42 protein-coding genes and 1 tRNA gene (1 of these 43 running past the window's edge) are annotated in these 57,671 nt (G+C 73.6%); 15 read left to right on the forward strand and 28 right to left on the reverse strand.

All coding sequences use genetic code 11. The features are described from left to right. Positions 1–157 precede the first annotated feature (157 nt). Positions 158–2,959, reverse strand: coding sequence for an ATP-binding protein (locus RND61_RS24965; RefSeq protein WP_315880332.1), 2,802 nt, complete (start codon positions 2,957–2,959; stop codon positions 158–160). A gap of 687 nt (positions 2,960–3,646) precedes the next feature. On the opposite strand from RND61_RS24965, the gene RND61_RS24970 reads away from it, so the two are divergent. From RND61_RS24970 to RND61_RS24995, 6 genes are all read left to right on the forward strand, one after another. Continuing rightward, positions 3,647–4,966: a cytochrome P450 family protein gene (locus tag RND61_RS24970; RefSeq protein ID WP_315880333.1), complete on the forward strand. Its 1,320-nt coding sequence runs from the start codon at positions 3,647–3,649 to the stop codon at positions 4,964–4,966. A gap of 100 nt (positions 4,967–5,066) precedes the next feature. Then, complete coding sequence (locus tag RND61_RS24975; protein ID WP_315880334.1) at positions 5,067–6,083, forward strand: isocyanide synthase family protein; 1,017 nt, start codon at positions 5,067–5,069, stop codon at positions 6,081–6,083. Between the two features lie 88 nt (positions 6,084–6,171). Next, positions 6,172–7,527, forward strand: a complete 1,356-nt coding sequence (locus RND61_RS24980) for a cation:proton antiporter (RefSeq protein WP_315880335.1) — start codon at positions 6,172–6,174, stop codon at positions 7,525–7,527. 1,039 nt (positions 7,528–8,566) lie between these two features. Continuing rightward, entirely contained in the window at positions 8,567–9,067 is a 501-nt protein-coding gene (locus RND61_RS24985) for a hypothetical protein (protein WP_315880336.1), read from the forward strand. After that, the gene (locus tag RND61_RS24990) at positions 9,058–10,092 is read left to right on the forward strand and encodes an NAD-dependent epimerase/dehydratase family protein (RefSeq protein WP_315880337.1); all 1,035 of its coding nucleotides are present in this window, start codon (positions 9,058–9,060) and stop codon (positions 10,090–10,092) included. The genes RND61_RS24985 and RND61_RS24990 overlap by 10 nt, the downstream gene beginning before the upstream one ends. 260 nt (positions 10,093–10,352) lie before the next feature. Further along, a complete protein-coding gene (locus tag RND61_RS24995) occupies positions 10,353–11,342 on the forward strand; it encodes an alpha/beta hydrolase (protein WP_315880338.1) in 990 nt (329 codons plus the stop codon). Position 11,343: 1 nt separating this feature from the next. Here RND61_RS24995 and RND61_RS25000 read toward each other — a convergent pair whose 3' ends face one another. From RND61_RS25000 to RND61_RS25010, 3 genes are read right to left on the reverse strand one after another with little or no spacing between them, the layout of a single operon-like run. Beyond that, a complete protein-coding gene (locus tag RND61_RS25000; protein WP_315880339.1) occupies positions 11,344–11,844 on the reverse strand; it encodes a copper chaperone PCu(A)C in 501 nt (166 codons plus the stop codon). After that, a complete protein-coding gene (locus RND61_RS25005; protein WP_315880340.1) occupies positions 11,841–14,174 on the reverse strand; it encodes a heavy metal translocating P-type ATPase in 2,334 nt (777 codons plus the stop codon). Before RND61_RS25005 ends, RND61_RS25000 begins: the two co-directional genes overlap by 4 nt. After that, positions 14,171–14,419 (reverse strand): hypothetical protein, encoded by a 249-nt coding sequence (locus RND61_RS25010; RefSeq protein ID WP_315880341.1) that lies wholly within the window; start codon positions 14,417–14,419, stop codon positions 14,171–14,173. The genes RND61_RS25005 and RND61_RS25010 overlap by 4 nt, the downstream gene beginning before the upstream one ends. 393 nt (positions 14,420–14,812) lie before the next feature. Between RND61_RS25010 and RND61_RS25015 the strand changes: the two genes are divergently transcribed. Continuing rightward, entirely contained in the window at positions 14,813–16,285 is a 1,473-nt protein-coding gene (locus RND61_RS25015) for an MFS transporter (RefSeq protein WP_315880342.1), read from the forward strand. Positions 16,286–16,725: 440 nt separating this feature from the next. On the opposite strand, the gene RND61_RS25020 is transcribed toward RND61_RS25015, so the two are convergent. From RND61_RS25020 to RND61_RS25040, 5 genes are all read right to left on the reverse strand, one after another. Next, complete coding sequence (locus RND61_RS25020) at positions 16,726–18,225, reverse strand: FAD-binding oxidoreductase (protein ID WP_315880343.1); 1,500 nt, start codon at positions 18,223–18,225, stop codon at positions 16,726–16,728. Positions 18,226–18,385: 160 nt separating this feature from the next. After that, a complete protein-coding gene (locus RND61_RS25025) occupies positions 18,386–20,158 on the reverse strand; it encodes an NAD(P)/FAD-dependent oxidoreductase (protein ID WP_315880344.1) in 1,773 nt (590 codons plus the stop codon). 77 nt (positions 20,159–20,235) lie between these two features. Continuing rightward, positions 20,236–21,033, reverse strand: a complete 798-nt coding sequence (locus RND61_RS25030; protein ID WP_315880345.1) for a TauD/TfdA dioxygenase family protein — start codon at positions 21,031–21,033, stop codon at positions 20,236–20,238. Then, positions 21,030–22,007, reverse strand: coding sequence for an isocyanide synthase family protein (locus RND61_RS25035; RefSeq protein ID WP_315880346.1), 978 nt, complete (start codon positions 22,005–22,007; stop codon positions 21,030–21,032). Before RND61_RS25035 ends, RND61_RS25030 begins: the two co-directional genes overlap by 4 nt. Positions 22,008–22,039: 32 nt before the next feature. Next, positions 22,040–22,711, reverse strand: a complete 672-nt coding sequence (locus RND61_RS25040) for an HAD family hydrolase (RefSeq protein WP_315880347.1) — start codon at positions 22,709–22,711, stop codon at positions 22,040–22,042. Positions 22,712–23,259: 548 nt separating this feature from the next. On the opposite strand from RND61_RS25040, the gene RND61_RS25045 reads away from it, so the two are divergent. Further along, positions 23,260–24,000 carry a hypothetical protein gene (locus RND61_RS25045; RefSeq protein WP_315880348.1) on the forward strand — a complete coding sequence of 247 codons (741 nt, stop codon included), beginning with the start codon at positions 23,260–23,262 and terminating at the stop codon, positions 23,998–24,000. Positions 24,001–24,122: 122 nt separating this feature from the next. Here RND61_RS25045 and RND61_RS25050 read toward each other — a convergent pair whose 3' ends face one another. From RND61_RS25050 to RND61_RS25060, 3 genes are read right to left on the reverse strand one after another with little or no spacing between them, the layout of a single operon-like run. Continuing rightward, positions 24,123–24,935: an ABC transporter ATP-binding protein gene (locus RND61_RS25050; protein ID WP_315880349.1), complete on the reverse strand. Its 813-nt coding sequence runs from the start codon at positions 24,933–24,935 to the stop codon at positions 24,123–24,125. Next, positions 24,932–26,038, reverse strand: coding sequence for a FecCD family ABC transporter permease (locus RND61_RS25055; protein WP_315880350.1), 1,107 nt, complete (start codon positions 26,036–26,038; stop codon positions 24,932–24,934). The genes RND61_RS25050 and RND61_RS25055 overlap by 4 nt, the downstream gene beginning before the upstream one ends. Next, complete coding sequence (locus RND61_RS25060) at positions 26,038–27,120, reverse strand: ABC transporter substrate-binding protein (protein WP_315880351.1); 1,083 nt, start codon at positions 27,118–27,120, stop codon at positions 26,038–26,040. The genes RND61_RS25055 and RND61_RS25060 overlap by 1 nt, the downstream gene beginning before the upstream one ends. Before the next feature lie 187 nt (positions 27,121–27,307). On the opposite strand from RND61_RS25060, the gene RND61_RS25065 reads away from it, so the two are divergent. Further along, entirely contained in the window at positions 27,308–28,429 is a 1,122-nt protein-coding gene (locus RND61_RS25065) for an ADP-ribosylglycohydrolase family protein (RefSeq protein ID WP_315880352.1), read from the forward strand. Here the strand turns inward: RND61_RS25065 and RND61_RS25070 are convergent. From RND61_RS25070 to RND61_RS25085, 4 genes are all read right to left on the reverse strand, one after another. Beyond that, entirely contained in the window at positions 28,414–29,934 is a 1,521-nt protein-coding gene (locus RND61_RS25070; RefSeq protein WP_315880353.1) for a sodium:solute symporter family protein, read from the reverse strand. The genes RND61_RS25065 and RND61_RS25070 overlap by 16 nt on opposite strands. 680 nt (positions 29,935–30,614) lie before the next feature. Further along, complete coding sequence (locus RND61_RS25075) at positions 30,615–30,815, reverse strand: DUF397 domain-containing protein (RefSeq protein WP_315880354.1); 201 nt, start codon at positions 30,813–30,815, stop codon at positions 30,615–30,617. Between the two features lie 195 nt (positions 30,816–31,010). Continuing rightward, positions 31,011–31,904 (reverse strand): helix-turn-helix domain-containing protein, encoded by an 894-nt coding sequence (locus RND61_RS25080; RefSeq protein ID WP_315880355.1) that lies wholly within the window; start codon positions 31,902–31,904, stop codon positions 31,011–31,013. A 309-nt stretch (positions 31,905–32,213) separates the two neighbouring features. Then, positions 32,214–32,957: a GOLPH3/VPS74 family protein gene (locus RND61_RS25085; RefSeq protein WP_315880356.1), complete on the reverse strand. Its 744-nt coding sequence runs from the start codon at positions 32,955–32,957 to the stop codon at positions 32,214–32,216. Positions 32,958–33,135: 178 nt separating this feature from the next. Between RND61_RS25085 and RND61_RS25090 the strand changes: the two genes are divergently transcribed. After that, complete coding sequence (locus tag RND61_RS25090) at positions 33,136–35,769, forward strand: D-alanyl-D-alanine carboxypeptidase (RefSeq protein ID WP_315880357.1); 2,634 nt, start codon at positions 33,136–33,138, stop codon at positions 35,767–35,769. A gap of 198 nt (positions 35,770–35,967) precedes the next feature. Continuing rightward, complete coding sequence (locus RND61_RS25095) at positions 35,968–37,698, forward strand: MFS transporter (RefSeq protein ID WP_391654091.1); 1,731 nt, start codon at positions 35,968–35,970, stop codon at positions 37,696–37,698. Between the two features lie 312 nt (positions 37,699–38,010). Here RND61_RS25095 and RND61_RS25100 read toward each other — a convergent pair whose 3' ends face one another. The 6 genes from RND61_RS25100 to RND61_RS25125 form a co-directional block, all read right to left on the reverse strand. Further along, a complete protein-coding gene (locus tag RND61_RS25100) occupies positions 38,011–38,832 on the reverse strand; it encodes a 2OG-Fe(II) oxygenase (RefSeq protein ID WP_315880358.1) in 822 nt (273 codons plus the stop codon). Positions 38,833–38,902: 70 nt separating this feature from the next. Beyond that, positions 38,903–39,490: a methylated-DNA--[protein]-cysteine S-methyltransferase gene (locus tag RND61_RS25105; RefSeq protein WP_315880359.1), complete on the reverse strand. Its 588-nt coding sequence runs from the start codon at positions 39,488–39,490 to the stop codon at positions 38,903–38,905. Between the two features lie 40 nt (positions 39,491–39,530). After that, complete coding sequence (locus RND61_RS25110) at positions 39,531–40,337, reverse strand: Ada metal-binding domain-containing protein (RefSeq protein WP_315880360.1); 807 nt, start codon at positions 40,335–40,337, stop codon at positions 39,531–39,533. Next, positions 40,334–40,927 carry an RNA polymerase sigma factor gene (locus tag RND61_RS25115; RefSeq protein WP_315880361.1) on the reverse strand — a complete coding sequence of 198 codons (594 nt, stop codon included), beginning with the start codon at positions 40,925–40,927 and terminating at the stop codon, positions 40,334–40,336. Before RND61_RS25115 ends, RND61_RS25110 begins: the two co-directional genes overlap by 4 nt. 251 nt (positions 40,928–41,178) lie before the next feature. Further along, positions 41,179–41,583, reverse strand: a complete 405-nt coding sequence (locus tag RND61_RS25120; protein WP_315880362.1) for a VOC family protein — start codon at positions 41,581–41,583, stop codon at positions 41,179–41,181. A gap of 620 nt (positions 41,584–42,203) precedes the next feature. Beyond that, positions 42,204–45,737, reverse strand: a complete 3,534-nt coding sequence (locus RND61_RS25125; RefSeq protein WP_391654095.1) for a hypothetical protein — start codon at positions 45,735–45,737, stop codon at positions 42,204–42,206. A 636-nt stretch (positions 45,738–46,373) separates the two neighbouring features. On the opposite strand from RND61_RS25125, the gene RND61_RS25130 reads away from it, so the two are divergent. Together RND61_RS25130 and RND61_RS25135 are read left to right on the forward strand one after the other, a co-directional pair. Beyond that, positions 46,374–48,767, forward strand: a complete 2,394-nt coding sequence (locus RND61_RS25130; protein WP_315880364.1) for an aminotransferase class III-fold pyridoxal phosphate-dependent enzyme — start codon at positions 46,374–46,376, stop codon at positions 48,765–48,767. Positions 48,768–48,769: 2 nt separating this feature from the next. After that, on the forward strand, positions 48,770–50,191 hold the full coding sequence (locus tag RND61_RS25135; RefSeq protein WP_315880365.1) for an aldehyde dehydrogenase family protein: 1,422 nt from the start codon (positions 48,770–48,772) through the stop codon (positions 50,189–50,191). A 368-nt stretch (positions 50,192–50,559) separates the two neighbouring features. Here the strand turns inward: RND61_RS25135 and RND61_RS25140 are convergent, their stop codons facing one another. Beyond that, a complete protein-coding gene (locus tag RND61_RS25140; RefSeq protein ID WP_315880366.1) occupies positions 50,560–50,784 on the reverse strand; it encodes a cold-shock protein in 225 nt (74 codons plus the stop codon). Between the two features lie 347 nt (positions 50,785–51,131). On the opposite strand from RND61_RS25140, the gene RND61_RS25145 reads away from it, so the two are divergent. Next, on the forward strand, positions 51,132–53,189 hold the full coding sequence (locus RND61_RS25145; RefSeq protein WP_315880367.1) for a PA14 domain-containing protein: 2,058 nt from the start codon (positions 51,132–51,134) through the stop codon (positions 53,187–53,189). Between the two features lie 363 nt (positions 53,190–53,552). Here RND61_RS25145 and RND61_RS25150 read toward each other — a convergent pair whose 3' ends face one another. Together RND61_RS25150 and RND61_RS25155 are read right to left on the reverse strand one after the other, a co-directional pair. Continuing rightward, on the reverse strand, positions 53,553–53,978 hold the full coding sequence (locus RND61_RS25150; RefSeq protein WP_315880368.1) for a VOC family protein: 426 nt from the start codon (positions 53,976–53,978) through the stop codon (positions 53,553–53,555). A gap of 975 nt (positions 53,979–54,953) precedes the next feature. Next, the gene (locus RND61_RS25155) at positions 54,954–55,175 is read right to left on the reverse strand and encodes a hypothetical protein (protein ID WP_315880369.1); all 222 of its coding nucleotides are present in this window, start codon (positions 55,173–55,175) and stop codon (positions 54,954–54,956) included. A 421-nt stretch (positions 55,176–55,596) separates the two neighbouring features. Between RND61_RS25155 and RND61_RS25160 the strand changes: the two genes are divergently transcribed. Beyond that, positions 55,597–55,920 (forward strand): helix-turn-helix domain-containing protein, encoded by a 324-nt coding sequence (locus tag RND61_RS25160; RefSeq protein ID WP_315880370.1) that lies wholly within the window; start codon positions 55,597–55,599, stop codon positions 55,918–55,920. A 74-nt stretch (positions 55,921–55,994) separates the two neighbouring features. On the opposite strand, the gene RND61_RS25165 is transcribed toward RND61_RS25160, so the two are convergent. The 3 genes from RND61_RS25165 to RND61_RS25175 all read right to left on the reverse strand — a co-directional run. Further along, positions 55,995–56,067, reverse strand: a tRNA-Arg gene (locus RND61_RS25165). 52 nt (positions 56,068–56,119) lie between these two features. Continuing rightward, positions 56,120–57,484 (reverse strand): FAD-binding oxidoreductase, encoded by a 1,365-nt coding sequence (locus tag RND61_RS25170; RefSeq protein ID WP_315880371.1) that lies wholly within the window; start codon positions 57,482–57,484, stop codon positions 56,120–56,122. A 145-nt stretch (positions 57,485–57,629) separates the two neighbouring features. Next, positions 57,630–57,671 carry the end of a LysR family transcriptional regulator gene (locus tag RND61_RS25175; protein WP_315880372.1) on the reverse strand. Its footprint extends 873 nt past the window's final position, so only the last 42 of its 915 coding nucleotides appear in the window; the start codon falls outside the window, past its right edge — the gene reads right to left on this strand; its stop codon occupies positions 57,630–57,632.

Below are 57,671 nucleotides of genomic sequence, written 5' to 3' on the forward strand. Positions count from 1 at the left end.
CCGCGCGCCCCTTCGGCTCCACGAGCGGTCCAGGGGGGTGCCCTTCCCCTCCCGGCCCGCAGGGTCTTCCGGTCCTACAAGTGGTGCCCGACCGCCTTCCCGGCGCCCGACCGCCCCTCCTGCTCCTCCTGCCGGTCCGGGGCGCCCCGGTGCTCGCTCACCGTGCTTCGGAGGCGGAACGCGCCAAGAAGGCTTCGGCGCGCGGCTCGTGTTCCTTGGCCTCGTGCGGGTCCTCACCGTGGGCACGGGCGTGGGCGATGCCGTCGAGGGCGAGGGCCAGTTCGCGCCGCAGGCCGGCCTGCTGGGCGAGGCGGCGGGCCTGCTGGTGGTGGCCCTCCCCGCGCTCGTAGTCGCCGCGGTCGCGGTGGACGGCGCCGATGACGTTGTGGACGGCCGCCGTCAGGGCCGGGCGGCGGACCCGGCGCAGCAACTGGAGGGCGGCGTGCCCGGCGTGCAGGGCCTCGCGGTGGCGGCCCTGGCGGCGGTAGACGTCGGCGTACTGGGCGAGGATCGGCGCCTGGCCGTCCGGGGTCGTGGTGTGCCGGGCCAGTTCGGACGCCTCGGCGAGCCGGTCCAGGGCGGTGTCCAACTGGCCGGCGCCGGCGTACGCGGTGGCCTCGCCCAGCAGGCCCGTGAGTTCCCCGTACGCGTCGCCGCTCTGCCGGCTCTGGAGGACGACCAGGCGGCTGGTCTGGAGCGCCTCGGCGTGCCGGCCGAGAGCGGCCTGCGCCTCGCCGAGGGAGACCAGGACGGCGCTCTCCTCGTCGTGCGCGTCCGAGCGGCTCAGCTGCACCAGGGCCCGGTGCAGGGCGGCGATGGCGTTCTCGTACTGGCCGAGGGCGTTGTGGAAGGCGCCGATCCGGCCGAGGCAGAACGCCGCGCCGACCCGGTCCCCGGCCCGCTCGGCGAGGGACAACGCCTCCCGCGCGCACTCCAGGCCCTCCTTGACGCGCCCCAGGTGGCCGTAGGGCGCGGCCATGCCGGTGAGCGCGGCACCCTCCAGCGCGGGGTCGCCGAGGCGGCGCGCGGCGGCCGCGGCCTTGCGCAGGACGCCGAGCTCGTCCTCGATGTGGCCGCTCGTGTGCAGGTAGGGGGCGAGGGCCAGGGGCAGGCGGGCGACGTGGGAGTCGAGTCCGACCGCCTCGGCGTGGGCGAGGGCGGCGAGCAGGTTGGCCCGCTCCGCCTCGAACCAGCCGAGCGCGTCGGCCGCGTCCCGCAGGGGCGGGACGGCGGCGGGGGCGTGCGGCGGATCCGCCGGGCGGGGCCGCTCCCGGGCAGGCCGTTCGTGGTGGGGCCGTTCCCGGTGGGGCCCGAGCAGGCCGGCGGCCTCGTCGGCGACCCTCAGGTAATGGTCGAGGAGCCGCTGTTGCGTGTCGCGGGTGGTGTGCGGCTGGTGGGCCGCGGCCTCCCGGGCGAGGGCGCGGACCAGGCTGTGGAAGGTGTAGCGGCCGGGGGTGTGCTGGACGAGGAGCCGCGCGTCGAGCAGGTCCTCCAGCAGGGCCTCGGCCGCGTGCGGGGTGAGCCCGGCGAGGGCGGCGACGGCGTACCGGTCGAAGTCCGTGCCCGGGTGCGCGCCCAGCAGCCGGAACAGCTCCTGGTGGCGGGGTGACACGACCGCGTACGACAGGTGGAGCGCGCTGCGGACGCTGCGGTGCTCGACGGTCAGCTCGTCGAGGCGCAGGGATTCCTCGCGGAGCCGCCCGGCCAGGTACGCGAGGGACCAGTGGGGCCGGTTGGTGAGGCGGGACGCGACGATGCGCAGGGCCAGCGGCAGACGGCCGCACAGGGCGACGAGTTCGGCGGCGGCCTCCTGCTCGGCGGCGACCCGCCGGTGGCTCAGGACCTGGGAGAGGAGCGCCAGCCCGTCGGCGGGGGAGGGCAGCGGCAGGGGGAGCGGCACGGCGCCGTCCAGCCCGGCGAGGCGGGGGCGGCTCGTGACGAGGACCAGGCAGCCCGGCCCGGCGGGGATGAGCGGGCGTACCTGGTCCGAGGCGACGACGTTGTCGAAGAGGAGCAGCATGCGGCGGTCGGCGGTCGTGCCGCGCCATAAGCTCTCGCGGTCGGCCGGGTCGTCGGGGATGAGGTCGGCGGGCACGCCGACGGCCCGCAGCAGCGTGCCGAGCGCGTCGCGCGGTTCGACGGGTTCGCAGTGCGGGCTGAAGCCGTGCAGGTCGAGGAAGACCTGGCCGTCCGGGTAGCGGTCGGCGACGCGGTGCGCGGCGTGCACGGCGAGGGCGGTCTTCCCGCTGCCGGCCATCCCGTCGACGGTGATGATCCGTACCGCCTGGTGGGGGGCGGGAGCGTCGGCGGGGTCGCCGGGGGCGGGCGGGACGTGGGCGAGGAGCTGCTCCAGCTCGGCCTCGCGGCCGGTGAAGTCGGGCAGGTCGTGCGGGAGGGAGCGGGGCGGCGGCGCCGGGGCGGGCGGGGCGGCGGGCCGGTCGCGGCGGGCGGCGGGAGGCGTGTCGAGGCCCGGTTCGTTGCGCAGGATCTGCTGGTAGCGGTAGTTGACGGCGCTGCTGGGGTCGATGCCCAACTGCTCGGCGAGCAGGTTGCGCAGGTCGTGGTAGACGCGCAGCGCGTCGGCCTGCCGGCCCACCCGGTACAGGGCGACCATCAGCAGGGCGCTCAGGGACTCGCGCAGCGGGTGCTCGGCGACGAGCGGCATCAGCTCGCTGACGGCGTCGTGGGCCCGGCCCTGCTCCAGGCGGAGCTCCAGGAGCCGTTCGCGGGCGCCGAGGTAGCGGTCCTCCAGGGCCGCCGCGGCGGAGGTGAGGACGGGGCTGCGGCTGTCGGGGAGGACCCGGCCGCGGTACAGGGCGAGGGCGGCCTCCAGGGCGGCGACCTCGCCGTCGACGGTGGCGTGGCGGCGGGCCTCGTCGAGGGCCTTGTCGAAGCGGAGGAGGTCGAGTTGGTCCTCATCGACGACGATCCGGTATCCCGGCCCGTCGGTGAGGATCATTTCCTGCGCGTGAGGAATGCGTGAACGGAGATCGGCAACGATCTTTCGAATCTGGTGTTCCGCCGTCGCGGGCGGGACGCGTTCCCACACCGCTTCCACCAGATGGGAAATCGGCACGAGCCGATTGGCCTCCAGTAGCAGTGCGGCGAGTACCGCGCGGGCACGTGGGCCACCCAGCGGGAGCTGCTGCTCTCCGACCGAAACCACCAACGTGCCCAGAATGCTGAACCGGACAGCGCTCCCCCGTGAGGCCATCATGGAAACTCACTCTATGGGATGAACGCAGAGGTAGCGTCAGTCATTTAGGACAGTTCTTTGATCAATTCCGGTCAGTATCGAACGAGTTGATGTTCAAACAGATCCAACTTGACACGTCGACCAGTGGCCAAGAATACTCGCTCACTGTTGGTGACCTGTACGCGTTGACGGTTCACAACCGACCCCGCTGATCAAGCGGTTGGTCCCCCGGAGACGCCACCGACGGCCCGCCCGAAAGGCCGGCCCGCCGCACCCCGCGTACCACCGCCCCTTCTCCACCTCCGACCCGTACCCCCGCCGCCCGAGGCTCCGACGCGCCCGGGCGTGCGTCCGCGTGCCCGCGCCCGGCCGGACCGAGCGTGCAGCGTTCCGCGAACCACCGCTCGCCCCCCGGGAGCGGTCTGCCCATCAGGAAGGAAGCACCACGCCATGCCGCGTTCCGAACCGCTGCCCCTCTACGGCAAGGAGTACAAGACCGACCCGTACCCGCTGTACCGGAAGCTACGCGAGGAGGGCCCCGTCCACGCGGTCAACTTCCCCAGCGGAGTCAACGCGTGGCTGGTCACGGGCTACGAGGCGGCGCAGAGCGCCCTCACCGACGACCGTCTCGGCAAGAACCACGACCTCGGCAACAGCGCCTGGCGCGAGCGCGCGGCGATCATGCCCGAGCCGCAGCACTCCCAGCTCCAGGTCCACCTGCTGCACCAGGACCCGCCGAAGCACACCGTGATGCGGAAGCTGGTCACCGAGGCGTTCACCCCCCGCAACGTCGAGCGGAAGCGCGCCCGCTTCGAGGAGATCGCCACCGAGCTCCTCGACGCCGCCCTCGGCGCGGCCGGCACCGACGCCGCCGACGCCACCGGGAGCGGGGTGGTCGACGTGGTCGGCGCCTTCGCCGCGCACTTCCCGTTCCGCGTCCTCGCCGAGGTCATCGGCCTGCCCGACCCGATCGCCGCCCGCTTCGACCGCGACTGGGGCAAGGTCGTCCAGCCCGTCGGCCCCGCCGACCCGCAGCGCCCGGTGTACGAGGGGCGCCTGCGCGGCCTGCAGAACTACATCGCCGAGGTCGTCGAGCACAAGCGCACCCACCCCGAGGACGACCTGCTCACCAAGCTCGTCCGCGCCTGCGAGGCCGGCCAGATCACCAAGGAGGAGCAGGACTCCATCGTCTTCCAGCTCCTCGTCGCCGGCCAGGAGCCCGTCACCAACCAGATCACCACCGCCCTCATCGCCCTCCTGCGCCACCCCGCCGAACTGCGCCGGCTCCAGGAGGCCGTCAGCGGCGACATGAGCGACGCCGACCAGGCGCTGCTCGCCCGCGCCGTCGAGGAACTCCTGCGCTACGACAGCGCCTTCGAGCTCACCACCTGGCGGTTCTTCGCCGAGGACTCCGAACTCTTCGGCACCACCGTCCCGGCCGGGGACTCGGTCATCGTGTCGCTGTGCGCCGCCAACCGCGACCCCGAGCGGTTCCCCGACGCCGACACCCTCGACCTCGACCGCTCGCCCAACCCGCACATGGCGTTCGGGCACGGAATCCACTTCTGCCCCGGCGCCGCCCTCGCCCGTGCCGAACTCCAGATCGCCGTCCGGGCGCTGCTCACCCGGCTGCCCCAGATCCGCCTCGCCGTCCCGGACGAGGACCTGGTCTGGGTGGGCGCCGTCCTCGCGCGCGGCGTCAACGAACTGCCCGTCGCCTACGGCCCCTCGGACGACGCCCCGCGCGGCGGCTGCCCCGTACGGCACTGACGGCCGTACCGCGCGAACCGTGCCCGGCGGAACCCGCCGGGCCGTCTTCCCCCGGACCACTCCTCCCGCACCACGACTCACGGAAGCGAGCCGATCACCCATGCCCGAGTCCGCCACCACCGCCCTGACGCCCGAGGTCGAGCGCATCAGCAAGGAGATCGTGCGGCTCCTCCTCCCGCACCGACGCACCGTGGAGCCCGACACCCATCTCGACACCCCCGACGACTTCCCCGAGCAGCTCAGTCAGATAGCCGACTTCGTCGCCAAGAACGAGCGGGTCATCTTCAGCCTGCCGGGCTTCCCGTGCAAGTCGCCCAACACGGACAAGGTCTTCGGCCACCTCCCGGACCAGGGCGAGCGGCTCGCCCTGCGCTTCCTCGACTCGCTGTGCGCCGACATCGAGAAGGTCTACGAGCCCGGCGCGAAGGTCCTGATCTGCTCCGACGGCCACATCTTCGGCGACGTCATCCGCGTGCCCGACGAGCACATCGACGCGTACAACGACGCGGTGCTCGACATGATCCACGCCGAGGGCCTCGCCGACCACCTCGACACCTTCGACCTGCGCGACGTGTACGGCCCCGACCTGACGTACGACGAGAAGCGCAAGAAGGCCGCCGAGACCCTCGGCCCGACCCTGGAGGAACTGCGCGCCGAGGTGCGCGAGGACGAGGCGTCCCTGCGCATGTACCGCGGCATCACCCGCTTCCTCGTCGAGGACACCGCCGGCTGGGAGGGCTCCCGCTCCGCCCTGCAGCGCGACTGCCGCCGCCGCGCGTACGAGGTCATCCTCCGCAGCCGCGCCTGGAGCGAGCTGATCGCCGAGAGCTATCCGCGCAACGTCCGGCTCTCCATCCACCCGCAGAACCGCGGCTCGGTCAAGTTCGGCATCCGCCTCCTCGGCGCCGCCGACGCGTGGACCACGCCGTGGCACGCCGTCCTGCTGCACCACACGGACGGCACCTGGGAGCTGATGCACCGCCGGGACGCCGAGAAGCTCGGCCGGGAGGTCCACCAGGACGGCCGGCCCAGCCACTTCGAGGCGATCGGTGACGGCAGCGGCGCGGGCACCGACACCGACGTCGAGACCGGCACCCCCTCCGCCGCGGCGGCCTGACGCGTCACCGCGGCCCGGCCGGCGTGACCCGTGCGTCACGCCGGCCGGGCCGCGCGCCCGAGACGTCGTACGGAAAGGAGTACCGCTCATGCCCGTGGCCGCCTCGGTGGTCGAGCCCCTCCCCAGCCACGCCCTGATGGTGCTGCTGCTCCAGGTGGGCGTGCTGCTGCTGTTCGCGCTGCTCCTCGGGCGCCTCGCCGAGCGCCTCGGCATGCCCGCGGTCGTCGGGGAGCTGACGGCCGGGGTGCTCCTCGGTCCGTCCCTGCTGTTCCACGTGGCCCCCGGCGTCGGGAACTGGCTGTTCCCGCAGAGCACCGAGCACATGCACCTCCTCGACGCGGTCGGCCAGTTCGGCGTCATCCTCCTCGTCGGCTTCAGCGGCATCCACCTGGACCTCAAGCTCGTCCGCAGACAGGGGGCCCGTGCGGCCGGGGTGGGCGCCGCGGGGCTGCTCGTCCCCCTCGTCCTCGGCGCGGGGCTCGGCTTCCTGCTCCCCGCCCAGCTGCGCGCCCCGGGCGCCGACCACACCGTCTTCGCGCTCTTCGTCGGCGTCGTGATGTGCGTCAGCGCCATCCCCGTCATCGCCCGCACGCTCATCGACATGAAGCTCATCCACCGGGACGTCGGCCAGATGATCCTGGTGGCGGTCACCATCGACGACGCCGTCGGCTGGATCCTGCTGTCCCTGATCGCCGCCATGGCCACCACCGGCCTCTACGCCGGGGAGGTCCTCACCACGCTCGGCGAGGTCGGCCTGCTCGTCCTCGCCACCGCGACCGTGGGCCGGTACCTCGTCGGCGCCGCGATGCGCGCCTCCGCCCGCGCCGACGTGCCCGGCCTGCCCGTCGTCACCGCCGTCGTCCTGATGATGCTGTCCGCCGCGGGCACCCACGCCCTCGGCCTGGAGGCCGCCCTCGGCGCCTTCCTGTGCGGCATCCTCATCGGCGGGACCGAGCAGTTCGACACGGTGTCCCTCGCCCCCCTCAACACGACGGTCATGTCCGTCCTCGCGCCGCTGTTCTTCGCGACCGCGGGACTGCGCATGGACCTCACGTCGCTCGTCGACCCCGAGGTCGCCCTGTGGGGGTTCGCGGTGTTCGCCGTCGCCGTCGTCGGCAAGTTCCTCGGCGCCTTCCTCGGCGGGCTCACCACCCGCATGAACCGCTGGGAGTCGCTCGCCCTCGGCGCCGGGATCAACGCCCGCGGCGTCATCGAGGTGATCATCGCCCTGATCGGCGTCCGGCTGGGCCTGCTCACCGTGGAGATGTACTCGATCGTCGTCCTCGTCGCCGTCCTCACCTCCCTGATGGCGCCCCCTCTGCTGCGCCTGGCCATGAACCGCGTCGAGCAGACCGCGGAGGAGGAGCTGCGCGGCCACCGCTTCCTGGCGCAGACGCGGCCCGCCCAGGCGGCCCCGGCGCCCAGCACCACCGCCGACCCGTGACCGGGCCGGGTCCGTGACCGGGCCGGGTCCGTGGCTGGGGCGGGCCCGTGGTCGGGTCTGTGGCTGGGCCGGATTCGTGACCGGGCCTGGCCCGTGGCTGGGGCGGGTCCGTGGCTGGGTCCGTGATCGAGCCTGGTCCGCGACCGGGCCGGGTTCGTGATCGTCGCGGCACCGGAAGGGGGCGGAGGCCGGAGGGAGCCGTCCTGGTCGGCGGCGGCACCCGTCCGCACCCCGTCGCCCCGAACGTCCCCGAGGGGCCGCCGGCCCGCGGCGGGCCGACGACCTCCCACCCGCCGCCCGCGCCCGCGCCGGACGGCACCACCGGGAGCCGGGGCGCCGCCGCGCCGCCGCGCCGGGTGAGGCGGCCGGGCCTCCAGCGCCTCCCGGACGGCGGCTCCGCCCCGGCCCCGCGCCGTACGGGGCAAACCGCGCGGTACGGCGTCGGAGGGACCGGCCCCGAGGGGCGCCCCGTCCGGAGGGGAAACCCACCGGATCCCACTCCGCCCCCGATCGCCCCCGGCCCGTACGCCCCCTGTCCGTACGCCTTCGGCCCGGTCGCCCCGGGCCCGTGCGTCCTCGGCACCCCGACCCGCGACGGCGACCGGGCCGACCCGCCGGCCGCCCACGCCCGGCCCGCTCCCGTCCGCGGCGACGGGGGTCACTGCCCGGCCACGACACGGCCGCCCACCCCGCCGCCGAACCGCCCGCCGCCCGACCCGTCGACGGCGGCACCGACCCCACCCCGCCGCCGAGCCGCCCACCGCCCGCGCCGCGACGGCGAGGCAGAAGCCCACGAGGCCCGCTGCACCGCGCCCGCCGCCGTCCGTCCGCGGCCCGTACGCGAACCCCGTTTCCGCCCGGCTCCCCGACCCCGGCCGGGAGCCCGGGCCGCCGCCCGTCACCGGAAGCACCGGCGGGATGTCCCCGCCGCCCGTGCGCCCGGCACCGCCCGAAGACCTCCAGGACCGCGTCGTCGGCACCCCGTGCGACGTGACCGCCGGACCGTGACCGCCACCTCCACCGGAAGGGAGTGAGCACCGTGCAGGCAGAGAGCCCGGGCACCGGGGGCGCGTTCGCGTCCACGCCGCCCGTCCCCCGCGACCACCGCGGGCCGTTCACCTCGCCGTACCAGGACGTCCCGCTCACCGGCGCCCGCGGCGGGCCCCCGTCCCCCGTCCGCGCCACCAGCCACCGCCCCGCGGTGCGCGGAGTGCCGTACGGCCCCCACCGCCCGGCCGCGCCGCCCGGCCGCGCCGAGACCGTCCACTGCCACCACCCCCGCCGCCGCGTCCACGGCCACCGCGTCGACCCGCGCGCCGGGTTCCCCGCGTTCGGCCGCCGCGGGGCCGCCGAGCCGGGCGGCAAGCCGGGTGCCGAGCCGGACGGCGGCACCCGCCGGGCCCTGCCCGCCCCCGGCGGCCACGGCCTCACCCGGTCCGGGCGGGACGCCGCCGCCCCGGCCCCCACCGGGACGCGCGGGCGGGGCCCGCTGCCCGAGTACGGCACCTGCCGGAAGACGGAGGAGGCACTGTGGCAGTGAACCCGCCCCGGATCGCGCTCCTCGGCGCCACCGGCTTCATCGGCTCCGCCGTGCTCCGCGAACTCGCCGCCCGGCCCGTGCGGGTACGCGCCGTGTCCCGCCGTCCCGCCCCCGTGCCCCCCGGCGCCCGCGCCGACATCGAGGTGCGCGCCGCCGACCTCACCGAACCCGGAGAGATGGCCGCCGCCGTCGCCGACGCGGACGTCGTCGTCCTCGCCGCCCTCCACAGCGCCGCCCCCGCCGCCCGGCTCGCCGGGGACGGCGACACCGCCGCCGAACGCGTCGACGTCGGCCTCGCCCGCGACCTCGTCGCCGCCCTCGCCGCCCGCGCCTCCGGCCCCCTGCCGAAGGTCGTCTTCACCGGCGCCGTCTCCCAGGCGGGACCCACCGGCAAGGACGTGCTCGACGGCACCGAGGACGACCGCCCGGCCGGTGCCCACGACCGGCAGAGGCTCGCCGCCGAACGCGCCCTCCTCGACGCGACCGCCCGCGGCGTCCTGTGCGGCACGTCCCTGCGGCTGCCCACCGTCTTCGGGTACGGCCCCGGGTCCACCGCCCACGACCGGGGCGTCGTCTCCGCCATGACCCGCCGCGCCCTCGCCGGCGACCCCATCACCCTGTGGTACGACGACTCCGTCCGCCGCGACCTGCTGTACATCGACGACCTGGCGCGCGCCGTCGTCGCCGGCGTCGACCACGCCGAGGCCCTCGCCGGCCGCCACTGGCTCCTCGGCACCGGCGAGGGCCGCCCCCTGGGCCCGGTCCTCCAGCAGGTCGCCGTCCTCGTCTCGCACCGCACCGGCAAGCCGCCCGTGCCGGTCGTGTCCGCCCCGCCGCCCGCGCACGCCGAGCCCGGCGACCTCGTCAGCGTCACCGTCGACGCGTCCGCGTTCCGCGCCGTCACCGGCTGGGCGCCCGCCACCCCGTTCCCCGAGGCGCTGCGCCGCACCGTCGACCACCTGGCCGACGAGGCGGAACGCGCGAACCGGGCCCGGGGGGAGCGGGTCGCGGGGGGCGCGGCGTGACCGCCGCCGCGCTGCCGCGGCCCCGTGCCGCGCGGCCCGCCCGGCCGGTCGCCGCGGCCGGCCATGGCCCCCACCCCCGTACCGGGAGTGTCCCCGCCCACCGGCGGGTGTCCGCCGGACGGCCCGACTCCCCGACGGCGCGCGGACACCGCGCCGGAGTCCGGGCGCGCACGCTCCCGGCCCGCCCCGCCCCGGGCGCCGTGCGCCTCCGGGGACCGGGGGCCCCACCTCTCCACCCACCATCGAGAACAGGAGGACCCATGCCCCCCACACCCCCGCCCCGAGCGGCCGTGCGCGTCGCGCTGGACGCCGGTGGCCTGACGCTCTCCGGCCTGCTCGCCGAGCCGGCGGACGAGCCGAGGGGAACGGTCTTCGCGCTGCACGGCGGGGGGATGTCCGCGGGCTACTTCGACGGCAGGGCGCACCCGAGCGTGTCCCTGCTGGCCCTCGGGGCACGCCTCGGCTTCACCGTGCTGGCCGTCGACCGCCCCGGCTACGGGGCGTCCGCGCCCCACCTGCCGGACGGCGCGGACCGCGTCGAACAAGCGGACCTGATCCGGGCGGCGTTCGCCGACTTCGCCGCCCGGCACGCGCTCGGCGACGGCGTGCTCCTCCTCGGGCACTCGTTCGGCGGGCAGGTCGCGCTGACGGCGGCCGCACGGGGCTTCCACGAGCGGCTCGTCGGCCTGGACCTCTCCGGGTGCGGCCACCGCTACGCCTCCGGCCCCACCCCGGAGGGCTGCCCCGTGGACGGCCCGCGGGACCCGCGCTCGACGTGGGGGCCGCCCAGCCTCTACCCGCCCGGCACGCTCGCCGCGGGCGTCGACCTGATGTGCGACCCGCCCGCCGTCGAGGCGGCCGAGGCGGCCCGCTGGCCCCGCGACTTCCCGGCCGTGGCGGCGCGGACGACGGTGCCGGTGCGGCTGACGTTCGCCGAACACGAGGCGTGCTGGCGCCACGACGCGGAGGCCCTGGCGGAACTGACCGCCCACTTCACCGCGGCGGAACGCGTCCAGGTGGCGCGGCAGCCGGCCGCGGGGCACCGCATCAGCCTGGGGTGGGCGGCGGCGGCCTACCACCGCCGCGCCCTCACCTTCTTCGAGGACCTCCTGGCCCGCGTCCCCCGGCCGGTCCCGTCCGGCATGGACGGCTACCCCGCCGGGAGGCACCCCTGGGCGACGGCCACGGGGGAGGAACGCGAGGGCACGGCGGGGGCACGCGTCCCGTACGGGGCGAGGCTCGCCCTGTAGGTCAGCGGGCGGCCCACTCCGTGTGGCGGACCACCAGGGCCTCCACGGTGACGGGGCCGCTCTGCTCGAAGCGCAGGGTGAACGGGATCCGCTGGCCCAGCTCCACCGGGGCCCGCAGCTCCACCATCACGTCCGTGCCGTACGGCGTCATCTCCAGCGTGCCCCGCGCCGGCACCTCCACGGAGGCGATCATCTGCATCCGGGCCGCCGCCTCGCCCGCGTCCGCGTCCCGGGACAGCATCGCCTCGCTGATCGCCGGGGAGGTCACGGACGTCAGCCGGTCGTCGGCGTTGCCGGAGTTCACCACGGTGAAGACGACCGCCGTCCTCTCCCGCCCCGGGAACGGCTGGAGGAGCCGCGCGTGGGTGACCTCCAGCTCCGCCGGGGAGCCCGCCGCGCCCGCCGCCGTCCAGGCGGTGAGCCCGCCGAGTGCGAGCGCGCTCGCCACGACGGCGGACAGCGCGGGCACGACCCGCTCGACCCGGTCCCGCAGGGCCCTCATGCGCGTGCCTCCGAAACGCGGCGGCGCGCGTTCCCCGACGGGCGCCTCGGCTGCCAGCCGCGCAGCCGCAGGCTGTTGGTGACGACGATGACGGAGCTCACCGACATGGCGGCCGACGCCACCATCGGGTTGAGCCAGCCGGTCGCCGCCAGCGGGATGGTGACGACGTTGTACCCGAAGGCCCACACCAGGTTCATCCGGATCGTGCCGAGCGTGCGGCGGGCCAGCATCACGGAGTCCGCGACGGCCTCGATGTCCTCCCGGACCAGCGTCACGTCCGCCGCGCCGATCGCCGCGTCCGTACCGCCGCCCATGGCGATGCCCAGGTCCGCGCCGGCCAGGGCGACCGTGTCGTTGACGCCGTCGCCGATGACGGCGACCCGGCGGCCCTCCGCCTTCAACCCGGCGACCAGCGCCGCCTTGTCCTCGGGCGTGCAGCGGGCGTGGACGTCCGCCTCCGGGATGCCGAGCTCCGCCGCGACGGCGCGGGCGGTGGCGTCCCGGTCACCGGTGGCCAGGACGGGCCGCAGGCCCAGCCTGCGCATCCGCTCCACGGCCCGGTACGCGCCCGGCCGCAGCGTGTCGCCCAGCGCGATCACGGCCTGCGTCGTGCCGTCCACCTTGACGAGGACCGGCGTGTGCGCGGCCTCCTCGGCGGCGGTGAGCGCCCCGGCCAGCGGCTCGGGCAGCACCTCGTCGCCGGGCGCGCACACCTCGACGCGCCGCCCGTCGACCCGGCCGGCGACACCGACCCCGGTCGTGGAGGCGAAGTCGTCGACCCGCGGCAGGGCGTCCTCGCCGAGCGTCCGGCGGGCGTACGCGACGACGGCCCGGCCCAGCGGGTGGTCGGAGCCCTGCTCCACGGCGCCGGCGAGCCGCAGCACCTCGCGCCGCTCGTCGTCGCGGTGCGCCCCGCTCAGCGGGGTGACGCCGGTGACCTTCAGCTTGCCCGTCGTCAGCGTGCCGGTCTTGTCGAGGACGACCGTGTCGACGTTGCGCAGGGTCTCCAGGGCGCGCGGTCCGCTGACGAGGATGCCCAACTGGGCGCCGCGCCCGGTGGCGGCGAGGAGCGCCGTCGGCGTGGCGAGGCCCAGCGCGCACGGGCAGGCGACGACCAGTACGGCCACGGCGACCGTCACTGCGACCTGCGCGTCGGCCCCGGCGCCCAGCCAGAAGCCCAGCACCGTCACCGCCAACGCCAGCACGACCGGCACGAACACCCCGGCGACCTGGTCGGCGACGCGCTGCGCCCTGGCCTTGCCGGCGAGCGCGTTCGTCACCAGCCTGGTGATGCGGGCCAGTTGCGTGTCCTCGCCGACCGCCGTCGCCCGGACGAGCAGCAGCCCGCCCGCGTTGACGGCGGCACCGACGGCGGGGGAGCCGGGGCCCACCTCGACGGGGTCGCTCTCGCCGGTCACCAGCGACAGGTCGAGCGCCGAGCTGCCCTCGACGACCACGCCGTCCGTGGCGACCTTCTCCCCGGGCCGTACGACGAAGACCTGGCCGACGCGGAGCTGGTCCACCGGGACGCGCCGCTCGCGCCCCGACTTCTCGCAGCGCACCGCCACGTCCTTCGCGGCCAGCTCGGCCAGAGACCGCAGCGCGGCGCCCGTGCCGCGCTTGGCGCGCGCCTCCAGGTACCGCCCGGTCAGCACGAACATCGGTACGGCGACGGCCGCCTCCAGGTAGACGTGCGCGACGTCCGCCGACGGGGAGGGCAGCAGGCTGAACGGCATCGTCATGCCCGGCACGCCGGCGCCGCCGAGGAACAGCGCGTACGTCGACCAGGCGAACGCCGCGATCGTGCCGAGGGAGACCAGCGTGTCCATCGTGGACGCCGCGTGCCGCAGCCCCCGCACCGCCTTCACGTGACACGGCCAGGTGCTCCAGAAGACGACGGGCGCGGTCAGCGCGAAGCACAGCCACTGCCAGTTGCTGAACTGCAGAGAGGGGATCATGGAGAGGGCCAGGACGGGCACGGAGAGCGCGACGGTCACCCACATCCGCTGCCGCTGCGCGGCCTCCTCGGCGGCGGCCTCCTGGTCGCGGCGCTCCTGCCGGGCGGCCTCCGACTCCTCCTCGGCCTTCGGCGGGGCCGGCGGCTCGGCGGTGAAGCCGGAGCGCTCGACGGCGGCGACGAGGTCGGGGACGGTGTACGTCGGCGGGTGCGTGACCCGGGCGGTGTGGGTGGCGAGGTTGACCGACGCCACCACGCCCTCCAGCTTCGCGAGCCCCTTCTCGACGCGGGCGACGCACGCCCCGCACGTCATGCCGCCGATGGCGAGGTCGGTGGTGACCGTGGCGGAGGCCACGGGTCCGGGCGCGGTCATCGGCTCATCTCCTCCATGTCCATGCCACCCATGTCCATCCCGCCGCCCCCGCCGGTCGTCTCGGCGGGGCGGCTGTCTCCGGGGTGGAGGCCGGGGGCGACGGGCCCGGCGAGCGTTCCGACGGCGTACGACACCGCGAGCAGGGCCACGAGCAGCGCCAGGAACCCGCTCAGGCCCAGCAGCGGCCCGCGCGTCGCGGCGCTCGGGCGGTCGGGCGCGGCCTGTCCGGGCCGAGCATCCTTCATGATGTTCCGCTCCTGAAACAAGCGCCCGTCAGCCACGACTCCCGGTACGGGGGATGGCCCGGACACGCGGCTGACGGGCCGACAAGGGACGGGCCGCCGGAGGGAGGTGATGATTTCCCGCGGCCCGGACTCTCATGCTGGCACGAAAAGCCACGGAATCCACCCGTCACGGCGGGGACACCACACGTGAGCATTCTCCCGTTCCGCGCCGGGAACCCGTGCGGGCCGCGGGCCGACTACTTGGAGAAAGTCTCCGCCGTTTTTCCGGCCAACTGTCTCCGAAGGACGCCGGTTTCCGGCCGCCGTGTCCCGAAAAGCCGGGGAACTCGCCACCTGCCACCTGCGACTATGAGGATGGAACCCGCCGTACGGCGGACACGAAAGGAACGGGCAATGCCGCACGACGAACAGGGTGTCGCACCAGGGTCGGAGAAGCAGGGCAAGCCGGAGAACCCGTTAACGGGTGGCCGCAGTCCGTGGATCCTGGTCGCCATCGCGGGTGCCCTGTCGTTCACGGCAATGCTCGATATGAACGTCGTCAATATCGCGCTGGCCACCATATCCACCGACCTGGACGTCTCCCCGTCGATGGCGCAGTGGGCGGTCCTCGGCTACCAGCTCGCCGTCGTGTCCCTGTTGCTGCCCGCCGGCCGTTGGCTGGACGGCGGCCGGGGTGGCGGGGGCGGCGGTGTGGGGCTGCGTTCGGCGCTGCTGCTGGCGATATCCGGTTTTTCGCTGTGCGGGCTGCTCGCCGCGCTCGCCCCGTGGATGGCCTGGCTCGCCGTCGCCCGGATCGCCCAGGGCACCTTCGGCGCCCTCCTGTTCGTCCTCATGCCCGTTCTGGTGATGCGCGCCGTGCCGCCGTCGCTGCGCGGGCGCGCGATGAGCGTGCCCGCGACGCTCGGCCCGCTGGGCGCCGTCACCGGGCCCGCCGTCGGCGGTGTCCTGCTGGACGCGTTCGGCTGGCGGGCGGTCCTGCTCGTCAAGCTGCCCGTCTGCCTGGTCGCCCTGTTCGTCGTGGCCCGCGTCCTGCCCCGGCGCGGCGGGCTCGTCGCGCCGGGCCGGCAGCCCCTGGCGGACGCCGCGCTCGTCGGCGGCGCCGTCGCCGCGCTGCTCCTCGGCCTCACCCTGGCACCCGAGGTGCCCGCCTGGCTGCTGCTGGGCCTCGCCGCCGTACCGCCCCTCGTGTGGTGGTCGCGCCGCCCCGCCGCCCGCCCGGTCCTCGACGTGGTCCGCGCGTCGGGGGTGGCCGGGGTGTACGGCGCGGTGTTCGCGCTGGCCGCCGGGTTCGCGGCCATGCACTACGTGGTCGCCCTGCGGCTGCAGAGCGACAGTGGCCTCTCCGCGACCGCGACCGGCCTCACCGTCCTCGCGTTCCCGCTGGCCATGGGCTTGATGGGGCCGCTCGGCGGGCGTCTCGCCGACCGGTACGGGCCGCGCCCCACCGCCATCACCGGCGCCTGTGTGACCGCTGTCGGCCTCACCCTGCTCGCCCTGAACGGCGACCACTGGACGCAGGCCGACGTCGCCTGGCGGCTCGCCCTCGCCGGTGCCGGCATGGGCCTGTACGGCGGGCCGACGCAGACGCTCGTGATGACGGCCGCGCCGCCCCGTGCCGTGGGTGTCGCCGGGTCGCTGGTACAGCTCTCCCGGAGCCTCGGCTTCGCGATGGGCCCGGCGCTGGCCGGTGCCGCGTGGGGCCTGGCGGGCGGCGCGGACGGCGCCCGGTACGGACTGGTGATCTCCGCGAGCGCCGCCTGGCTGTGCGTCCTGCTCCTCGTCACGCGCCGCCGCACCCGTCCCGGCCCCCCGCCCGAGACCCCGGCCGGGACCCCGACCCCGGCGCAGGAACCGGCGACACGCTGATCCCGACCCCCGCCCACGCCCCCTCACGGGACCGAAGGGACGCACGGGCCGGGAGGGGGGAGGACGCCTCCATGTGCCGCGCGTAGGGCCGGAGGGGCACGGGGGCGCCGGAAGGGCGGCCGCGCGCGACTCGTGGGACCCGAAGACCCTGCGGGCCGGGAGGGGGAGGGTACCCCCCTGGGCCGTACAGGGCCGGAGGGGCGCGCGGGCGCCGGAAGGATGGCCGCGCGCGACTCGTGGGACCCGAAGACCCTGCGGGCCGGGAGGGGAAGGGTGCCCCGTGGGCCGCTCGTGGAGCCGAAGGGGCGCGCGGGTGTCGGGAGGGCGATCACGCGCAGGCGCGGAGCGCTGAGCATGTTCGCCCTCCCGACACCCGCTCAAAGCGCCCCGGAGGCGGAACGAGCCCAAAAAAGGGTGCGCGCCCCGGAGGCGGAACGAGCCTAGAAAACCCGCGCGTACCGTCCGGGGGAGAGGATGCCGTCCGGGTCCAGGGCGTCCTTGAGCAGCCCGATCGCTTCCCACGGTGCGGTGTCCCACGTGGTGAGCGTTTCCATCGTCTCGACGCCGACGCGGTAGAACCGGAAGCCGTCTTCGTACAGTCGCCGGTGGAGTTCGGTGTTGCAGGCCCGCGCGGATTCTTCCTGTTCGGGGTCGGTGCGGTCGAAGTACAGGTTGACGACGGATTCCAGGTAGTCGGGTCCGGTGGGGTTCACGGCGATGGCCGGGACGAGGCCGTGGTCCGCGCAGGTCTTCTCGATGGTGGCCACGAGGTCCGCGACGGTCTGTCCGTCGACGGCGGCGACCGGCATGCAGGCGAGGTAGCCGACGGTGGTTCCGTCGAGGACGTCCGGGTCGGCGGGGGTCTCCTTGCCGGGGACCGACTGGTACAGGCCGTGCAGGAACGCGGTGGTGGGCCGGCCGGTGTGCACGTCGTACATGGCGGTGACGATGGGGTCGGCGTCGGGTTGCCCGGCGTCTTCCGCGCCGATCACCCGTACGGTCGCGCCCGCGGCGGACAGGGTGCGTTCGGCGTCGGCGGTGGCGAGGGCGACCTGTTCCTGCGTGCCGTCGACGGCGACGGCGCCCGTCCAGGTCGGTACGCGGTCGCTGTCCGTCATGGCGAGGATCCGCTTGTCGTTGAAGATGTGCACGATGGATCGGAGGGTGCCGCGCAGGAACAGTCCGCGTACCGCGTCGACCACGCCGGGCAGTGCCGTTTCGGAGAGGGTGAACATCAGGAGGCGCAGGTGTTCCTGGCGGGGCAGCAGGTCCACGACGGCGGCCGTCACGATGCCCAGGTTCGACTGGAGGAACAGTCCGTCGAGCCGCGGTCCGATGCCGTGTGCGTAGTGGTGCAGTTGGCGGGTGCCCTCGCCGGCCCACAGGCCGGTGCGGATGCGCTGTCCGGTGCCGAGGACGACTTCCAGGCCGCGTACTTCGTCGGCGCGGTGGCGGCGGAAGCCCGTTCCGCGTTCCAGGAGGTTGCCGAGGACGGAGGAGTGCGGGGACGAGCCGGTCACGTTGGCCACCAGGTCGGGGGCGTGGGCGGCCAGGTGGTCGGCGAGCTGGAGTTGGGTGACGCCGGGTTCCACGATGGCGTACCGGCCGGTCGTGTCGACTTCCCGGATGCGGTTCAGCGCGGACAGGTCGAGCAGGGCGCAGCCGTCCTGTACGGGGAGGCGGGAGCCGAGGCCCCAGTTGCGGCCGGTGCTGTACGGGTGGAGCGGCACCTTCTCCTCGCGGGCGACCTGGACGATCCGGGCGACCTGGTCGGGGTCGGAGGGCCGCAGGACGGCCACCACGCGGCGTGACGGGAACGCCGAGGTGTTGTGGGAGGCCGCCGTCAGGGTGGCCTCGTCGTCCGCGACGGCGTCGGCGCCCACGATGTCCCGCCATCGGGCGACCGCTCGCTCGTCGCCTGCCCTGCTGTTCTGTCCCATGCGACCCTCACCATTCTGCTGGAACGTCCTGGACGGCACCGCGTGCCGCCGCCCGCCCGCCCGGCTTGCGGCGGGCGGGGCGGGCGGCGGCGACGCGGGTCTTACCGGTGGTGCGGTGGTACGGGTGGTGCCTCGGGTGCTGTCGTGGTGCGTCCGCCCGTCAGGCGCGGGCGCCCAGGTCCAGCATCCCGGCGTGCAGCAGCCGCTTCAGGAGCCGCTGCTGGCCCTCGTCGAGGTCCTGGACCAGCTCGTGCCAGAGCACCGGGCCCTTGCGCAGCCGCTCCCACAGGCCGGCCGCTCCGTCGCGCTCGTCCAGGCCGCGGACCTGCGTGCCCTCGGGGTCGTCGGTGAAGTAGAACCGGTGGGCGGGGAGCGTCCGGTCGAGCGGCGACTCGACGAGGTCGCCGTTGCGGACCGGGTCGTCCCAGTAGTCGGCGATGGCCTTCTGCTCCTCCGCCGGCATGAGGTCCGGGTTCGGCGGGATCGCCGCCTTGAAGCCGGGGATGTCCAGCGCGGGGCCCTGGAGGACGGCGACGTTCTCCTTGAGGGACACCTTCGTCTCGGCGTCCAGTCGCAGGTCGTTGGCTTCGGCGTACGCGGCCATGAACGGGCCGTTCACGTCGAGCGCCGACAGGCCCTCGCCCTGCGTCAGCACCTGGAGGAGGTCCGGGGTGAACGCCGTGTTGAGCAGCGCCTGGAACGTCGTCTCGTGGTCGGGGCCCGCGGGGCCCTCGGTGCCGCGGCTGTTCCAGTACACGCTCTCCGGGTTGTCCTTGCCGATGGCGTAGTACCACTGGTCGATGGAGAGCGCGAAGGACGACGCCATGCCGTGCCACTCGGTGTCGTAGTCCTTCCACAGGCCCCGCACCTCGGCCTCGCTCAGGCCCTCGCGGCGCGTCTCGCGGATCAGCGCGGCGGCGGCGCGGGCCTGGTTGGTGGCGAAGGCGACACCGGAGGAGAACAGCGGGTCGACGAAGTACGAGGCGTCGCCGAGCAGGATCCAGCGGCCCTCGTAGTCGGCGAACTTGTTGTTGATCATCGAGTAGTTGGTGGCCGTCAGCATCTTGTTGTCGATCGGCGTGACGTCCTGGATGAGTTCCTTGAGCTTCGGCACCTCCTTGACCGTGCGGAGGAACACCTCCGGATCGGTGAAGTCGGTGCCCGGCTGCTTGAGGATGTTCGGGTCGGTGACGATGCCGATCGAGTGGGTGGTCACCCGCTTCCCGTCAATGATCTTCCGGACGGGGATGTACCAGCACCAGCCGTCGCGGAACGCGAAGCAGCCGATCGGGGACATGTCCCCCTCACGGAAGATGTTCCAGTCGCCCTCCAGCGTCTGTGTCGGCTTGCCGCCGAGGTAGTGCTGCCAGATGGCGATGTTCCGGTAGCCGGACAGCCACTCGCGCCGCTTCTTGGTGACGATGCTGTTGCGGCGGCCCGAGGCGTCGACGAAGAACCCGGCGCGGACCGTGCGGCCGTCCTTGAGGGTGACCTCCTGGCCCTCGCCGTCGGGCAGCAGCGTGCAGTCCGAGACGGCCGTGCCCTCGAACACCTCGGCGCCCAGGTCGCGGGCGTGGTCGAGCAGGATCTTGTCGAACTCGGACCGGTTGACGTGGATCGCCCAGCGGTACGCGCCGTCGCGGACGGTGTTGAAGTGGTCGAAGAACGCGACGTGCGGGTCCTGTCCGCGCCACTGGAATATGCCGCCGAACTTCTTCACCCAACAGTCGCTGGCCAGGACCTTCTCCAGCGCCCCGGTCTCTTCCAGGACGGGTATCAGCGGGTGGGCGAAGGATTCCCCGATGTGCTCGCGGGGGAAGTCCTCCTTCTCGAACACGGCGACGCTGAGACCGCCCTGCCGCATGAGCAGGGCGGCGAGCGACGACCCGCCCGGGCCGCCACCCATGATCACCACGTCGTAGTACGGTCGCATCAAGTCTCGCCTCTCGTTGTCCGATGCAGTACGGATGGTGCGAGTGGTACGGGTAGTACGGGTGGTACCTGTGGTGCTCACAGGACGTGCACGCGCCGAAGGTGGCGCGGCGAGCCCTGGGTGAACGCGGTACGGCCGTGCAGCAGGGCGTGGTTGTCGGTGATGACGAAGTCACCGTCCTCCCACGCGTGCTGGTACATCACGTCCGGGGAGTACAGGCGCTCTCGGATGTCGGCGAAGAACGCCTCCGCGTCGGTGCCCTCCGGCAGCCCTTCCACGTCGAGGAAGAGGGGGCTGAGGAACTCCTCGGGGTCCAGCGGCTCGGCGTACCGGATGATCGGCACGCCGGTGTGCGGGTGCGACTGCACGAGCGGGGCGGTGATGTGCCCGCCGTAGTGCGCCGTCTTCTCCTTGCGGTAGGTGACGTTCAGCGCCTCCCACTGGGCGCGCTTCTCGGCGGGCAGCGCGTCCAGGACCATCGTGGTGTCGCAGAACGTCGTACGGCCGCCGGTGTCGCGGGCCGGCGCCTTCACGCACTGGAAGATCTGGTGCGTGGGCGTCTTCTCCGCGAACGCCCCGTCCCAGTGGTAGGGCACGGGGCCCGGCGTGAACACGTAGTCCTTGGGGTCGGCGTGCACCTCCAGGTCGAGGACCTCGCCGAAGTTCCAGGACAGCAGGTCGCCCCAGCGCCGCGCGTACGCGACGAGCTCGTCCTTGTGCGCCCAGGTCCGGAACCGGCGCAGGACGACCACGCGGTGCTCGCCGACCAGCGCGCGGACGGCGTCCAGGTCGACCTCGCCGAGGTCGGTGCCCTCCTGCCGGGCCTCGACGACGGCACCGAACGGCTTGAGGGCGGTGACGGTGTACTCGGTCATGACGCGACCTCCTCGATCAGCGGCTTGAGGGATGACGAGACGTTCGGGGCGATGTAGTGGCTGACCCGGCCGCCGCGCATGACGAGCGTCGCGCCGAGCTTCTCCGCCTCGTGGCGCTTGACGAGGCGCACTCCATCGCCGTCGTCGAGCGCCACGCCGTGCCAGGGGGTCAGCCAGTTGTCCTTCGTCCGCATCATGTGGATGCCGATCTTGGCGGAGTGGCTGACCTGCGGGTGGATGGAGAGCCGCAGCGCCTCGGGGAAGAAGTCCTCGACGAGGTTGCTCCACGCGTCGCTGCGCTGGATCACCTGGTACGCGAGGGACTTGGTCTCCTCGCGGACGCTGTTGCGGCTGCGGCCGGTGCTCAGGGCCATCCGGTCCTCGAAGAGGAACCGGTGTATCCCGCCGAAGATGTTCCGCGCGGCCGGGTCCGCGAGGGCGCGGGCGCGCACGTCCTCGACGGGGACGGCGTACTGGCTGGTGAGCATGGCCCGCTGCTCGTCGTAGGGGAAGCCGGGGAACGCGTCCTCCAGGCCGTACGTGTTGATCGCGTCCGCGCCGATCGCCCGGAGTAACAAGTCCAGTTCGGCGCCGTACGCGCGGACGACCTCGTCGGGGACGCCGACGAGGTCGCTGAAGACGTAGCCGTCGGAGCAGATGGTGATGCGCGCGCCCGGCTCGTAGTAGTGGCGGGTGTAGTCGCACAACTCCTGGAGGAACTCCAGCGACACCCGCTCCGCCATGTCCGGGAGCGTGCCGAGCACCTTCTCCGGGTTGGGCGACTTGGCGGGGAACGCCGGGATCACGAAGTGGATGGGAACGCCCTGTTCGATGAAACGCTCGACCTTCGGCCGGTGCAGCGCGAAGCACTCCTCGCACGTCCCGGTGGCGCAGGCGCTGTCGGCCGGCCCGTGGGCGAGGCGGCGGAACGAGAAGACCAGGCGGAGAATGTCGTCCGCGGGTGAACCGGACATCGTTCCCTCCTTGAGGGATAAGTGGGGTTCGGTCATCGGATCGTGTGGAACCGGATGCGTGCGGTGTGCGCGGTGGTCTCCAGCGCGTCGAGGCGGGCCAGCTCCAGATCCGGGGCCTGGGCGGGCCCCGGCCGTCCGTATCCGAAGCTCACCCAGGCCGCGGGCATGCCGGCGGCCCGGGCGGCGGCGAGGTCGTGGCGGCTGTCGCCCACCATGAGACCGGCCGTGCCGCCGGCCAGTTTCAGCGCGTGGTGCAGGGGTTCGGGCGACGGCTTGCGCCCGGCCGGGCCGTCCCCGGTGACGACCGCGTCGAAGCAGCCGTCGAGGCGCAGCGCCTTGAGCAGCTCACCGGTGACGCCGCCGGCCTTGTTGGTGCACAGCGCGGTGCGGACACCCGCCGCGCGCAGCCGCTCCAGCAGCGCCTCGGCGCCCGGGTACGGCCGGGACCCCTCGGCGGGCGAGGCGGCGTAACCGGTCAGGTACGCCTCCTGGGCGCGGGCCACGACGGCGGGGCCCACGGCGCGCCCGGACTTGCGTACGGACGCGTCGATCAGCGCCGTACCGCCCTCGCCCACCCGGTCCCTGACCTCCGCTCGGGACAGGACCGGAAGGCCGTGGTCGCGCAGGGCCGCGTTCACCGCGCGGACGATGTCGTCCAGCGTGTCGACCAGGGTGCCGTCGAGATCAAAAAGGACTGTGTCCACGGTTCGGAAGCCGGTTTCCGTGGTTTCCGTGCGCGTAGTGATGTCGGCCTCAATTCCTCGATGCTGGTACGGAGCCGGCGGGAATATCAATACCGCCCGGCGGGTCGCTTCCGGCCACGACGAGGGAACGGCCCGGCGGGGCGTATGTCAAAGGGGCTCGCCGGGCGTGTCGGCGGCGTGTCCGGGAAGAACGAAAGGGACGCCGTGGCGCCCCGCGTGCATGCTGAACACCCCAGCTGAGCTGGGGATATGTGCGAACGAAAAGTCAACGGATGTGGTTCATCATCGTTTTACGCGTTGTTTACGCGAAAAACCTGGAGGCCCCCGGGAGGTGCTGTCCGAACCGGACATGAAACACCAACCTGAGGCCCATCCTCTTGGCGGCCACAGGCTTTTGTCAAGGGTCGTCCACCGACACCGGCGAGCGGGAACGGAACGGTATCGACCTGGTAGCCCGGAGCCTCAGGCTCATGATGCTGTCGTCATACGCCTGCAGAGGATGCCCTATGCCATGTGCCTCTATTCCTGCCTATAGCACGAGCGCGCAGGTGACCCGCCGGCGGATCACCAAGAACCTGGTGGCCCTTGGAGAGCTGTACAACGAACTCACCCACTCCCTGACCTCGGCCCGGCCCCCACAAGGGGTGGTCGAGCGGGTCCGGGAACGCGGCACCCCCGGCATCCCGCTCAACAGCCGCGCCGTCGACGTCAGGGACCGCATCCGCCGGACGCTGGCGAGCTGGGCCGCCGTGGTCCGAGAAGGGCGGGGCGTCCAGGCCCCGACCCGCAACACCGTCGCCCTGCTGGCCTTCCTCAGCCACCACTCCGGATGGCTGGCCGGGCACGAGGCGGCGGCGGACCTCGTGGCCGAGACCGACGAACTGGTCACGTCCGCCTGGGGCGTGCTGTCCGGGCGCACCGATCGGCACATGGTGGTCGGGCCGTGCGTGCGCCCCGGCTGCCGGGGCACGCTCATCGCGCACCTCGGCTCCGGAACGTCGCCGTCCGGCCGGGCCGCGATCACGTGCACCGCCGAGCGCGGGCACACCTGGTCCCCGGAGCTGTGGCACACCCTGCACGAGACGCCGTCGCGCCCGGGACGCGGCGCGGCGGGGCTGACCGCGCAGGACATCTCCACCGGCTGGCGCATCGCCTCCGGCACGGTGTACTGGCTGGCCAACACGCACCGGTGGCGGCGCCGCAAGGACGGACGCCAGGTCTACTACGACCGCGACGACGTCCTCGCCACCATGCGCGCCCGCGCGGCGGCCCCCCGGGAAGCCACCTGACCCCGGCCCCCGCGGGTCCCGCCCGCCGGCCGGCCGCGGGCGGACGCCCCACGGGACGGGGCGGGCCCGCAGGGGCGCGCGCATGCCCGCGGCCGGGGCGGCGGACACGGCGCGGCCGGGGGTCACGGGGCCACCGCCTCCGTGGTCAGGGGCGGGGCCGCCGCCGCGGGGGAGCGGTGGTCGAAGGCGATCAGCGGGTCACCCGTCAAGGGGTGCTCCACCACCGCCGCCCGCACCCCGAACACCTCCGCCAGCAGCTTGGGCGTCAGCACCTCCCGCGGCGTCCCCGACGCCACGACCCGCCCCCGGTGCAGCACGTGCAGCCGGTCGCACACCGACGCCGCCGCGTTCAGGTCGTGCAGCGACACGAGCGTCGTGCGCCGCTGCTCCCGCAGCAGCGCCAGCAGCTCCACCTGGTGCAGGACGTCCAGGTGGTTCGTCGGCTCGTCCAGCACCAGGACGTCCGGGTCCTGCGCCAGCGCCCGCGCCAGCAGCACCCGCTGCCGCTCGCCCCCGGACAGCGCCGAGAACGACCGGCCCCGCGCCTCTCCCATCCCGACCCGCTCCAGCGCCCGCGCCACCACGGCCCGATCGGTCGCGTCCTCCCCGGAGAACGGCCCCTTGTACGGGGTGCGGCCCATCATGACGATGTCGCCGACCGTCAGCTCGAAGTCGCTGGTCCGCTCCTGCGGCAGCGCCGCCACGCACCGCGCCACCTGTACGGGGGTCAGGCCCCACACGTCGCGCCCGTCGACCAACACCCGGCCGGCCGCCGGCCGCAGGTGCCGGTACACGGTGCGCAGCACGCTCGACTTGCCGCTGCCGTTCGGCCCGACGAGCCCCGCGATCTCACCGTCCGCCGCGATCAGGTGGACACCCGACACGACGGCCCGGCCCGCGTAGGCGACGCTCAGCTCCTCGATGGCGATGTTCACGCGTTCCTCCCGAGGCGCCGGTCGAGCAGGTACAGCAGCGCGGGCGCGCCGATCAGGGACGTGACCACGCCGACCGGCAGCTCCTGCGTGTCCAGCGCCGTACGGCACACGATGTCGACGACGACGAGCAGCACCGCCCCGAACAGCGCCGACACGGGCAGGAGCCGCCGGTGGTCCGCGCCGACGAGGAGCCGGCAGGCGTGCGGCACCATCAGGCCGACGAAGGCGATCGCCCCGGACACCGCGACGAGCACCCCGGTCAGCACACTGGTGACCACGAACAGCTCGCGCCGCAGCCGCGCCGGGCTCACCCCGAGCCCCGCCGCCGTCTCGTCGCCCATCATCATCGTGTTCAGCGCCCGGGCCCGCGCCAGGAGCAGCAGCAGCGCCACCGGCACGGCCGCGGCCGGCACGGCGAGGGTCTCCCAGCTCGCCCCGCCGAGGCTGCCCATCAGCCAGAACAGCACGCCCTGCGTCTGCTGCTCGTCCCCGGCCTGGAGGACGAGGTAGCTGGTGAACCCGGTCAGGAACTGGCCGATGCCCACCCCCGCCAGGACCAGCCGCAGCGGCGAGAAACCGCCTCCGCGCCGCGCGATCAGCCACACGAGCGCGAACGTGGCCAGCGCCCCGGCGAACGCGGCGCCCGACGTGCCGAGCCCGAGCGCGCCGCCCGCGCCCAGGCCCAGCACCAGGGCGCCCACCGCGCCGAGCGACGCGCCGGAGGAGATGCCGAGCAGGTACGGGTCGGCGAGCGGGTTCCGGACGAGCGCCTGCACCGCCGTGCCGACGAGGCCGAGCCCCGCGCCGACGACGGCGGCCAGCAGGGCCCGGGGGAGGCGGAGCTGCCAGATGATCAGGTCCGACGTGCCCGGCCGGGGCGCCTCGCCGGACAGCCGCCGCAGCACCACCGACCACACCTCGCGCGGAGGCACGTCCGTCGACCCCCACGCCACGGCGAACGTGAGCGCGGCGAGCAGCGCCGCACCCAGCACGGTGGCGAGGACCCCGGCCCGCACGTGCCGGACCCCGGGCGCCCTGCCAGGCGTGTGGTCCGGCCCCGTGCGGGCGGGGGTGGTCTGCGCGTTCGCCTCCACTGTCGGCATTACCGTCCGGCCTTCACCTTGCTCGGGTACAGCGTCGAGGCGATCTTCTCCACCGTGTCGGCGTTGCGCACCCCGGCGATGGTCGTCGCCTCGGACCCGATCCGCAGGTACTTGCCCTCCTTGACGGCCTTGAGGCCGCGCGTCGCCGCGTTGCCCTCCAGCCAGGCGCGGGCCTCGTCGAACGCCTTCTCGGTGGCGGCGGCGCTGCCCCGGTCGCGGACGGCCAGCTGGATCCAGTCGGGATCGGCGGAGACCACGTCCTCCCAGCCGACCTGCTGGAACGTATCGTCACAGCCGGCGAAGACGTTCCGGGCGCCCGCCAGGGTGATGACCGCGTTCGCGACCTGCCGGTTGCAGACCGCGATGGGCTGCTTGGTACCGGCGTCGTAGTCGAAGAAGAAGTACGTCGGCCGGTCCTTCTCCGGCGTCGGGCCGAGGGCCTTCTGGACGGCCGCGACCTTCCGGTTCATCTCCGCGACGAGCTCCGCCGCCCTGTCGGACGTACCCGTCACGGCGCCGAGGGCCTCGATGTCCCCGGTGACCGCGGTGAGGTCGGTCACGGGGGCCTTCGCCGCGGCGGCGCACGCCGTCGACTTCAGGTACACGTGCGTGATGCCGGCCGCGCGGAACTCCTTCTCGGTCGGCTTGTCGCCCATGCCGTGCCCGCCGCGGTTCGCCGAGGCGAACGTGTCGATGTACAGGTCGGCGCCGGAGCCGAGCAGCTTCTCCTTCGGGATGACGGTCCGGCTCAGCACCGGGACCTTCTGCGCCTGCGCGTCCAGCTCCCCGGGGAGGGTGCCCTTGCCGGGCGGGAAGCCGGTGCCGACGACCCTGTCGCCCGCGCCGAGCCGCAGCAGCAGCTCCAGGGCGGCGGCGTTGCTGGTGACGATCGCGCGGGGCGCCGACTCGACCGTCGTGCGACCGCCCTCGCAGTCCGTCACCTGCACGGGGAAGCCGGCGGTGGCGCCCGCTCCCCCGGCCGCGCCGCCGGACGACGCGGAGCCACCGCCGTCCGAGCCGCAGCCGACCGCGGCGAACGCCAGGACGGCCGCGATCCCGCACCACACGCGAGGTTGCCTCACCACTGTTGACCCTTCCTTGCCGTTCGGGCCGGAGAACGACCCCGGACAAGTAGTCGGCGCGGCTTCCCGTGGAGTTCCCGGCGGGTTCGCCCGTCCGTGGAACCCCTTCCCGCACGGCCTCCTGCGGAAGGCGGCCGTTCGATTACAGTGCTGCGCCGGAGCCACGTCGTGGGGGAGGGGCCTCTCGGTGAGTACCACAGCGGCAGCCGTCTGGGGCCGGGCCGAACAGCAGGACTACCGCGCCCGCGTACGGGGTTGCCTGCTCGGCGGGGCCGTCGGCGACGCCCTCGGCGCCTGCGTGGCCCGCCTGCCCGTCGAGGCCGTCCGCGACGCCCACGGCGCCGACGGGCTCACCGACCTGGTGCCGGTCCACGGGCGGCGCGGCGCCGTCACGTACGCGACGCAGCTCAGCCTGTTCACCGTGGACGGCCTGATCCGCGCCCAGGTGCGCCGCGACACGGGCGTCTGGCACCCGCCGACCGACCTGCACCGCGCGTACCTGCGCTGGGCGGCGACCCAGCGGGACTGGGGGCCCGACGAGCGGCGCGAGGACAACGGCTGGCTCGCCTCCCAGGAGTGGCTGTACAGCCGCCGCGACCCGGCCCGCGCCTGCCTGACGGGCCTCGCCGACGACGTCCCGGGCACCCCGGCGGCGCCGAAGAACCCGGGGGCGCGGGACGCGGGCGCGCTCGTCCGGTCCGCGCCGTTCGGGCTGCTGGTCGGGTGGGAGCCGCACCTGGTGTGCCAGCTCGCCGTGGAGTGCGCGACGCAGACCCACGGCCACCCGGTCGCCTACCTGGCGGCCGGCGCGTACGCGGTGGTGGTGCACGGGGTGGCGCGCGGCCAGGACGTCGAGTCGGCGGTGCGGGCCGCGGTGGCGCAACTGGCGGCGCGGCCCGGCCACGAGCCGGTCACCGGCGCCCTGGAGCGGGCCGTGGCCGCCGTGCGCCAGGGGGTGCCGTCCCCGGACCGGATCGCGTCGCTGGGCGACACGGACGGGGAGTCGGCGGAGGACGCCCTGGCGATCGCCGTGTACTGCGCCCTGGTCGGCGAGGACGTGCGGCACGGGCTGCGGCTGGCCGTGAACCACGACGGCCCGTCGGAGGTGACGGGCGCGCTGACGGGTGCCCTGCTGGGGGCCCTGCACGGCGAGACTGCCCTGCCGCCGGCCTGGCTGGCCGAGTTGGAAGGGCGGTCCACACTGTTGGAGCTGGCCGACGACTTCGCGATGGAGATGACGCAGGGCCCGGCGCTGCACGGTCCGTCGACGGCCGCGCCGGGCTGGCTGGCCCGCTACCCGCGCGGTTGAACGGCGGGGGCGGGGGCGGTGTCGGGGGCCTCCGTGTTGATCTGTTCGAGCACGGCGTCCCGTTCGGGGGTGTCCTCCGGCTTGAGGTAGCCGATGAGGACGTAGAGGACGAGCGACGTGGCGACCGGCGACACGATCTGGATCTGCAACTCGATCCCGTCGAGACCGTAGTTGGTGAGCCAGAAGGCGAACAGCCCGGCGGCCCACGAGACGAGCGCGGCGGTCGGCCCGGACCGGCGGAAGGCGCGCAGCATGCCGAGCATGAACGGGATCGCGATCGGCCCCATCAGCCCGGCCACCCACTTGATGACGACGGTGATGATGTCCTTGAACGTGGGCGAGTTGACCTGGGTGGCGATGGCCATGGAGAGCGCCAGGAACGCGACGGTCGACCAGCGCGCCGCGATCAGCCCGGCCCGGTGCGTCCAGGAGCGGGCGGCCTTCGACAGGACGGGCATGATGTCGCGGGTGAAGACGGCGGCGATGGCGTTGGCGTCGGAGGAGCACATCGCCATCGTGTGGGAGAAGAACCCGACGATGACCAGACCCAGCAGGCCGTGCGGCAGGAGCTGCTCGGTCATCAGGGCGTACGAGTCGGAGGCGTCCGGCTTCTCCGGCGTCACCAGCAGCGGCGCGACCCACATGGGGAAGAACAGGACGAGCGGCCAGATCAGCCACAGCACGGACGACAGCCACGCGGACCGGGTGGCCGCGCGGGCGTTGGGCGTGGCCATGTAGCGCTGGGCCTGGTTCCACATGCCGCCGTTGTACTCGAAGGTCTTGATGAAGAGGTACGCGAGCAGGAACGTCAGCGTGTACGGGCCGGCGGTCGGCTCGGCGTGCCCCTGGAGCTCGGGCCGGTCCCACACGGTCCACAGGGCGCTGAACCCGCCGAGCTCGGCGAGGACCGCGACGAGCATGGCGATGCCGGCGAAGAACTGGATGATGAACTGGCCGAGTTCGGTGAGCGCGTCGGCCCACAGTCCGCCGACGGTGCAGTAGATGCCGGTGATGACGCCGGTGATGAGGATGCCCTGGTTGAGGGAGATCCCGGTGAAGACGGAGAGCAGGGTCGCGATGGCCGCCCACTTGGCGCCCACGTCGACGATCTTCAGCAGCACCCCGGACCAGGCGAGGGCCTGCTGGGTGCGCAGGTCGTAACGGTTCTTCAGGTACTCCAGGGGCGACGCCACGCCCAGCCGGGAGCGCAGCCGGTTGAGCCGGGGCGCGAACAGCTTCGCCCCGATGGCGATGCCGATGGCGATGGGGAAGGACCAGGTGACGTACGAGGTGATGCCGTAGGTGTACGCGATGCCGGCGTAGCCGGTGAACATGACGGCGCTGTAGCCCGACATGTGGTGGGAGATGCCGGACAGCCACCAGGGCATCCGCCCGCCCGCGGTGAAGAAGTCCCCGACGTCGTCGATTCGTTTGTGCGACCAGAGCCCGATCGCCACCATGACGCCGAAGTAGCCGATGAGCACGGCCCAGTCGAGACTGTTCATGTGTCCCCTCCGGGGGTCCGCCTTGTGAACACCACGCCACTTCGTCAGTGCGGCTTGAGTAAGCGGTTTCCCCCGTGCGGGAGCGGGGGATTCTCGGGGATTGAACCCTCCGTTCGAGGGACCGGTCAAGACCTTTCAGGGTCAAGGATGTGAACGCAGGTCACCAAGCAGAACGACTTTACTTGTTCTTGACCATCGGGGCCGTTGTCGTCGGTGCGCGCCCCGGCGGAGTATGACCGGGCGCTTCGTCAGGGCCTCCACGGCCGTGCGTACACGACGACGGCCGCGCGGGATGCGGGTCCCGTGCGGCCGAGAAGAGGAGGAGGGGAGAGGAAGAGGAGAAGCGGGGCAGGGCAGGGCGGAGGGGTGCGCGGAAGCGCCGGGGTCCGGAGCGGGGAGGCGGGACCCGGCGGTGCCACTCACGGGCCACCCTGCCGGGTACTCACCGGTATGTCGACCGTCCGTACGGAAAGGTCCGGAAAAGGAGCCGGTGGGGAACCGGCGAGGGGCGGGGCCGGCAACGGACCCGGGAGCGGCCCCGGAGCGGCTCGCGGGAGCGGGCCCGGCAGGGGCCCCGGCAGCCGTTCCGGCAGCGGGCCCGGACAGGGACGAGCCCCCTCGGCCGGGACGGCGGACCAGTCGAGAGGGCTCACGCGCAGTGCGGGGAAAGGGCGTCAGGCTCAGAAGGAGCCGGTGCTCACCTCGCGGACGAACGCGTTCCACGCGTCCGGCACGAAGGTGATCGACGGGCCCGCCGGGACCTTCGAGTCGCGGACCGCGATCGACGCGACGACGGGGGACTTGACCTCGACGCACGCGCCGTTCCCGCCGGAGTACGAGGACTTCGTCCAGGTGTCCGTGGCGCCCTGAATAATGGCCATGATCTAGCTCCGGTTCTGGCTGGTGGTGGCTGACTGGCAGCCACGCCAACCCTTCAGGCTGGCGTGATCGACGCTACCGGCCCGGCCTCCCGGCCCGGCACCGTCGTTCACTCGACCGGATGGCATGCCCCGGCATGGCCTTCCGCTGGTGGCCGACCACGCTGTACCGTGCCGGCTTCTCCAGCAGCGCATCCATCAATCCCGGACGAACCCGGGCAAGGCGGGCGGCTCGCTCTCCGCGTGGTCCTTCGCGATCCTCGCCATGAACCGCCGGCTCTGCTCCACCCCCAGCGCCTGGGCGCGCAGGTGCTCGTACATCACCGTGTACCGCTGCACGTCGTTCGGCTTCTCCAGGTACAGGTCGCTGGTCACGCCCTCGATGTAGACGACGGACGAGTCGGTCGCGTCGGGGAACTCCAGGATCGCGTAGTGCCCGCTGATCCCCGTGTGCGCGCCCATCTCGAACGGCAGCACCTGCACGGTGACGTGCGGCAGGTGCGACTGCTCGATCAGCGCCTCCAGTTGCGCCACCATCAGCTCGCGGCTGCCGACGACCCGGCGCAGCGCGCCCTCGTCGATCACCGCCCAGAGCCGCAGCGGCTTCTCCGCGTCGTTGATCCGGTCCTGGCGGCGCGTACGGACGTTCACCCGCTTCTCGATCTCCGAGGCGGGGACCTCCGGGAGCGCGCCGGTGATGACGGCCTGCGCGTACGACCGGGTCTGCAGCAGTCCGGGCACGACCTGCGGCTCGTACACGCGCAGCGACGCGGCGTCCGTCTCCAGACCGATGTACACGCTGTACGGGATGTCGCCGAAGGCGTGCCACCAACCTTGCTGTCGCGAATCCTTCGCCATCTGCATGAGCGAGTCGACGATCCGCCGGTCCTCGACCTCGTAGACCCCGCACAGGTCGCGCACGTCGCGCTGGCTGATCGAGCGGCGGCCGTTCTCGAGGCGGCTGATCTTCGACTGCGAGACCAGCAGGCGCTCCGCCACCTCCTCCGCCGTCATGCCCTTCTGCTCGCGCAACCGGCGGAGCTCCATGCCCAGTCTGCGTCGCCTGACGGTGGGATTGACATTGGACGCCACGGGAACTGCACCTCCGGCTGCCTGGCTGTTGCTGGCGTTGCTCTGTGTGTCTACTGCTCAGCAGACTGCCACCAAAGGACGTGCCGCGCTGGAGAATTGCCACACGGGTGAGCGACCGCGAACGCGCGGGGCGGCCGGTGGCCGCCCCGCTCGTCCGGTGTGACGCCCGACCCGGCCCGTGTGGGGGCCGGATCGGACGGAGGTGCCGTACGGGCGTGGCGCTCCCCCTACGGGTGGTGCTGCGGTGCTGCGTGGTGCTGCGGCGCGGTGCCGCCGCGGGCCCGCCGGGGCGCTCGAACGCGTCGAGGCTCAGTGGGCGGCGACCTGGGCCATGGAACCCGGCCCGGGCCGCGAGGGGGACCGCAACGGGGCGGCGGCGGCCTGGCGGCCGTTGTTGCCTCCCTGTGCGGCGGTACGGCGCGGCTGCGCGCCCACGCCGTTCTGGACGTCCATCACGGCGTGCGCCACGAGACCGCCCATGGGGTCGTGCCGGATCAGATCCCGGAGCCGGGAGCGCGACGAGCGCCCCTCGTTCCCGGGGTACAGGTGCTTGCCGAGACCCACCGCGTGCGCGAGCGCGGCCAGTGCGGCGGTCCGCGGGTCCGGCGGCACACCGGTGCGGATCGCGCTGTCCAGCCGGGCCCTGATCTCCCGGCTGATGGCCGTGTCCGTCGCCTGGTAGCGGGTCGTCGGCAGTACCCCGCACATCTGGCTCTCCACGGCATGGACCATGCCGCAGCGCTCCAGGTGCGAGAGGTACGTCTGACGCAGCCCCAGCCGGGGCCCGCCTATCCAGTGGACGGCCCGAACCGGACTGCCGCGCCTGCGCAGCAGTTCCAGTGCGGAGTCCAGCGTCGGATCTCCTGTCGGCCGTGGCATCACCACGGCGATACGATCCCCGTCAGGGGCTATCCGTCCTGCCAGAGCCAGCTCCACTAGCTGTGCTCCGGCGAGACCGAGGTCGAGCGACTGCGGCTGCGCTGTGGTACCCGTGGCCGGGTCCAGAGCGAGCAGCAGAAGCTCCTCCGGAAGTGTTCTGCGGCTCCTGCCCATCCATGCCTCCCCGCGTGGATGAATGACAGGGTGACCCCTCTCACATTCATCTGTCGAGAGCACCCGGGTGCTTCGTACGGGAACCGGTAGGTATGTCGTTCTCGTCTTGCACGGGAGTCAAGCGCTCACACAGGACACTGGTACATGGTTCGGACAACGCGTTGGTTGAGGAGGCACGGTGGCGGGCGAGTCCCCCGACAAGTCGGAGCAGCGTAGGTCTCCGGGGGAGAGGGCGGCCGGCGGCCGCGATCCGCGGCTCGCCGTCGGCGACGCGACCCCGGCCGGAGTGGACCAGCCGACGGCGGTCTTCAAGGCCCCGAAGCCGACCGCGGAGACGACGGAGCCGCGCCCCGCGAAGCCGTCGCTGATCGCCCAGCGCCAAGAGGCCGTGACGGCCGAGCCGGTGGAGACCTCGGAGGAATCGGACCCCGAGCCCGCCACCCCGGCCGACGGGCCCTCCACCTCCGACGAGCCTGACGGGCCCTCCTCCGCAGATGAGGCCGGTGCTTCCGATGGCGCCGGTGCTTCCGGCGTGACCGACGCGTCGTCCGGCGAGGACGGGGCGTCCGGGCCGTCCGGCGTGACGGCGGTCCCCGGGCCGTCCCGCGCCTCGGGCGACTCCGATGACGACTCCGACAACGACTCCGACGGCTCCGGTGCCGGTGAGACGCCCGACGAAGACGAAGTCGAGGGCGAGGGCGAAACGGACCCGGCGGCCGAGGGCGGGCGGGACGACGCGGCCTCCCCGGTCTCCGGGGCGCGCGGCGACGCGGGGGCACCCGAGGCGGCCGGCGCGGACGCGGCCGGGAAGCTCCGTACCGCGAGCGGCACCACGGCCGGCTCCCGGGCGGCGAAGGCGTCCGGGGCGGGGACCTCCGATGTGTCGGAGCCGACCCGCGACTCCGGGACGGACGCGGCCGAGGAGCCCGAGTCCGGGACGAAGCCTGGGTCCAGGGCGGAGACCGAGTCCGGGGCGAAGTCTGAGTCCAAGACGGAGGCCGAGTCCGGAGCCGGGGCGAAGCCCGAGGCGGGGGCCGAGGCCGGATCCGGGGCGAAGCCCGAGGCCGGATCCGGGGCCGGGCCCGTGGACCAGCCCACCGCCGTGTTCAAGGCGCCCGGGAAGCGCGACGGCGCCGCTCCCGCCGTGGACCAGCCCACCACCGCGCTCAAGGCGCTCCCGTCCGGGGCCGAGGGGAAGCCGGTCGACGGGAAGCCCGCGCCCAAGTGGGCGGCGGGCGCGGACGGTGACGGCGAGCGGCCCGGCACGTTCGTTCCGCTGCGCTCCGACGACGTACGTCCCGCCGCGGCCGCGACCCGCACCGCGAAGACCGGCGGGACCGCCTCCGCGCGCGCCACCGCGACCGCGGCGGCCACCGCCGCGGCGGCCGGCACCGGCTCCCGCACCGCGTCCGCCGAGGCGGCCGACACCGCCCTCGACGACGCCGAGATGACCGCGGCCGTCACCCCGCCGTCCCTCACCGAGGCGGAGCGGACCAAGCAGCAGCCCATGCCGCCGCGTCCGCCGCTCGACCTGCTGGCGGAGCTGACGAACACGCCGCCCCCACCGGACACCCCGGTCCGCACGCTGGTCCGCCGCGTCAAGATCTGGACGCCTCTGGTCGTCCTCCTGCTGATCGTCTTTGCGACCGTGCAGTTGCTCCGCCCGCTGCCCGACCCGTCGCTGACGCTCTCCGCCGACGCGACGTACACCTTCGAGGGCGGCCGGCTGAAGATGCCGTGGCCCACCGAGGGCCAGGGCGCCGTCGAGGTCGAGGGCGTCGGAGTGGTCGGCACGTACGGGCCGCAGACCCCCGCGCCGACCGCGAGCGTCGCCAAGGTGATGACGGCGTACGTGATACTCCGCGACCACCCGATCAAGGACAAGGACTCCGGTCCGAAGATCGAGATCGACCAGAAGACGGAGGACCAGGCGAGCAACCCCGACTGGTCCACCGCGCCGGTCGAGAAGGGCCAGCGGTACACGCAGGGCGAGCTGCTCCAACTGCTGATGGTCCGCTCCGCGAACAACGTCGCCCACCTGCTGGCGCGTTGGGACGCGGGCTCGGAGGAGGCGTTCATCAAGAAGATGAACGCCACCGCCGAGGACCTCGGCATGACCGGCACGGTCTACACGGACGCGAGCGGCTTCGACAAGGGCACCGTCTCCACGCCCAAGGACCAGCTGAAGCTGGCGAAGGCGGCGATGAGGTCCGACGTGTTCCGCGAGATCGTCGACATGCCGAACCTGAACCTGCCGCAGATCGGGCGGCAGTTGGAGAACGGCAACACGATCCTGCTCAAGGACGGCGTCAACGGCATCAAGACCGGCACGTCCACCCCGGCGGGCGGCAACCTCCTGTGGTCCGCGAACACGGTGGTCGACGGGGAGGTGCGGCGCGTCATCGGCGTCGTGATGAACGTCAAGTCCGGCGTGACGCTCTCCGAGAGGACGAAGCTCGCCGTCGAGACGTACAGCTACGGCCTCATCAAGGCCGCGCAGGACGGTGTCGTCTCGGCGACGGCCGTGAAGAAGGGCGACGTCGTCGGATACGTCGACGACGGCCTCGGCGGCCGTACCCCGGTCGTCGCGACGAAGGACCTGAAGCCGGTCGGCTGGGCGGGTCTGGAGGTCGAGCTGAAGCTCACCGAGGGCAAGGACGGCAAGGGCGGAGTGCCGGGCGCGGCGGCCGAGGGCACGGTCGTCGGCGAGCTGGCGGTCGGCTCCGGCGAGGGCCGGGTCGGCGTTCCCGTCGCGCTCCAGCGGGACCTGGAGGAGCCGGGCTTCGGCGCGAAGCTGACGCGCATCGGCTGACGCACACCACGCGGCGCCGGGGCGCCCCGGACACCGGGGCGCCCTCGCCCGTACCGGACAGGGAGCCGACGAGTGACGACCACGCAACCGCCCGCCCCGCGCGGGTGGCGCCGCCGCGCCGGACGCCGGTCAGCGCTCCGCGCCGGGCTCCCGACGCCCGGGCCGACGGGATCGGCCGGGCGGGCCGGGCCGGTTGGGTTGACGGGGCCGGCCGGGTCGTCGGGATCGGCCGGGTCGACGGGATCGGCCGGGCGGATCCGGTGGGTCGGGCCGGTCGGTGTCGTCGTCACGGCGGCGGTCCTCGCGGCGGTCCTGCACGCCGGCTGGTTCCTGTTCGTCGCGAACAGCGGCGGTGACCTGGCGGCGCAGGACGCGTGGGCCGACTTCGCGGACCGGCACCCCGGTTCGGCGTACAACCTCTCCTGGTACGGCGGGATGCACACCGTCTCGTACAGCGCGCTCTCACCGTACGTGATGGCGCTGTTCGGCGTGCGGGCGACGATGATGGCCGCCGGGACGGCCTCCGCGGCGCTCACCGCGCTGGTCCTGGTGCGGACGCGGGCCGTCCGCAACCCGCTCGCCTGCTCGCTGGCCGCGGTCTTCGCGCTGCTGTGCAACGCCCTGTCGGGGCGGGTGACGTTCGGGCTGGGCCTGGCGTTCGCGCTGGGCGCGGTGGCCGTCGTCTTCTGCGGCCGGTGGCCCCGGCCGCGCGGCCCGCGCCCGAACCGCGCGGTACGCGGCGCCACCGCGGCGCTCCTGGCGGGGACGGCGACGGCGGCCAGCCCGGTCGCGGGACTGTTCCTGGGGGTCGTCGCGGCGGCGCTGTTCCTCGGCGGGCGGCGCCCCGCCGCGTACGCGCTGGGCGTGCCGCCGGTCCTGGTGGTCGCCGCGTCGGCCCTGCTGTTCCCCTTCTCGGGGACGCAGCCGATGGCGTTCGGGACGGTGCTGCTGCCGCTGGCGTTCGGCGTGCTGTGCCTGCTGGCGGCGGACCGGTCGTGGCGAACGGTCCGTACGGCGTCCGCCGTGTACGCGGTCGGCGCGCTCCTCACCTGGCTGGTCGACTCGCAGATCGGCTCGAACGTGACGCGGCTGCCGATGCTGTTCGCGGGCGTGGTGCTGCTGGCCGCCGTGCCGTACGCGGCGTCGCGGCAGGTCCGGTACGGGCTGCTCGCCGCGCTGGTGGTGTTCCACGGGTGGGTCGGCTTCAAGAGCGTCGACGACGTGCTGGTGACCACGCCCCACGCGTCCTGGGCGGAGCACGCGGCGCGGCCCCTGCTCGACGAGCTGGAGCGACGGGGCGCCGAACGGGCCCGCGTGGAGGTCGTCCCGGCCCGCAGCCACCGCGAGTCCAGCGCGCTCGCCCCGTACGTCACGCTGGCGCGCGGCTGGAACCGCCAGGCCGACCTGGAACGCAACCCGGTCTTCTACGACGGCTCCCTGACCGCCGCGAACTACCGCGCCTGGCTGGACCGCTGGGCCGTTCGGTACGTCGTCCTGCCGACCGGCACGCCCGACACGGGCGCCCGCGAGGAGACCGCCCTGATCGAGGGCGGCCTGCCGTACCTGGACCTGGTGTGGTCCGACGCGCACTGGCGCCTCTTCTCCGTCCGTGACGCGACGCCTCTGGCGGGCCCGGCGGCGACGGTCGACCGGGCGGCGGCGGACCGCGTGACGCTCCGCGTGGACAAGCCGGGCACGGTCCTCGTCAGGATCCCGCACTCGCCCTGGCTGTCGTTGGTGGACGAGGAGGGCGACCGCCTGGCACCGCCGGGGGACGCCGGGCGCGCGCCCTGCCTCCGCAAGTCCGCACGTACGGCGGACGGCGACGAGTGGACGGAACTCCAGGTCCCCTCGGCGGGGACCTACCACCTGGCCTCGCCGTACACCCTCTTCCCGCGGGGCACTCCCTGCCCCGCGGCACCCGACTGAGGGCCCTTGGCACGTTTGTTGCCAGACAGAGGGGCCGCAGGGTTGACCGTGGTGCGAAGCCAAGCCTTGAGTGCCATGCGCCTTCGCGAAGCGACCGTATGCGGGCGTGGTGGTGTGGATCTCCAGTGATTCTCCGGCGGGAGGGGCAGTTCCGGAGTCGGGGCCGGGGCCGGGGCCCGGAGTCGGGGGCGGGGCCCGGGGCGGCGCGGGTGGCCGCGAAGGGCCAGAGCTTGTGTCAGGAGCGGCGGCTCGCTGTGGCGGGGAGGCGGGAACCGTGTCCGTTCGGCGGTTGGTCCGGACGTAGCCGCCCGTTCACCGGGCGTCGTGGAAGATCACACCCAGCACGTGCCGCTGTCCGCTGTGCACGGCGCTCACCCCGTGCCGCAGGGTCACCCGGCTCCAGCCGCGCACCGAACGGACCGGGCGGTTGCTGACCGCGAAGATCATGCCCTGGCCTTGCCGGGGCCGTTTGACTATGGGGCGTGACTGGGCGCGCGGCCGCTGTTCCACGAACACGCTCTCACCGCCGGTGAAGTCCTCGTCCGGTTGGTCCAGCATCACCGCTACCTGCAGGGGGAACGTCAGCTCCCCGTACACGTCCTGGTGCAGGCAGTTGTAGCCGCCCGGCTCGTACCGGAGCAGCAGGGGGGTCGGGCGGTGTTGGCCGGCGGCGGCGCAGGCCGCGACGAGGTCTTCGTGGTCGTGGGGGAACCCGGGCTCTCCCAGTCGCTCCGCCCACGTGTTGGCGATGTGCGCGAGCGGCGGGTAGAGCCGCTGCCTCAACGTCTGCACGAGGTCCGGCAGGGGGTGGGCGAAGTAGCGGTACCGTCCCTCGCCGAAGCGGTGCCGCGCCATCGTCACCGTACTGCGGAACAGCTCGGGTTCGTCGAACAGCTCCCGGAGCCGCGCGCACTGGTCCCGTGACAGCAGCGGCGGGGTCAGGGCCACTCCTTCCTCGTCCAGCTCGGCGGTGAGCGCGGACCAGTCGAGGCTCTGGAGGGCGAGGAGTCCGCCGTCGGTGCCCCGGCGGGCGGCGTCGACGGGGGGTGTGGCCGGGGACACGGGCGGAGTCACGGGTGGGGGCGGGGCCGCGCGGGTCAGGCCGGGCAGGTGCGGTGTTTCGTAGGCGCTCACGTGCTCCACTCTCCGGGTCGGAAGGAGGTGGCGGGCTCCGGCGGCGGGGAAGTCCGCCGGCGCCCGCCGGTCACAGGGGCAGACGGTCCGCCGGGCGGGCCGCCGCTTCGAGGTCGAGGAGGTACCGCTTGGCTGCCAGGCCGCCCGCGTATCCGTTGAGGCCGCCCGTGGAGCTGACGATCCGGTGGCATGGGAGCACCACGCACAGCGGGTTGGCGCCCAGCGCCGTCCCGACCGCCCGGGCGGCCCGCGGCCGGTCGAGGGCCTCGGCGAGCCGCGCGTACGTCGCGGTCCGCCCGTACGGCACGAACTCCCCGAGTATCGATACGGCCCGGCGGCTGAACGGCGTCGCGAGCCGCAGGTCCATCGGCATGGTGAAGTCGCGGCGCCCGCCGCTCAGGTAGGCGTCGAGTTGCGTCCGTGCCTCGTCCAGCACCCGTCGCTGCGCCGCTGTGGCCTCCCCTTCCTCCGTCGTGGGCAACCCGGATCTCCTCGCGCGTTCCACGGCCGCCTCGGGCGGGTCGAAGCAACACAGCACGAGCGCCTCGCCCGTGGCCGCCAGCACGAGCGGCCCGAGGGGCGTGGCGTGCACCGCCACGGCGGCGGTGACGGTGGCGGTAGCGGCGGTAGCGGTGGCGGGGTAGCTGGTGGTTCGCATGGGGAACTCCGTGGTGTTCGTCGTTTCCGCCGGACCCGTGTCACGCGGTGACGGGCCGGCAGCTCTTGCACGCGCGGTACCCGGCCCGGCCGGCCTCGTGCGCCGTACGGAACGGGACCTGGTGGCGCGGGACGATGCGGCGGGCGTGCGCACAGGTCGGATGGCAGTAGATGCGCGTGGTGTCGCTGCCGAGGAACACCACCCCGCCGCGGCGGAGCTCCGCGACCCTCTCCAGGTCGATCCCCTCCGCGGCGCGCAGCGCGTCCCCCGCACCGGGGACGAGGTCGGCGTCGCAGGGGGCGCCGCTGTCGTGCGTCACACGGTGGGAGGGGACCAGCACGGGCACCGGGTTCCTCGCCAGGGCACCGACCACCGTGGTTGTCGGGACCCGGGCTTCCCGCGCGATCCAGCCCACGGGTCTCAACTGCCCTGCCGGAATGGTCCGTACGGCTTCCAGTACCGCCCGCTCGGCCGCGGTGAGGCCGGACAGGTCGACGGGCAGCCTCCCCGCCCGCCCGGTCCGTAGAGCGGGGACGACTCCCGGGAACGGCTTGGCCGACCGTATGGCCGAGCGGTGCGTACGCACGCGGTGCAGCTCCTCGAAGGCCGTCGCCGTGAGCCCCGCCGAGGCGAGCGCGGCACCCGTCACGGCGTGCGGCCCCGCGGCCACGAACAGGCCGCCGGCGGGCGTTTCGAGGTGGACGTACGTGTCGTACTGCTCGCGCTGGATGCCGACGCGCCGCAGCACGCGCAGGGCGAAGTCATCCGGAGGGTCTGCGGCGAGTCCGATCAGGTCGCCCGCTGCCCGTTCGAGACGGGTCAGCGCCTCGTGGTCACTCTGTTTCACGTCGTCACCTCCTCCCACACGGGTACCTCCGGATCCAGTAGCTGTCGGAGACTTCTCAACCCTCTGGACACCTGTGCCTTGGCCGTCCCGACCGCGCACCCCTGCACCTCTGCCACTTCCGCGTAGCTCATCCCCATCACATGGCGGAGCACGACCGCTATCCGGTGGTGTTCGGGCAACTCCAGCAGTGCGGTAACCAGACGCTGCCGGTCGTCGGCCAGCGCAGCGCGCTCCTCCGGCCCGGGCCTGTGGTCGGCCCAGGAACCGGCGGCGTCCTCCACGGACACCCCCGCCAGGGCAGGGCGTCGCGTGCAGGTGCGCACGTGGTTGCGCCACACGTTCGTGGCGATGGTCAACAACCAGGCACGGGGCTTCAGCTCCCTCCGTCGCTCGGGGTCGTACCCCTGTAATGCCGTGTAGGCGCGCAGGAACACGTCCTGCCCCAGATCGTCGGCCTCGGTCGCGGAGCCGGAGACCCGGAGCAGGAACGTGTACACCGCTCTCCCGTGCACCCGGACCAGCTCGGTGAACCCACCGTCCAGGTCCGCGGCCAGGAGGTCGGTCAACTGTTGCTCGGCCTTTTCGTCCATCACTGAAGAGAACACCGCCCCGGACGGAAGGGTTGCAGGAACGCCGGGCCGGCGGCATCGGCCCGGGCCGGGGCGGTCAGCGCCCTGGGCCGGGACCTCCACGGCCTCCCGGTCCGGGGCCCTCGGCCGGCGACCACCGCCCCGCGCGTCCCGGGCGGTTCCGCGCCGCGCGGCCCACGGCCCGCGGACCGGCCGCCAGGACCCCGGTGGGCGCGGCGGGCCGGGTTCGGGGCCGGTGATGACCGCCGGGCTCAGGCGCCGCCATCCCCGTCGAGGTAGTCGGTGTGCCCGTCGTCGTCGACCTCGAACGGCCCGGGCGGGATGACGCAGAACTCGTTCCCCTCCGGGTCGGCCATGACCAGGAAGCCGCCGGTCGCGTACCGGTCGAGCCGCCGGCCCCCCAGCGCCTCGATCCGCGCCTGCGCGGAGGCCGGGTCCGGCGAGGAGAGGTCGAGGTGGACGCGGTTCTTGCCGGCCTTCGGCCCGGAGACCCTCTGGAAGCCCACCCCCGGCCCCGTGCCCCGCGCGAGCCAGACGTAGGGCCCCGTCCTGCCCGCGACCGGCCTCCCCAGGAGCTCGGCCCAGAACGACGCCAGCCGCTCCGGGTCGACGCAGTCGATGATGACGTCCTTGATCTCCAGCCGAGCACTCGCCATGCCCGGATCCTCGCAGCTCACGGGCTCGGACGGTAGCGGTCCGCCCAACCGCCGCGCCTCGTGCGGGGAGCGGCGCGAGGCGCGGCGGCCGTGGCCGTCCCTCCGGAGACCGGGCGCCTGCCGTTCGAGGCCGACCGGAACCGCCACCGCGCCGGGCCGTTGCGCCGGGCCGCCGTGCCCGGCCGTTGTACCGACGCGCCGGGCCGCCGCTGCGGGACGAACCGGCTCCCGGGCCGTTTCCGGTATGACGGGTCCTCCGGGGCGGTGCGCGGGAAGGCGGTGGGGCACCGGCGGGCGGGTTCGAGCAGTTTCCCGCCTCTCCGGACGGCCTCCCCGGACGAGCCGTGCGGCACAGGCGGGGGAGGAGCCGCGCGCCGGAGCCCGACGGCGGAACGCACCGGGGCTCGGCGGCGGAGCGGACCGGGGCGCGACGCCCAAACGGACCGGGGCCCGGGCGGTCACCGCCCGGGCCCCGCCCGCCAGGAGCTCAGGCCCCGGCCCGTTCAGAAGCTCAGGCCTCGCCAGGAGCCCGGCCCCCGCCGGAAGCCCTACTCCCGCCCGTTCAGAAGCTCAGGCCCTGCCAGGAGCCGGCCCCCGCCGGAAGCCCTGCCCCCGCCCGTTCAGGAGACGACCGCCGCCGTGGCGGTGCTCAGTGCCGTACCGCTGTGGTGGCCGGTGCGGTGGGCGGTCACCCGGACGGTGATCCGCGTCCCGCGCTGGGCCCTGGTGGGGACGAACGTGGACTTCGTCGCCCCCGTGATGACGCGCCCGTTGGCGTACCACTGGTAGGCGTACGACGTAGGGGCCGGCGTCCACGCGCCGCGGCCGGCGGTCAGGGTGCGGCCGACCTTGGCCGTACCGGAGACCTTCGGGAGGGTCGTGGCCTTCGGGGCGACGCCCCGGGCGACCACGACCGCCGCCGACCCGGCGGTGCCGCTCTGGTGTCCGGTGCGGTGCGCCGTGACGGTCACCGACAGCTTCTTGCCGAGGTCCGCCGCGGTCGGCACGTACGTGGCGGCACCGGCCCCCCTGATGCGGGCGCCGTCGATCCTCCACTGGTACGCGTACGACGTCGCCGCCGGCGACCACGTGCCCGGCCGGACGGACACCTGCGTGCCGACCCGCACCGTGCCGTACACCGACGGCGCGGCCGTGGCCCGCGGAGCCGCCCCCGGCGCGACCGTGACGGCGGCGGAGGTCGCGGCGGTGCTCAGGTTGCCCGCCCGGTGGGCGGTGACCGTCACGGAGAGCCGCTTGCCCACCAGGTCGGCCGGCACGGCGTAGGTGGCCGCGGTGGCGCCCGCGACGGCGACGCCGTCCGCCTTCCACTGGTACGTGTACGACGTCGGCGCGGGGCTCCACGCGCCCGGCTGCGCGCTCACCGTCGCACCGGCCTGCGCGGTGCCGGAGACCACCGGCGCGGCCGTGTTGGCCAGCGGCGGCTGCGGGGTGACGGTGAAGGCCCGCGAACCGAACTGCATGCCGCTCGCGTAGACGCTCAGGTACCAGGTCCCGGTCGGGACGCCGGCCAGGTCCAGGACGGCCGTCAGGGACCTCCGGTCGGGGGCGACGGTCACGCCGGTGGCCTCGACCCGGCGGTCGCCGGAGGCGATGACCACCCTGGTGGAGTCGGGCAGGGCGGAGCCCTTCACGGCGACGGCGACCTTGGTGCCGGTCACGCCGGTGTCCGGGGTGACCTCGGTGACCCCGACCTTCTCCGTGCCGCACCGCGACGGGCAGACGATCTGCGCCCGGTACGACGTCTGCGACGCCTTCTCGGGCAGGCCGAGCACGAACAGGCTCGGGGCGGTCTCCGTGGTGTACGACCCGGACAGGGCGCACGAGTGGTCGCCCGTGGACCGGGCGCTGCACCGCTGGGTGAGGGCCTTGTCGTACAGGGAGGGCACGGCGGTCTGCGCGGCGCCGGCCGTGTCGGAGACCTTCACGGTGAAGTAGTCGTGGTAGCTGGTGGGCAGTTCGGCGCAGATCGCGGTGTGCTGCTCGTCCAGGGTGCCGGTGATCGGCCCGTACCCGTAGGTGATGTTCGGGACCTTGACGCACTCCGGGGCGGGGCCGGCGGCCGTGGCGATGCGCTGCGCGTCGAAGCGGTACGAGTCGGCGGCCTTGAGGTTCGACGGCACGGCGAGGAGGACCTGGTACCGGTCCGCGCCGGTGACCGCGCAGGCGCGGTTGCGGAACGGGCACGTGGTGACGGAGCCGTCCGGACCGTGCGCCGCCACGTTGGTGGTGCCCAGCGGGTCGCGCACGTCGAGGTGGAGGGTGTCGGCGGCGTCGGCCGTGGTGACCTGGTGGCAGACGAGCGTCCCCGGCGCGCCGGGGACGCCGGCCGTGGACGGGCCCCCGACGGCGGTCGCCGGCGTGGGGACGCAGCCCTTGGCGGTGGCGGTGACGTCGCGGCGGGTCAGGGTGTACTCGGCGGTGGCGGTCGAGCCGGTGGCCAGGACCGTGTGGGCGAGGCCCGGGGTGAGGGCGCAGTGCGTCCAGGTGGTGCGGTGCGGCCAGACGGAGCAGACCTGCTTGCCCTTGGCGTCCAGGACCGTGAACTCGGCGTTGGCGGTGCCGGACACGGCCCGGAGCTGGATGTTCTCGCCGATGGAGTGGTCGTCCGCCGGGATGGTCAGGCAGTCGGAGAAGACGCCGCCGCCGGTGGCGAACCGGGCCGAGGCGGTGGTCGCGGTGAAGTCGCCGGCCGGGAAGACCCGGCAGCCGTCGCCCGTTCCGTCGGTGCGGTACAGCGCGAAGCGGTAGGAACCGGTCGGGTGGTTCTCGCTGTCGGTGGAGACCAGGACCTGGTGCGGGCCCGGGCCGGTGAGGGCGCAGGTCCCGGCGCGCAGGGAGTCACTGCTGCACCGGTGCTCGCCGTCGGCGTCGTAGACGGTGAGGTCGGCGCCGAAACTGGTGCCGCTGAGCGCGGTGAGCGCCGCCATGGTGGCGCCCTCGGGCAGCGGCAGGGTGAGGCAGTCGACCTCGCCCGGCACGCTCAGCGTGCCTTCGTGGACGCCGAGTTCGGTCGGGCGGCACCCGGCGGACGACGCGCGGTCGAGGATGAGCGTGGGCCGCTCGGTGAGGACCGTGTACTGGCCGGCGGTCGGCACGGTGCACAGCAGCCACGACTCGCAGACGGTCCGGCCGGCGCTGTCGTACACGGCCAGGCGGGTACGGGAGGTCCCGTCCGTCTCGTACACGTCGTAGCGGCCGGACGGCGAGGCCGTGAACAGCTTGCAGGAGGCCGCGGGCTCCACGCTGGTCGGGGCCGAGCCGTACGCGTTCACCGGGACGGTCGCGCAACCGGCCGGGTCGGAGAGCCTGCGGACCTTCAGCGTGTACGCGGCGGGGAAACCGGCCTCCGCCGAGCCGACCCGGACGTACACCCGGTAGGGGCCGTCACCGGGCAGGACGCAGCCGGTGCTGCCGTCGTCGTAGCGCGGCGGGCAGATCCGGGCCCCGCTCTCATCGGTGATCCACTTCTCGGTGGAGGTGTAGTGGGCGCCCGCCTCCACGAGGAGCCGCTCGCCCGCCTTCGCCGAGACGCGGTGGCAGAGGATCGCGAACGCGTCGGGCGCGGAACCGGTCACCACCGGCGAGTCCCAGGAGGTGGGGATCTCGTCGGCGCACGGCCCGTCGACGGCGAGCGGGACGGCCACGACGGATTCCCGCACCTCGGTCACGGTGTCGTTCAGCACCTCGATCCGGTACGTGCCGGTCCGGGGCAGGTCGCACCAGCCGTGGCTGTACCAGGCGGGGTCGTAGCACTCCAGGCGCTGGTCGCCGTCGAAGACGGAGACGTACACCTGCGTCAGCTCCCGCGACATGACCCGGTGCATGCCGGGCCGCTCGACGTCGACCGTGAGGCAGGCGGTGCCCCCGGCGGGGATCGTCACGTCGGCCCGGGCTTCCCCGGTGCCCCCCAGCGGCGCCGTGGCCAGCGGGGTGCAGTCCCCGGCCGCGCCTGACTCGGCCGATTCGCTCGACTTGCCCGACGTGGCCGGTGCCGCCGACGTGGCCGGTGCGGCCGACTCGGCTGCCCAGGCCGTCCCGGTCGGCAGGAACAGCGAGACCAGCACGGCCAGGGCGGCCAGCAGCGCGGTGGCCTGCGGCACGGATCTTCGGGTCGCTCGCGCGCGGTGAATCACGGGGTCTCCCCATTGGGTACATGACACGTCCCCAACATGACGGTCCACGCGGACCTTTGGTTGTACGCGGACGGCGGTACGCGCGGCACGGGCACCGCAGCGCGGCCTTCGAGGGGGACGAGGTGGCTCGCGCCGGTCGAGGAGGCCCGGGCGGCTTGCGCCGAACGCCCACGGCTCGCGGCCCATGGCCCGCGGCTGTCCGGCGTCGTCGGCGCGGCCGGCGCCGGGGACGAGCGCTCCTCACCGGAGGCGCGGTGCGCGCCTTTCCGCGCATTCGTGGTCACGGCCACGGCCACGATCGCGACCGTGTTCACGCTCACGTTCGCGTTCGCGGAAGCGGAGCGATTCATTTCCGAATGGGACGCAGATCATTTCCGGGGTGGAAAGATCCATTCCAGTCCGGGGTGGTGCCGCCGCCGATCCCCGCCCCGCACGCCCCATTCACTTGAACCCGTCATTTATCCACTTGAACTTGTTACTTCCCCCTTCTCCCTCACGCAGACTGGCGTCCGCGCGAAGAACACCAGAAGGAAACCTCCGGCCGTTTGTCGATGTGAGGACGCGATGACGCCATTGAATGCAATGACGGCACCACTGGTGGACGCAGAAACCCTGGTGAAAACGGACCGCTCCCGATTGATCCATCCGCATCTGGGCGGTGACACCACCGAGCGAATCGTCATGGTGGAGGGTTCCGGGTGCCGCCTGCGCGACGCGCACGGCCGCGAGTACCTGGACGCCACCGGCGGTCTCCTGCTCGCGCACGTCGGGCACGGACGGCGTGATCTGGCCGAGGTCGCGGCCGGGCAGATGGCGAAGCTGGAGTATTTCAGCAGCTTCCACGAGTTCACCAACGAACCCTCGATCAGGCTGGCCGACCGCCTCATCGACCTGGCCCCCTCCCCGATGGAGCGGGTGTACTTCACGAGCGGCGGCGGGGAAGCGGTCGACGCCGCGCTGCGGATGGCCCGGCTCTACCACCACCGGCGCGGCGAGCCGGAGCGGACGTGGATCCTCTCCCGTCACTTCGGATACCACGGAATCTCGTACGGCGGCGCCGCGGCGACCGGAATGCCCATGTTCCACCAGGGCTTCGGCCCCATGCTGCCCGACGTCCGGCACCTGACGCCGCCGATGCCCTTCCACCCGGAGATGTACGGCGGCGAGGACCCCACCGAATTCTGCCTGCGCGAACTGCGGGAGACGATCGAGGAGATCGGCGCGGAGCGGATCGCGGTCATGATCGGCGAGCCGATCCTCGGCGTGGCCGGCGTGATCGAACCGCCGAGCGACTACTGGCCGCGGGTCCGCGAACTGCTGGCGTCCCACGGGATCCTCCTCATCCTCGACGAGGTCATCACGGCGTTCGGCAGGACCGGGCACTGGTTCGCCGCCGGGCGGATGGGCGTCACGCCCGACTTCATCGTCACCGCCAAGGGACTGACCTCGGGCTACTTCCCGATGGGCGCGCTCCTGGTGGCCGACCACGTGGTCGACGTCGTCACCCGCGACGAGGGGGTCATCGGCGGGTACACCTACAGCGGTCACGCGACGGGCTGCGCGGTGGCGCTGGCCAACCTCGACATCATGGAGCGGGAGAACCTGCTCACGGCCGCCGTCGAGGTCGGCGACCACCTCGGCGCCCGGCTGCGCGAGCTGGAAGAACTGCCCTTCGTGGGGGAGGTGCGGCAGATCGGCCTCATGATCGGCATCGAGCTGACCCAGGACCCGGACACCGGGGAGCCGCTGTCGGCCGGCTGGGTGCCGCCGCTGGTCCGGGAGCGCAGCGGAGTCATCGTCCGCAACAACCCGAACACCGTCCTGGTGAGCCCGCCGCTGGTGATGAGCTGCGGCGAAGCGGACCGGGTGGCCGCGGCGGTGACCGACGTCCTCACCGAGTACGCGACCGGGCGGGGGAGGAGGAAGGCCGCGCCGGCACCGGACCCGTCGGTGCTCGACCGGCCGTGGGAGCAGCCGCCCTCGATGCCGGAACTCCTCGCCGCCACGATGGAGTGGCACTTCAACCCGAAGACCGGCTCCCGGTTCTGGCTGGAGCGGGCCAAGAGCCTGGACTTCGACCCGCGCAAGGACATCCGCACCGAAGCCGACCTGGCGATGTTCCCGAACGTCGTCGACGAGCTGCGCGACGTCCGCGTGGAGGACCTCGTCCCCCGGGGGTACGGGGACGAACCGATTCCGCTGGACGTCTTCGAGAGCGGCGGGACGACCGGTGCGCCCAAGCGCATCGCCTGGCTCCCCGACCTCCACGAGCGGCTGAACGCGTGGCACTCGGGGGTCCTGGACGCCCGCGGCGTCCCCCGCGGGGTGAACTGGCTGACGATCGGCCCGAGCGGACCGCACATGTTCGCTCCCATGAGCCGGGCGCTGGCGCACCGCCGGGGCGGCGTCCCGTTCACCCTGGACCTCGATCCGCGCTGGGCCAAGAAGTGCGCCGCGGAGGGGAGGACCGAGGACACGAAGAGGTACCTCGAACACGTCCTCGACCAGGTCGGGGAGATCCTGCGGAGCCAGGACGTCGGGGTCGTCTTCACCACGCCGCCGCTCCTGGAGGCGCTGGCCGGCGACGAGGAGCTGGCCGAGCTCGTCAACCGGAAGGTCCACACCCTCATCTGGGGCGGCGCCTCGATGAGCGTCGACACCCGCGGCCTGCTCCGCACGGAGGTGTTCCCCGGGACGCGGCTGCTCGGCTTCTACGGGAGCACCATGGTCGGCGGCGGCATGTACGAGCGGGCGGGGCTCGCCGAGGACGAGCCGTCCACCTTCGACCCGCCGTACCCCTTCATCAGCATGAGGGTCGTCGACCCGGACACCGGGGAGACCGTGCCCTACGGCGAACGCGGCCAGGTGGTCATGAACCACCTCAGCCGCAGCATGCTGATCCCCAACAACCTCGAACGGGACACCGCGATCCGCCGGCCCGGCGCCGAGGGCTTCGGCGGCGACGCGGTCGCCGACATCAAGCCGGTCCCGACGTTCGGCGGCACCACCGTCGTCGAGGGGGTGTACTGACGATGCCCGGTTCCCCGGCGCCGATCCACCTCGACGCCCTCGGGCCCAACGGGCCCTACCGGGCGCAGGCGAGGGAAGTCGTCACCGACGTCACCGGTCGGCCGGTCGCGGAGCTGAGCACGGTGCCGCGGCTGTACGTGCGGCGCGGCCTGGCGGCGTTGCGGCGGGCGGAGACGCCGCCGCTGGACGAGCGGGTGGCGGCCCTGGCCGAGGCGGGCCGGCTGTTCGCCACCGCCACCCTCGGCGGGATGTCCGTCGAACGGTACGAGCACGCCGTCGCCCGGGTGAGCGGCCTGCCGATCCCGATCGTGCGGGAGGCCACGAGGAACACCGCGACGGGCCTGGCCGGCGCGTACGGCTTCGCCCACCAGGCCCGGCCGCGCGGCAGCCGGGACCCGTCGAACGGCGCCGGCACCGCGGTGTGGATCCGGCGCGCAGACGTGCTCGCCGTCCTCACCGCCGGCAACCACCCCGGGATCCACGTGCAGTGGGCGGAGGCGCTGGCACTTGGCTATCGCGTCGCGGTACGGCCCTCGCGCCGCGAGCCGCTGAGCGCGCACCGGCTGGTCACCGCCCTGCACGAGGCCGGGTTCGGCGGGGACCAGGTCGCCCTCATGCCCACCGACCACGGCACCGCCGACGAACTGGTCGGGGGCGCCGACCTGGCCATGGTCTACGGCGACGACGTGGTGGACAAGTACCGGGCCAGTACGACCGTGCTGACGCACGGACCGGGACGGGCCAAGATCCTGATCACCTCCGACACCGACTTCACCCGGCACCTCGACACGATCGTCGACTCGATCGGCCAACAGGCCGGAGCCGGGTGCGTGAACGCGACGGCCGTCTTCGTCGAAGGGGATCCGGCGCCGGTGGCCGAGGCCGTCGCCGACCGGCTGGCCGGCCTGCCCTCGCTGCCACCGGAGTCCGACCGGGCGGTGCTGCCGGTCCGGCGGCTGGACGCCGCCCGGCTCCTGGAGAAGTACGTGCACGCCGAGGCCGCCGGGGCCAGGGCGTGGCTCGGCGGCGACGGCCTCGCCGCCGAGCTCGGCGACGGCTCCGCGGCACTGCGCCCGGCGGTGTTCCAACTGGACCGCGCCGACGCGCCGCAGGCACGCCTGGAGATGCCGTTCCCCTGCGTGTGGGTCGCGCCGTGGAGCCGCGCCGACGGCCTGGCCCCGCTGCGCGACACGATCGTGCTCACCGCGCTCACGTCCGACCGGGACCTGGTCGGGCGCCTCCTCGACGAGCCGACGATCCGCAACCTCCACGTCGGGGACCACCCGACCCACGTGCTGGTCCCCGGCCTGCCGAACGACGGCTACCTCGGTGAGTTCCTCATGCGCAGCAAGACGTTCACGCACACGGCCCCGGCACCCCTGGCGGCTCCGGCACCTCCGGCGGTCCCGGCGGCGGTGTCGTAGCGGGGGCGTGGCGAGAACAGTCGGGGAGCCCTCGTACCGCCGTGGGGTACCTGCCGCGCCGGGAGACCGGCCGTGGCGGGGGACCTGCCGCGCCGGGGGCCGCCCACGGCCGGGGGAGCCGCCCACGAGACGGCCCCCCGGAGCCACGGGGCACCACGGACACGGGCCCCTCCCGCCCACCGGACGGGAGGGGCCCGGTCGACCGGGCACCGCCACGGGGCGGGCCACGGCCGGACGCCGGCCGCTATCGATGCCGGACGCCGTACGCCGCTATCGACGCCGTACGCCGTCGTCGACGCCGTACGCCGTCGTCGACGCCGTACGCCGTCGTCGACGCCGTACATCGTCGTCGACGTCGGACGGGGACGTCAGGCGGAGCGGGGCACGATGTTCACCGCCCGGTAGGCGTACCCGTCCTGCTTGAATCCGGGAGCCTCCCACTGGAGTTGCACCCGCTGTCCCGGCGACAGCGTGCGGAACCCCTCCGCCTGGATGTGGGAGTAGTGGCCCCAGCACCCGCCGGGGGTCTCGGGGGAGTCGAGGACGCCCCACCCTTCCTCGTCGTGCCACTCGCGGACAGTCGCAGTCACCATGGACGGAACCTTACGGGTTCCACCTGCGCCGACGGATCGGGAGCCCCGGCCGGGAAATCACCGCTCCCTGCCCCGCTCCCACCCCTCCGAACAGGGAGGACACGCGCACGGCGAAGTCCGTGGCCCCGTACCGCACCCGACGTCCACCGCTCTTCCCCGGCCGGGTGCGCGAGGGCTGCGCCGCGCCCGCTCGAAGCGGCCCGGCCCGTACGGCTCGTGGAGCCCGTGGTGGTGCCGTCCGCCTGCTCGCCCCGCCCCACTCCGGCCCTACAACCAAGCGGGCTCCTCGCGAGTCTTGATCGCCGGTGGTCACCACCTGTCGCCGACGATCAGAACCGAAGGAACGCATGAACCGACCCAGAGGTACGACGGCCGCCACCGCCGGCGCCGTCGTACTCGCCACCGCGGGCGGCCTGCTCGCCGCGGCCCCCTCCGCCTCCGCCGCCGTGACCTGCGCGTCCCCCGTCTTCAAGCGGACGTTCTACGCGAACACCACCTTCTCCGGGACGCCCAAGGCCACGGACTGCGACTCCGCGATCGACGAGAACTGGGGCACGGGCGCGCCCCGCTTCAAGGGCATGCCCGCCAACAACTTCGGCGTCCGCTGGGCCGTCACCCGCGACTTCGGCTCCGGCGGGCCGTTCACCTTCACCGCCTCCTCCCGCGACGGCATCCGCGTGTACCTCGACGGCGTCCGCAAGGTCGACCTGTGGAAGGACGTCGGCACCACCGTCTCCAGGACCGTCAACCTGACCATCCCGTCGGGCAGGCACAGCCTCCGCGTCGACTTCGTCAACTGGACCGGCTCCGCCAACGTCAAGTTCTCCTACGCCCCGCGCACGTCGGCGACCGTCGACAAGGTCAAGCCGCTGTCCCCGACCGGGTTCACCGCCTCCTACAGCACCGCGACCACGTCCACGAAGGTCAGTTGGGCGAAGAACAAGGAGATGGACCTCGCCGGTTACCGCGTCTACCGGCGCGTGCAGGGCGCCTCCTTCCCCGCGAAGCCGCTGGCGACCACGACGTCCACCTCGTACACCGACACGACCGTCCCGAAGGACGGCAACGTGTACCACTACGAGGTCCGCGCCCACGACAAGGCCGGCAACGCCTCCCCGGGCACCGTCGACCTCGCCGTCACCACGGTCGACCGCACCGCCCCCGCCGCCCCCAAGGGCATCGAGGACAACTGGAGCATGGACTACCCGGACGAGATCACCCTCTACTGGGACGGCAACACGGAGGCCGACCTCGCCGGCTACCGCGTCTACCGCTCGACGTCCTCCCCGGTCACCCTCACCGCCGAGAACCGGATGACCGGCGACACGCTGTCGCCCGGCGGCTACACCGGGCCCCTGCCGCAGACCGGCGACGTGTACTACTACGTCGTCACCGCCGTCGACAGGCACGGCAACGAGTCCCCGCCCTCGGGCACGGCGATGTACTACACCCGCGACCTGATCGGCCCGGTGGACACCGCCCTCAACGCGAGGGCCTCGGAGAGCGAGGCGGGCGTCACCCTGACCTGGGACGCCTCGGAGCGGACCAGTGACGACTTCGCGGGCTACTCGGTCTTCCGGTCGCTCAAGCCGCGCGGCTCCCGGGCCACGACGGTGGAGGTCGGCAAGGGGCTGAAGGGCACCTCCTTCACCGACGCGGCCCCGCCGCCCGGCGCCACGTACTACTACTGGGTGATCGCCCTGGACCACGAGCGCAACGGCGGCACCCCCTCCCAGGAACTCGCCGTCACCGTCGCCGGCAACACGACCGCCCCCGCCGCGGTCACCGGCCTGACCGCCACCCCGAAGGAGAACGGCGTCACCCTCTCCTGGGACCCGAGCGGCGATGCCGGTCTCGACCACTACCTCGTGCTGCGCGGCACCCTGGTCGACGGGAAGTGGTCGTACGTCCCGATGACGCACCCCGCGGACTTCAAGCCCTGGGAGATCGAGGAGGTGACGTTCCACGACGGCGTTCCCGCCGACGGGCAGCAGGTCCGCTACGGCGTCGTCGCCGTCGACCAGTACGGCAACCGGCTCACCCCGGACACCGGTGCGTCCACCGCCGAGGTCACCGAGCTGGACCTCCGCCCCACCGCCCCGCCCACGACCGGCTCACCGCTGGGCCACCTCGGCGTCGACCGGAGCGGCTGGCTCCACTGGTGGCTGTCCAGCGACACGAACGAGAACGGCAGCAAGGTCTCCGCCTTCAACATCCGCCGCTGGAACCCGCAGACCCGGACGTTCGAGCTGATCGGCACCGAACCCAGGGGCGACAGCGCCAGCGGCTGGAACTGGTCCGACCGCAGCCTCCCGGCCGCCACCACGGTGTACTACCGCGTCTCCGCCCTCTACGAGGACGGCACCGAGTCGGGCGCGGCCGAGGCCGTCACCGCGACCTACTGAGCGCGGGCGGGCTGAGCACACCCGCGCGGGCGGGCCGAGCGCGGCCGTGTCGAGCGCGGTCGCGCCCGGTGCGGTCGCGTGGGCGGGGTCTCCCCGAAGGGGACTGGGATTCGCCTTCCGGTCCCCTTCGCCCTGCCACCGGCGTTCCACGCCGAACTCCCCGAACGGCGAGCGACGAACAGGGGCCGGGGAAGGTCCGGGAGAGGCCCGAGGGGCGGCCCGGGGAAGACCCCGAGGAGGCCGGGGGAAGACCCGGGGGAGGCCCGAGGGGAGATCCGGGAGAGGTCCGGGGAAGACCCAGGGGGCCCAAGGGGGATCCCAGGGGGACGGCCCCCCGCCTCGGCGGCTCCGAGGGCGCGTCCGTCAGTCGAGGCAGAACTCGTTGCCCTCGACGTCCTGCATCACGATGCAGGCGTCGTGGCCGTCGTACAGCAGGCGCACGCGTACCGCACCGAGCGCGACCAGCCGTGTGCACTCGGCTTCGAGCGCGGCCAGGCGCTCCTCACCCACGAGCCCGGTGCCGACCCGCACGTCGAGGTGCAGCCGGTTCTTGACGACCTTGCCTTCGGGAACGCGCTGGAAGTACAGCCGCGGACCCACGCCCGAGGGGTCGGTGCAGGCGAACCACGAACCCCGTTCCTCAGGGGGCTGGGACTGGTCGTACTCGTCCCACGTGGCGAACCCCTTCGGCGGGGGCGCGTCGTACCCCAGCACCTCGCACCAGAAGCGAGCGACGCGCTCGGGATCCGCGCAGTCGAAGGTGACCTGAAACTGCTTGATCGAGGACATCGACGCACCATAGCAGGGGGGATTCGCCGTACAACTCCCGGCGACGGCCCCTGCGTTGCCGAGAAGAAGGCCCCCGCGGACCGTACGGTCCCGATGCGATGCGATGCGATGCGCGCGCCGGCCGCGACCACGGCGAAGGGCACCCGTAGGCCGGCGCCCGTAGGCCGGTGCCCGTCGGCCCGTGTGCGAAGGCCGGCCCGGACGCCCGCGTCCCCGCCGCCGAAGCGCCCGTCGCACGCCCGGCGGCCCGGCCCGCCGTCCACCGGCGTTTCGCTCCAAGCCACTGATCGCCTACGACCACAGGACACCGGGCCACATCGGAACCACTCGTCCTGCCCGTCCTCGACGGGCATCCTGCCCGCACGACTCCCCACCGTCCGCGCGTAGGACACGGGCACGGGGTGCGCCGCAAACGCGGAAGGCCCTCCCGTCCGCCGGACGAAAGAGCCTCTGAGAAGGTGCTTGCCCGTGCCCCGGCAGGATTCGGACCTGCAGCACCCGCCGCAGGAGCGCGGCCCGAGCCCCCTCCGGTCACGGCCGCCGACTGGCGCGACGACCGGACGGAGACGCCGGCGCACGCCCCCGCCCGGCGTCGTCGACGTCAGCCGTGGAGGTCAGAAGCCTGCTGACCCGCGACTCCGTAGCTCTGGGGCTAGAGGGGAGAACAGCGGCGGAGACACGGAGGGCCCGTGGCCCGCTGCCGGATCCCCCGCGACCGAGGGGAACCGACAGCCTCGGGTCACGCCGCGCTCATGCCTGAGACGTGTCCTTGCTCGTCCTCGTACACGTCGGCCTCGTCCTCCCCGAAGTCCGGGGCCTGGAAGGGGTTCGTCGCCGGAGGCGGCGACACTGCGGCAGAGCGGCGGGACGCCCCTTCCAGGGCGGAGAACAGCGAAGTCGAGTCGATGAGAGGTCTCCCTTTTCAGTCCAGGCCCTTGAAGGGGCCCGGCGTTCCTTGGTCGGACACGGAGGTCCTTACAGCTTGGCCATCTTGGCGTACGGGCTCAAGATCCGCTCTTTCGTCGAGCCGAAATCCACGAGGACCGCGACCTCGTCCTCGACGCCGATCACCCGGCCGAGGCCGTACATGTCGTGCGTCACCTGGTCGCCCACGGCGAAGTGCCGGGGAGCCGGTGTGGCCCGGGCCTTGAAGGGGCTGGTGGGCAAGTGACGCTTCGGTGCAGCAGGCTTTGTCATCGTTCCCAGTATGAGGCCGCGGGTGCCCCCTTGGCTGCGGCCGTCCACGTCGGATTCGACACAGCCCCGGACGGCAGCATCCGCTCCAGGAGAGGCGCCGGGGCGTCGTGCCGGTGGCCTACGGCTTCGACACCTGGTGAGAGGGTCCGGAAGCCGATCGCAGGACACCCTCGCCGCCCGTGGTCGACCTTCGCGTCGGGCACGCTTGTGGTACGAGCCTCAGCCGGCGACGGTCAGCCACGACGACGGACCTGCCGACCGACCCCAGCACATCTCGTTCCTGGTGGCGGGCACGCGAAGGCGGATCCCGCCAAGGAGGCCCGATGCCCGGGACTGTTCCTCTCGCCCACCAGGCCCAGAAGGTCTGCGAGGCCGAGCACGGCCATGCCCGGCACACGTACGAGCGGCGCAAGGAGAGCTGATGAATCACAGCACGTGGAGGACGCGCCGGACCCGGCAGCTCGCGGGTGAGGCGGTGGAGTACGACCAGGAGTACGTCGACGCGCGGCTGGCCGGCGACCTCGGGCAGGCGGTCTACAACCGTCGGATCGAGCTCGGCCTGTCCCAGGCGGAACTGGCGGAGCGGGCCGGGATGACTCAGCCCCAGGTCTCCCGGATGGAAGGCGGCGACACCGTACCGACTCTCCCGCTGCTACGGCGCTTGGCCAAAGCCCTGGAAGGCACGCTGAACCTGACCATCGACGAAGGCGACTCACACGTCACCTTCACCCCACACGCCGCCTGAGCCCCTGGCGGGCGAGCCGCCGCCCATGAACCCCGAAGGGCACCTACGAGAGTCCGCAGGTGCCCTTTTCCCTGTGCCCCCGGCAGGATTCGAACCTGCGACACCCGCTTTAGGAGAGCGGTGCTCTATCCCCTGAGCTACGGAGGCGGGGTGGTCCCAGACAGGGTAGCGGATCGGGGGCGGGGGTGGCGGTGAGGGGCTACCGGGGGCCGCGGAAGATGCCGGACGGGTCGTACGCGGACCTCAGGGCGGTCAGGCGACGCAGGGTCTCCGGGGTGTGTCGGCCGGTGGGGAGGTCGGTGGCGCGTCGCTCGCCGTAGACGAAGTTCAGGGACCTGCCCAGGGTCCACGGGGCGACCGCCTCGTCGAGGCGGGCGTGGGCGGCGCGGACCGCTCGCAGGCCGGGGCCCTCCGGGGAGGACAGGACGCGCAGGATGTAGCGGGCGTCGCGGAAGGAGACCGCGTTCGGGACCTCGGGGGGACGCGACAGGGCGCCGCCGAGGTGGCGCAGGTCGACGACGCACGGGACGGGGGCGTCCCGCCCGGCCAGTTCCCGGACCGCCGTCAGGATCCGCGGGTCCAGTTCGCTCAGCAGGACGCCGTCGCCGTCGTACGCGTGGGGGAAGTCCGGCTCCCGGTAGATCGAGCCCGAGGCGCTGTACGGCAGTTCGCCCAGGTGTTCCAGGAGGGCGGGCGCCAGGTTCCGCCACGGGCGCACGAGGTCCGGGCCCGCCGCCAGGTCCGTCGTGGCGAAGCGGACGTGCACCACGTGCCTGCCGCGCAGCGGCTCCGGGAGGGCCGGGAGCGGCGGGTAGTCGACCATGCCGAGGGACGAGGTCATCGTGTCCGGCACCTCCGCCGTCCACGCGCGGAAGAAGTCGAGCACCGCCTCGACGTGCTCGTAGGCGAAGAAGATCCCGCCGCCGTAGACGCGCTCGACCGGCTGGAGGGCGATTTCCAGGGCGGTCACCACTCCGAAGCCGTCCCGGCCGCCGCGCAGCGCCCAGAACAGGTCGGGGTCGCTTCCGGCCGTCACGTGGCGCGGTTCGCCGTCCGCGGTGACGACGTCCACCGCCCGTACGTGGTCGGCGGCGTACCCGAACTCGCGGGCCAGCAGGCCCAGCCCGCCCGCCAGCGCGTAGCCGACGACGCCCACGTGCCCCGCCGATCCGCTGGGCGGGGCGAGGCCGTACGGTTCGGCCGCCGCGACCACCTGCTCCCAGCGCACGCCCGCCTCCATCCGCGCCGACCGGGACACGGGGTCCACCGCCACGCCCCGCATCCGCCGCGTCGACACGAGCAGGCCGCCCTCGTTCCGTACGGTCACGCCGTGGCCGGTGGAGTGGACGGCGACCGCCAGGCCGCGCGCCGCGGCGAAGCGCACCGCCGCCAGCACGTCCGCGGCCGTCTCCGCGCCGACGATCACCGACGGGGCGTGGCGGTACCCGGTCTGGAAACCGCTCAGTTCCTCCTCGTAGCCCTCCTGGCCCGGGAGAAGGACGGGGCCCGCCACCTCGTCCGTCAGCTGGCGGAGCCGGCCGTGCGCGTCGTGGTCGATCGTCATCGTGGAGTCCTCGCGGTCTTCGCGGTCTTCGTGGTCCGCGGCCCTCGTGGTGCTTGCGGGGCGGTCGTCGCTTGCGCGTCCCATCCTGGGCGCGGGCGGGGCCGGAGGTCCAAGACCTGAGGGTGATGGCTGCGAGAAGCGGCGGTTATCCGTCGCCCGTTCCCGCTGTGGTTCCCGCTGCCGGCAG

The sequence above is a fragment of the Streptomyces tamarix genome (assembly GCF_032423885.1).
Lineage (GTDB): Bacteria > Actinomycetota > Actinomycetes > Streptomycetales > Streptomycetaceae > Streptomyces > Streptomyces tamarix.

Bases quoted from the DNA above. Each gene is read 5' to 3' on its own strand.
- RND61_RS25020 (WP_315880343.1), bottom strand. From the start codon at position 18,225: ATGGGACAGAACAGCAGGGCAGGCGACGAGCGAGCGGTCGCCCGATGG.
- RND61_RS24965 (WP_315880332.1), bottom strand. From the start codon at position 2,959: ATGATCCTCACCGACGGGCCGGGATACCGGATCGTCGTCGATGAGGAC.
- RND61_RS25005 (WP_315880340.1), bottom strand. From the start codon at position 14,174: ATGACCGCGCCCGGACCCGTGGCCTCCGCCACGGTCACCACCGACCTC.
- RND61_RS25055 (WP_315880350.1), bottom strand. From the start codon at position 26,038: ATGCCGACAGTGGAGGCGAACGCGCAGACCACCCCCGCCCGCACGGGG.
- RND61_RS25035 (WP_315880346.1), bottom strand. From the start codon at position 22,007: ATGTCCGGTTCACCCGCGGACGACATTCTCCGCCTGGTCTTCTCGTTC.
- RND61_RS24975 (WP_315880334.1), top strand. From the start codon at position 5,067: ATGCCCGAGTCCGCCACCACCGCCCTGACGCCCGAGGTCGAGCGCATC.
- RND61_RS25070 (WP_315880353.1), bottom strand. From the start codon at position 29,934: ATGAACAGTCTCGACTGGGCCGTGCTCATCGGCTACTTCGGCGTCATG.
- RND61_RS25000 (WP_315880339.1), bottom strand. From the start codon at position 11,844: ATGAGGGCCCTGCGGGACCGGGTCGAGCGGGTCGTGCCCGCGCTGTCC.
- RND61_RS25155 (WP_315880369.1), bottom strand. From the start codon at position 55,175: ATGACAAAGCCTGCTGCACCGAAGCGTCACTTGCCCACCAGCCCCTTC.
- RND61_RS25085 (WP_315880356.1), bottom strand. From the start codon at position 32,957: ATGGGCAGGAGCCGCAGAACACTTCCGGAGGAGCTTCTGCTGCTCGCT.
- RND61_RS24995 (WP_315880338.1), top strand. From the start codon at position 10,353: ATGCCCCCCACACCCCCGCCCCGAGCGGCCGTGCGCGTCGCGCTGGAC.
- RND61_RS25120 (WP_315880362.1), bottom strand. From the start codon at position 41,583: ATGGCGAGTGCTCGGCTGGAGATCAAGGACGTCATCATCGACTGCGTC.
- RND61_RS25160 (WP_315880370.1), top strand. From the start codon at position 55,597: ATGAATCACAGCACGTGGAGGACGCGCCGGACCCGGCAGCTCGCGGGT.
- RND61_RS24970 (WP_315880333.1), top strand. From the start codon at position 3,647: ATGCCGCGTTCCGAACCGCTGCCCCTCTACGGCAAGGAGTACAAGACC.
- RND61_RS25030 (WP_315880345.1), bottom strand. From the start codon at position 21,033: ATGACCGAGTACACCGTCACCGCCCTCAAGCCGTTCGGTGCCGTCGTC.
- RND61_RS25025 (WP_315880344.1), bottom strand. From the start codon at position 20,158: ATGCGACCGTACTACGACGTGGTGATCATGGGTGGCGGCCCGGGCGGG.
- RND61_RS25015 (WP_315880342.1), top strand. From the start codon at position 14,813: ATGCCGCACGACGAACAGGGTGTCGCACCAGGGTCGGAGAAGCAGGGC.
- RND61_RS25150 (WP_315880368.1), bottom strand. From the start codon at position 53,978: ATGTCCTCGATCAAGCAGTTTCAGGTCACCTTCGACTGCGCGGATCCC.
- RND61_RS25115 (WP_315880361.1), bottom strand. From the start codon at position 40,927: ATGGACGAAAAGGCCGAGCAACAGTTGACCGACCTCCTGGCCGCGGAC.
- RND61_RS25105 (WP_315880359.1), bottom strand. From the start codon at position 39,490: ATGCGAACCACCAGCTACCCCGCCACCGCTACCGCCGCTACCGCCACC.
- RND61_RS24980 (WP_315880335.1), top strand. From the start codon at position 6,172: ATGCCCGTGGCCGCCTCGGTGGTCGAGCCCCTCCCCAGCCACGCCCTG.
- RND61_RS25135 (WP_315880365.1), top strand. From the start codon at position 48,770: ATGCCCGGTTCCCCGGCGCCGATCCACCTCGACGCCCTCGGGCCCAAC.
- RND61_RS25145 (WP_315880367.1), top strand. From the start codon at position 51,132: ATGAACCGACCCAGAGGTACGACGGCCGCCACCGCCGGCGCCGTCGTA.
- RND61_RS25075 (WP_315880354.1), bottom strand. From the start codon at position 30,815: ATGGCCATTATTCAGGGCGCCACGGACACCTGGACGAAGTCCTCGTAC.
- RND61_RS25170 (WP_315880371.1), bottom strand. From the start codon at position 57,484: ATGACGATCGACCACGACGCGCACGGCCGGCTCCGCCAGCTGACGGAC.
- RND61_RS25010 (WP_315880341.1), bottom strand. From the start codon at position 14,419: ATGAAGGATGCTCGGCCCGGACAGGCCGCGCCCGACCGCCCGAGCGCC.
- RND61_RS25140 (WP_315880366.1), bottom strand. From the start codon at position 50,784: ATGGTGACTGCGACTGTCCGCGAGTGGCACGACGAGGAAGGGTGGGGC.